The organism is Sphingobium sp. WTD-1, assembly GCF_030128825.1.
GTDB lineage: Bacteria > Pseudomonadota > Alphaproteobacteria > Sphingomonadales > Sphingomonadaceae > Sphingobium.
In genome coordinates, this window is sequence record NZ_CP119127.1 from 3,405,675 (window position 1) to 3,463,047 (window position 57,373).

The 57,373-nt window shown below is 65.9% G+C and carries 53 protein-coding genes (2 of these 53 only partly in view); 34 read left to right on the forward strand and 19 right to left on the reverse strand.

The window, feature by feature from the left end; translation table 11 throughout:
• The 7 genes in view from N6H05_RS16865 to N6H05_RS16895 are tightly spaced (at most 46 nt apart) and all read left to right on the forward strand, a layout consistent with a single transcriptional unit that may run on beyond the window.
• Positions 1-428, forward strand: the end of a protein-coding gene (locus tag N6H05_RS16865; protein ID WP_284110706.1) for an acyl-CoA dehydrogenase family protein. 754 nt of this gene lie to the left of the window's left edge; only the last 428 of its 1,182 coding nucleotides appear in the window; its start codon lies beyond the left edge, outside the window; the stop codon is at positions 426-428.
• Positions 429-474: 46 nt separating this feature from the next.
• Complete coding sequence (locus N6H05_RS16870; RefSeq protein WP_284110707.1) at positions 475-1,626, forward strand: acyl-CoA dehydrogenase family protein; 1,152 nt, start codon at positions 475-477, stop codon at positions 1,624-1,626.
• Positions 1,627-1,633: 7 nt separating this feature from the next.
• A complete protein-coding gene (locus N6H05_RS16875) occupies positions 1,634-2,653 on the forward strand; it encodes an NADP-dependent oxidoreductase (protein ID WP_284110708.1) in 1,020 nt (339 codons plus the stop codon).
• 11 nt (positions 2,654-2,664) lie between these two features.
• Positions 2,665-3,873 (forward strand): CoA transferase, encoded by a 1,209-nt coding sequence (locus N6H05_RS16880; protein WP_284110710.1) that lies wholly within the window; start codon positions 2,665-2,667, stop codon positions 3,871-3,873.
• Positions 3,870-4,694, forward strand: coding sequence for an HTD2 family dehydratase (locus N6H05_RS16885; RefSeq protein ID WP_284110711.1), 825 nt, complete (start codon positions 3,870-3,872; stop codon positions 4,692-4,694). The genes N6H05_RS16880 and N6H05_RS16885 overlap by 4 nt, the downstream gene beginning before the upstream one ends.
• 13 nt (positions 4,695-4,707) lie before the next feature.
• A complete protein-coding gene (locus N6H05_RS16890; protein ID WP_284110712.1) occupies positions 4,708-5,862 on the forward strand; it encodes an acyl-CoA dehydrogenase family protein in 1,155 nt (384 codons plus the stop codon).
• Between the two features lie 28 nt (positions 5,863-5,890).
• The gene (locus N6H05_RS16895) at positions 5,891-7,090 is read left to right on the forward strand and encodes an acetyl-CoA C-acetyltransferase (protein WP_284110714.1); all 1,200 of its coding nucleotides are present in this window, start codon (positions 5,891-5,893) and stop codon (positions 7,088-7,090) included.
• Between the two features lie 68 nt (positions 7,091-7,158).
• On the opposite strand, the gene N6H05_RS16900 is transcribed toward N6H05_RS16895, so the two are convergent.
• Positions 7,159-8,055, reverse strand: a complete 897-nt coding sequence (locus N6H05_RS16900; RefSeq protein ID WP_284110715.1) for a DMT family transporter — start codon at positions 8,053-8,055, stop codon at positions 7,159-7,161.
• Positions 8,056-8,162: 107 nt separating this feature from the next.
• Between N6H05_RS16900 and N6H05_RS16905 the strand changes: the two genes are divergently transcribed.
• The 5 genes from N6H05_RS16905 (at position 8,163) to N6H05_RS16925 (ending at position 13,281) form a co-directional block, all read left to right on the forward strand.
• Positions 8,163-8,549: a c-type cytochrome gene (locus N6H05_RS16905; protein WP_284110717.1), complete on the forward strand. Its 387-nt coding sequence runs from the start codon at positions 8,163-8,165 to the stop codon at positions 8,547-8,549.
• A gap of 141 nt (positions 8,550-8,690) precedes the next feature.
• Positions 8,691-9,944, forward strand: coding sequence for a CaiB/BaiF CoA transferase family protein (locus tag N6H05_RS16910; RefSeq protein WP_284110718.1), 1,254 nt, complete (start codon positions 8,691-8,693; stop codon positions 9,942-9,944).
• Positions 9,941-10,723 carry an SDR family NAD(P)-dependent oxidoreductase gene (locus tag N6H05_RS16915; RefSeq protein WP_004212325.1) on the forward strand — a complete coding sequence of 261 codons (783 nt, stop codon included), beginning with the start codon at positions 9,941-9,943 and terminating at the stop codon, positions 10,721-10,723. Before N6H05_RS16910 ends, N6H05_RS16915 begins: the two co-directional genes overlap by 4 nt.
• A 12-nt stretch (positions 10,724-10,735) precedes the next feature.
• The gene (locus tag N6H05_RS16920) at positions 10,736-11,602 is read left to right on the forward strand and encodes an enoyl-CoA hydratase (RefSeq protein WP_284110721.1); all 867 of its coding nucleotides are present in this window, start codon (positions 10,736-10,738) and stop codon (positions 11,600-11,602) included.
• Positions 11,599-13,281, forward strand: a complete 1,683-nt coding sequence (locus N6H05_RS16925; protein WP_284110722.1) for an acyl-CoA dehydrogenase family protein — start codon at positions 11,599-11,601, stop codon at positions 13,279-13,281. Before N6H05_RS16920 ends, N6H05_RS16925 begins: the two co-directional genes overlap by 4 nt.
• A gap of 46 nt (positions 13,282-13,327) precedes the next feature.
• Here the strand turns inward: N6H05_RS16925 and N6H05_RS16930 are convergent, their stop codons facing one another.
• From N6H05_RS16930 to N6H05_RS16960, 7 genes are all read right to left on the reverse strand, one after another.
• Positions 13,328-14,500, reverse strand: a complete 1,173-nt coding sequence (locus N6H05_RS16930) for an acetyl-CoA C-acetyltransferase (protein WP_284110724.1) — start codon at positions 14,498-14,500, stop codon at positions 13,328-13,330.
• Positions 14,501-14,572: 72 nt separating this feature from the next.
• Positions 14,573-15,151: a 2-phospho-L-lactate guanylyltransferase gene (gene cofC / locus N6H05_RS16935; protein ID WP_284110725.1), complete on the reverse strand. Its 579-nt coding sequence runs from the start codon at positions 15,149-15,151 to the stop codon at positions 14,573-14,575.
• On the reverse strand, positions 15,148-16,089 hold the full coding sequence (gene cofD, locus N6H05_RS16940; protein ID WP_284110733.1) for a 2-phospho-L-lactate transferase: 942 nt from the start codon (positions 16,087-16,089) through the stop codon (positions 15,148-15,150). Before cofD ends, cofC begins: the two co-directional genes overlap by 4 nt.
• Positions 16,086-16,808, reverse strand: coding sequence for a coenzyme F420-0:L-glutamate ligase (gene cofE, locus N6H05_RS16945; RefSeq protein WP_284110734.1), 723 nt, complete (start codon positions 16,806-16,808; stop codon positions 16,086-16,088). The genes cofD and cofE overlap by 4 nt, the downstream gene beginning before the upstream one ends.
• A gap of 60 nt (positions 16,809-16,868) precedes the next feature.
• Positions 16,869-17,534: an NADPH-dependent F420 reductase gene (gene npdG / locus N6H05_RS16950; protein WP_284110735.1), complete on the reverse strand. Its 666-nt coding sequence runs from the start codon at positions 17,532-17,534 to the stop codon at positions 16,869-16,871.
• On the reverse strand, positions 17,524-19,944 hold the full coding sequence (gene cofH / locus N6H05_RS16955; RefSeq protein ID WP_284110737.1) for a 5-amino-6-(D-ribitylamino)uracil--L-tyrosine 4-hydroxyphenyl transferase CofH: 2,421 nt from the start codon (positions 19,942-19,944) through the stop codon (positions 17,524-17,526). The genes npdG and cofH overlap by 11 nt, the downstream gene beginning before the upstream one ends.
• A gap of 51 nt (positions 19,945-19,995) precedes the next feature.
• A complete protein-coding gene (locus tag N6H05_RS16960; protein WP_284110738.1) occupies positions 19,996-20,715 on the reverse strand; it encodes a TetR/AcrR family transcriptional regulator in 720 nt (239 codons plus the stop codon).
• A 95-nt stretch (positions 20,716-20,810) separates the two neighbouring features.
• Here N6H05_RS16960 and N6H05_RS16965 point away from each other — a divergent pair, with 95 nt between their 5' ends.
• The 10 genes from N6H05_RS16965 to N6H05_RS17010 are packed head-to-tail and all read left to right on the forward strand — an operon-like array spanning position 20,811 to position 33,562.
• The gene (locus N6H05_RS16965; RefSeq protein ID WP_284110740.1) at positions 20,811-21,833 is read left to right on the forward strand and encodes a phosphotransferase family protein; all 1,023 of its coding nucleotides are present in this window, start codon (positions 20,811-20,813) and stop codon (positions 21,831-21,833) included.
• 22 nt (positions 21,834-21,855) lie between these two features.
• Positions 21,856-22,596, forward strand: a complete 741-nt coding sequence (locus N6H05_RS16970) for an SDR family NAD(P)-dependent oxidoreductase (protein ID WP_284110742.1) — start codon at positions 21,856-21,858, stop codon at positions 22,594-22,596.
• Positions 22,597-22,640: 44 nt separating this feature from the next.
• Positions 22,641-23,870 (forward strand): acyl-CoA dehydrogenase family protein, encoded by a 1,230-nt coding sequence (locus tag N6H05_RS16975; protein ID WP_004212312.1) that lies wholly within the window; start codon positions 22,641-22,643, stop codon positions 23,868-23,870.
• A gap of 34 nt (positions 23,871-23,904) precedes the next feature.
• On the forward strand, positions 23,905-25,251 hold the full coding sequence (locus N6H05_RS16980) for an MFS transporter (protein ID WP_284110743.1): 1,347 nt from the start codon (positions 23,905-23,907) through the stop codon (positions 25,249-25,251).
• Positions 25,252-25,262: 11 nt separating this feature from the next.
• A complete protein-coding gene (locus N6H05_RS16985; RefSeq protein WP_284110745.1) occupies positions 25,263-26,798 on the forward strand; it encodes an AMP-binding protein in 1,536 nt (511 codons plus the stop codon).
• A gap of 5 nt (positions 26,799-26,803) precedes the next feature.
• Entirely contained in the window at positions 26,804-28,891 is a 2,088-nt protein-coding gene (locus N6H05_RS16990; RefSeq protein WP_284110746.1) for a PQQ-dependent dehydrogenase, methanol/ethanol family, read from the forward strand.
• Complete coding sequence (locus N6H05_RS16995; RefSeq protein WP_284110747.1) at positions 28,878-30,953, forward strand: 3-hydroxyacyl-CoA dehydrogenase NAD-binding domain-containing protein; 2,076 nt, start codon at positions 28,878-28,880, stop codon at positions 30,951-30,953. Before N6H05_RS16990 ends, N6H05_RS16995 begins: the two co-directional genes overlap by 14 nt.
• Entirely contained in the window at positions 30,950-32,101 is a 1,152-nt protein-coding gene (locus tag N6H05_RS17000) for a thiolase family protein (protein WP_284110749.1), read from the forward strand. The genes N6H05_RS16995 and N6H05_RS17000 overlap by 4 nt, the downstream gene beginning before the upstream one ends.
• Before the next feature lie 2 nt (positions 32,102-32,103).
• On the forward strand, positions 32,104-32,520 hold the full coding sequence (locus tag N6H05_RS17005) for a Zn-ribbon domain-containing OB-fold protein (RefSeq protein WP_037519819.1): 417 nt from the start codon (positions 32,104-32,106) through the stop codon (positions 32,518-32,520).
• Between the two features lies 1 nt (position 32,521).
• Positions 32,522-33,562, forward strand: coding sequence for an SMP-30/gluconolactonase/LRE family protein (locus N6H05_RS17010; protein ID WP_284110751.1), 1,041 nt, complete (start codon positions 32,522-32,524; stop codon positions 33,560-33,562).
• Between the two features lie 255 nt (positions 33,563-33,817).
• On the opposite strand, the gene N6H05_RS17015 is transcribed toward N6H05_RS17010, so the two are convergent.
• The 8 genes from N6H05_RS17015 to N6H05_RS17050 form a co-directional block, all read right to left on the reverse strand.
• Entirely contained in the window at positions 33,818-34,795 is a 978-nt protein-coding gene (locus N6H05_RS17015) for an NADPH:quinone oxidoreductase family protein (RefSeq protein ID WP_284110753.1), read from the reverse strand.
• A 3-nt stretch (positions 34,796-34,798) separates the two neighbouring features.
• Positions 34,799-35,440 (reverse strand): nuclear transport factor 2 family protein, encoded by a 642-nt coding sequence (locus N6H05_RS17020; RefSeq protein ID WP_284110754.1) that lies wholly within the window; start codon positions 35,438-35,440, stop codon positions 34,799-34,801.
• 2 nt (positions 35,441-35,442) lie between these two features.
• Positions 35,443-36,450, reverse strand: a complete 1,008-nt coding sequence (locus N6H05_RS17025; protein WP_284110756.1) for an LLM class flavin-dependent oxidoreductase — start codon at positions 36,448-36,450, stop codon at positions 35,443-35,445.
• Between the two features lie 36 nt (positions 36,451-36,486).
• Positions 36,487-38,886, reverse strand: coding sequence for a CaiB/BaiF CoA-transferase family protein (locus N6H05_RS17030; protein ID WP_284110757.1), 2,400 nt, complete (start codon positions 38,884-38,886; stop codon positions 36,487-36,489).
• Between the two features lie 141 nt (positions 38,887-39,027).
• Positions 39,028-39,669: a flavin reductase family protein gene (locus tag N6H05_RS17035; RefSeq protein ID WP_099233436.1), complete on the reverse strand. Its 642-nt coding sequence runs from the start codon at positions 39,667-39,669 to the stop codon at positions 39,028-39,030.
• 3 nt (positions 39,670-39,672) lie between these two features.
• Positions 39,673-40,494, reverse strand: coding sequence for an enoyl-CoA hydratase/isomerase family protein (locus N6H05_RS17040; protein WP_284110760.1), 822 nt, complete (start codon positions 40,492-40,494; stop codon positions 39,673-39,675).
• Positions 40,495-40,588: 94 nt separating this feature from the next.
• Complete coding sequence (locus tag N6H05_RS17045; RefSeq protein ID WP_017500670.1) at positions 40,589-41,308, reverse strand: TetR/AcrR family transcriptional regulator; 720 nt, start codon at positions 41,306-41,308, stop codon at positions 40,589-40,591.
• A gap of 220 nt (positions 41,309-41,528) precedes the next feature.
• Entirely contained in the window at positions 41,529-43,574 is a 2,046-nt protein-coding gene (locus tag N6H05_RS17050) for a PQQ-dependent dehydrogenase, methanol/ethanol family (protein ID WP_284110762.1), read from the reverse strand.
• Between the two features lie 277 nt (positions 43,575-43,851).
• On the opposite strand from N6H05_RS17050, the gene N6H05_RS17055 reads away from it, so the two are divergent.
• From N6H05_RS17055 to pncB, 3 genes are all read left to right on the forward strand, one after another.
• A complete protein-coding gene (locus tag N6H05_RS17055) occupies positions 43,852-45,267 on the forward strand; it encodes a carboxylesterase/lipase family protein (RefSeq protein ID WP_284110763.1) in 1,416 nt (471 codons plus the stop codon).
• On the forward strand, positions 45,264-46,031 hold the full coding sequence (locus tag N6H05_RS17060; RefSeq protein ID WP_284110764.1) for an enoyl-CoA hydratase/isomerase family protein: 768 nt from the start codon (positions 45,264-45,266) through the stop codon (positions 46,029-46,031). The genes N6H05_RS17055 and N6H05_RS17060 overlap by 4 nt, the downstream gene beginning before the upstream one ends.
• Before the next feature lie 97 nt (positions 46,032-46,128).
• Complete coding sequence (gene pncB / locus N6H05_RS17065) at positions 46,129-47,433, forward strand: nicotinate phosphoribosyltransferase (RefSeq protein ID WP_284110765.1); 1,305 nt, start codon at positions 46,129-46,131, stop codon at positions 47,431-47,433.
• Positions 47,434-47,440: 7 nt separating this feature from the next.
• Here the strand turns inward: pncB and N6H05_RS17070 are convergent, their stop codons facing one another.
• Together N6H05_RS17070 and N6H05_RS17075 are read right to left on the reverse strand one after the other, a co-directional pair.
• Complete coding sequence (locus N6H05_RS17070; RefSeq protein WP_284110767.1) at positions 47,441-48,415, reverse strand: transporter; 975 nt, start codon at positions 48,413-48,415, stop codon at positions 47,441-47,443.
• A 52-nt stretch (positions 48,416-48,467) separates the two neighbouring features.
• A complete protein-coding gene (locus tag N6H05_RS17075; RefSeq protein ID WP_502958979.1) occupies positions 48,468-50,027 on the reverse strand; it encodes an inorganic phosphate transporter in 1,560 nt (519 codons plus the stop codon).
• Positions 50,028-50,226: 199 nt separating this feature from the next.
• Here N6H05_RS17075 and N6H05_RS17080 point away from each other — a divergent pair, with 199 nt between their 5' ends.
• From N6H05_RS17080 to N6H05_RS17115, 8 genes are all read left to right on the forward strand, one after another.
• Complete coding sequence (locus tag N6H05_RS17080) at positions 50,227-51,861, forward strand: Na+/H+ antiporter (RefSeq protein ID WP_284110770.1); 1,635 nt, start codon at positions 50,227-50,229, stop codon at positions 51,859-51,861.
• Positions 51,858-52,031, forward strand: a complete 174-nt coding sequence (locus tag N6H05_RS17085; RefSeq protein ID WP_284110771.1) for a hypothetical protein — start codon at positions 51,858-51,860, stop codon at positions 52,029-52,031. Before N6H05_RS17080 ends, N6H05_RS17085 begins: the two co-directional genes overlap by 4 nt.
• Before the next feature lie 98 nt (positions 52,032-52,129).
• On the forward strand, positions 52,130-52,912 hold the full coding sequence (locus N6H05_RS17090) for a sterol desaturase family protein (protein WP_284110772.1): 783 nt from the start codon (positions 52,130-52,132) through the stop codon (positions 52,910-52,912).
• A gap of 3 nt (positions 52,913-52,915) precedes the next feature.
• Positions 52,916-53,380 carry a VOC family protein gene (locus N6H05_RS17095; protein ID WP_284110773.1) on the forward strand — a complete coding sequence of 155 codons (465 nt, stop codon included), beginning with the start codon at positions 52,916-52,918 and terminating at the stop codon, positions 53,378-53,380.
• Between the two features lie 79 nt (positions 53,381-53,459).
• On the forward strand, positions 53,460-54,323 hold the full coding sequence (locus tag N6H05_RS17100) for an SDR family NAD(P)-dependent oxidoreductase (protein ID WP_284110774.1): 864 nt from the start codon (positions 53,460-53,462) through the stop codon (positions 54,321-54,323).
• Positions 54,324-54,416: 93 nt separating this feature from the next.
• Positions 54,417-54,932 (forward strand): nitroreductase/quinone reductase family protein, encoded by a 516-nt coding sequence (locus N6H05_RS17105; RefSeq protein WP_284110775.1) that lies wholly within the window; start codon positions 54,417-54,419, stop codon positions 54,930-54,932.
• 16 nt (positions 54,933-54,948) lie between these two features.
• Complete coding sequence (locus N6H05_RS17110) at positions 54,949-55,362, forward strand: EthD domain-containing protein (protein WP_284110777.1); 414 nt, start codon at positions 54,949-54,951, stop codon at positions 55,360-55,362.
• A gap of 15 nt (positions 55,363-55,377) precedes the next feature.
• Entirely contained in the window at positions 55,378-55,932 is a 555-nt protein-coding gene (locus tag N6H05_RS17115) for a nuclear transport factor 2 family protein (RefSeq protein ID WP_037507124.1), read from the forward strand.
• Between the two features lie 173 nt (positions 55,933-56,105).
• On the opposite strand, the gene N6H05_RS17120 is transcribed toward N6H05_RS17115, so the two are convergent.
• On the reverse strand, positions 56,106-56,981 hold the full coding sequence (locus tag N6H05_RS17120; protein ID WP_284110780.1) for a LysR family transcriptional regulator: 876 nt from the start codon (positions 56,979-56,981) through the stop codon (positions 56,106-56,108).
• 115 nt (positions 56,982-57,096) lie between these two features.
• Here N6H05_RS17120 and ilvD point away from each other — a divergent pair, with 115 nt between their 5' ends.
• Positions 57,097-57,373: the start of a dihydroxy-acid dehydratase gene (gene ilvD, locus N6H05_RS17125; protein WP_284110782.1), read on the forward strand. 1,577 nt of this gene lie beyond the right edge of the window; 277 of the gene's 1,854 nt are visible here — the first part of the coding sequence; the start codon lies at positions 57,097-57,099; the stop codon falls past the right edge of the window.

Sequence of the window (57,373 nt, forward strand, 5' to 3'; positions counted from 1 at the left end):
ACAGCCTGTCGGAGGTGAAGGCCGATATCACCCCCCTCGCCCCGCTGGCCCATGACTATCTGGGCACGGACGCACTCGGGCGGATCGACAGCCCGGACCTGCGCGCCCGGCTGGTGCGCAATGCGATGCGGCATGAAGCCTATATGGCGACGGTCCGCCGGCTCGCCGCCGAAGGGAAGAATGGCGGCCCCAGCCATGGCGTGTCGGCGCTCAAGAATTTGTGGTCCGGCATCATCCAGGAACGGGCCGAGCTGCTGGTCGAGATCATGGGCGCCGATGGCCTGGGCTGGGCCGGCGATCCCTATGGCGCGGCCGAGAAGGAGGCGACGCGCGCCTGGCTGCACAGCAAGGCCTTCTCCATCTACGGCGGCAGCTACGAGGTGCAGAATAATATCACCGCCAAGCGCACGCTGGGCCTGCCGGGCTGAGCATGGGCGAGGACGAGAGAAAAGACAGGATGCGGGAGGACGCGCCGTGGCGGTGCTGAACGAAGAACAGACGATGCTGAAGGACATGGCGTCGCAATGGGTGCGCGACCGCCTGCCCGTGACCGCGCTGCGTGGCCTCTATGACCATGGCGGCGGCGGCCGCAGCGGATCGGATGGCTATGATGCCGACGCCTGGGCCGAAATGGCGCAGATGGGCTGGTGCGGCATCATCGTGCCGGAAGCCTATGGCGGCGCCGATTTCGGCTATCTGAGCCTTGGCCTGGTGATCGAGGAACTGGGACGCACCCTGGCCGCCTCGCCGCTCATCAGCTCCGCGCTGGTCGCTGCGTCTGCGCTGCGCCTCGCGGGCACGCAGGATCAGCAGGCCCGCTGGCTGCCCGGCATCGCCGACGGCTCGCTGATCGGCACGCTCGCGCTCGACGAAGGGCCGCATCATGCGCCCGAGCGCACCGCGCTGGCAGCCACAGCGTCGGGCGATGGCTGGACATTGTCGGGCACGAAACGCCCGGTGCAGGACGGCATGATCGCCAATCTCGCCATCGTCGCCGCGCGCACCAGCGGCGCGCCGGGCGATCGCGATGGCCTGACCCTGTTCCTGGTGCCGACCGACAGCGCCGGGCTGGAGCGGCAGGCGCTCGACCAGGTCGATGCCCGTCGCCCGGCCCTCTACCGCTTCGATAGTGTCAACATCGCCGTCAACGACATGCTCGGCGAAGTCGGCAAGGCCGCCGACCTGATCGACGCGATCCGCGACCGGGCGGCGATCGGCATGGCCGCCGAAATGCTGGGCAGCGCGACCCAGGCGTTCGACATCACGCTCGATTATCTCAAGACCCGCGTCCAGTTCGGCGCGATCATCGGCTCCTTCCAGGCGCTCCAGCACCGGGCGGCCGAACTGTTCGGCGAATTGCAACTGACGCGATCGGCGGTCGAAACCGCGCTGGCGGCGATCGACGCCGATGATCCGGCGCTCCCCGCCCTCGCCTCGCTTGCCAAGGCGACCGCCGGCGAGACGCTGCACCGCATTTCCTCGCAGATGGTGCAGCTCCATGGCGGCATCGGCATGACCCATGAACATGATGCCGGCCTTTATCTCAAGCGGGCCCGCGTCGCCGAGCAATGCCATGGCAGCACCGCCTGGCACCGCGAGCGCTGGGCGCGGCTCAATGGCTATTGAAGGGCCGATGACCATGCCATCGCGCGAAATACAGCTGAAGCGCCGCCCGGTCGGCGCCCCGGTGGCGGAGGATTTCGCCACCGTCGAACAGGCTTTGCCCCCACCCGGCCCCGGCGAGGTCCAGGTCCGCAATCTCTGGATGGCGGTCGATCCGGCGATGCGCGGGCGGATGAGCGACGCCAAAAGCTATGTTCCGCCCTTCGCCCTCGACGCGGCGATGGAAGGACCGGCGATCGGCGAAGTGATCGCCTCCAACGATCCGGCCTTCGCGCCCGGCGACCTGGTCTTTTCCCGGCTTGGCTGGCGTGAGGCGTTCAACGCCCCCGGCAGCGCGCTCCAGCATCGCGATCGCCAGGCACTGCCGCCCCAGGCCTATCTCTGCTTCGCCGGCATGACCGGCCTCACCGCCTATGCCGGCCTCATCCGCATTGCGGAGTTACAGCCGGGCGATACCGTCTTTGTGTCGGCCGCGTCCGGCGCGGTCGGATCGATCGCCTGCCAGATCGCCCGCAACATGGGGTGCAAGGTGATCGGATCGGCCGGCGGCCCGGACAAGACCGCCTTCCTGCGCGATGTGCTCAAGGTCGACGCCGCAATCGATTACAAGGCGGAGCCGAACCTGACCAAGGCCCTCGCCCGCGAAGTCAAGGCGATCGGCGCCAGCGGCATCGATGTCTATTTCGACAATGTCGGCGGCGATCATCTGCAGGCGGCGCTGTCGCTCGCCAATGATTTCGCGCGCTTCGCCATCTGCGGCATGATCTCGCAATATAATGTCACCGACGCGCCGACCGTGCCGCGCAACCTCACCATGCTGATGACCAAGCGCATCCGCATGCAAGGCTATATCGCGCTCGACCATATGGATCTGGAGGCGGAGATGCTGGCGCGCATGACCGCCTGGAACCGGGCCGGCCAGATGGCCTCGGCCGAAACCGTCTATGACGGCATCGACAAGGCGCTCGACGCCTTCTGGGGCCTGTTCTCGGGCGCCAATATCGGTCGCACCATGGTCAGGCTGGGCTAGGGGGAATATCCATGTACGACATGCTCAAGGGCCTGCGCGTGGTCGAAGGCGCCGCCTTCATCGCCGGCCCGTCCTGCGGCCTGCACCTGGCGCAGATGGGGGCGGAGGTGATCCGTTTCGACGCGATCGGTGGCGGCCCCGACTATCGTCGCTGGCCGGTAGCACCGTCCGGCGCCAGCCTCTATTGGGAGGGGCTCAACAAGGGCAAGAAATCGATCGCAATCGATCTGGGCCGACCCGAAGGGCGCGAACTGGCGGTCGCCATCGCCACCGCACCGGGCGATAATGCCGGCCTGTTCCTCACCAATTATCCGGTCAAGGGTTTCCTCAGCCATGAGGCGCTGGCCGCGCGTCGTGCCGACATCATCAGCGTCCGGGTGATGGGCTGGGCCGACGGGTCACCGGCGGTCGATTACACCATCAACGCCGCCGCCGGCGTGCCGATGATGACCGGCCCGGCCGACGATGACCGTCCGGTCAACCATGTCCTGCCGGCCTGGGATCTGCTGGGCGGTGCCTATGCCGCCTTCGCCATGACGTCCGCCCTGCTGCGTCGGCGCGCGACCGGCCAGGGCGCGGAAATCCGCGTCCCCCTGTCGGACCTCGCCGCCTCCACCCTGTCGCATCTCGGCTCCGTGGCCGAAGTCCTGTCGGCCGGCGACCGGCCGCGCATGGGCAATGACCTGTTCGGCGCCTTTGGCCGGGATTTCCTGACCGCCGACGGTAAAAGGCTGATCGTCGTCGCCATCACCCCGCGCCAATGGACCGGCCTCCTCAAGACGCTGGACCTTGGCGACGCGATCGCCGCGATCGAGGGCGAAACGGGTGCCAATTTCGCCAGGGATGAAGGTGCCCGTTTCACCCATCGCGCCCGGCTCTTCCCACTTTTCGAAGCTGCCCTCGCCGCCCGCAGCAGCGATGCCCTGAAACCCGCCTTCGACGCAGGCGGCGTCACCTGGGGCGAATATCAGTCGCTGCACCAGGCCGTGACGCAAGACGAACGGCTGTTCACCGCCAATCCCCTGTTCGAGACGATCGCCCATCCCAGCGGCCTCACCTACCCGACGTCCGGCCCGGCCGGCACGCTGGCCGGCGAGGCGCGCAGCGCCGTCGGCACGGCCCCGCGCCTTGGCGAGCATAGCGACCAGATATTGAGCGAGCTGCTGGGGCTCGATAGCGGCGCGATCGGCCGCCTCCACGACGAAGGACTGGTCGCATGACCCTTTCCCCATCCGATATTGACCATTGGCAGACATGGGTCGGCAGGACCGAGAGCCGGACCGAAATGCTCGACCGGGAAGCACTGCGCCGCTTCGCCGCCGCCATCGGTGAGCCGCTCGATGTCGAGGCGGTCCAGCCCTCGCTGGCCCATTGGGCCTTCTTCCTGCCGGTGGCCGCCGCCGACCAGATCGGCCCGGACGGCCATCCCAAACGCGGCGGCTTCATGCCGCCGATCAGCCTGCCCCGCCGCATGTTCGCCGCCGCCGAGATGCAGTTCCACGCACCCCTGATGCTCGACTGGGAAGCGACCCGCACCTCGACCGTGCTGGACATCGCCCACAAGAGCGGCCGCAGTGGCGAGCTTGTCCTCGTGAAGGTCGGCCACAGCATCGTCCAGGCCGATCGCGAACGGGTGAGCGAAGTGCAGACCATCGTCTATCGCGACACCGGCGCACCCACGCCCGCGATTGTCCCCGCCGCCTTTGATAGCGCCCCCCATGATGTGAACTGGGCGCCAGACAGCGTCGACCTGTTCCGCTTCTCGGCCGTCACCTTCAACAGCCATCGCATCCATTATGACCTGCCCTATGCGACCGGCGAGGAGGGCTATCCCGGCCTGGTGATCCACGGCCCCTTCACTGCCACCCGACTGTTCGGTCACGCCCGGCGCGGCGGCCGCAGCCCGACCCGTTTCGCCTTCCGCGCGGTCGCGCCGGTCTTCGCCGGCCAGCCCATATTGCTGCGCGAGGATGAAGCCGGCCGCTGCCGTGCGATCCGCTGCGACGGCAGCGACGCGATGGTCGCCGACATCGGATATTGAGAGGAGATTTTTCATGGACGCCGAGACGTTCGACCTGTTCCGCACCACCGTCCGCCGCTTCGTCAGCGAAAAGCTGATCCCGGCCGAGGACGCCGTCGAGGAAGCGGATGCCGTTCCCGAGAGCATCATCCAGCAGATGCGCGACATGGGCCTGTTCGGCCTGTCCGTGCCGGAAGAATTTGGCGGCATCGGCTGCACCATGGCGGAGGAAGCGGCGATCATCCGCGAGATCACCCGCGCGTCGGTCGTCTTCCGCTCGGTCATCGGCACCACCGTCGGCATCGGCAGCCAGGGTATCGTCATGGACGGGACCGAGGAACAGAAGCGCGAATGGCTGCCCAAATTCGCCACCGGTGAAGCGATCGCCAGCTTCGGCCTGACCGAGCCGGAGGCCGGGTCCGACGCCGGTTCGCTGCGCACCGTCGCCATCCGCGACGGCGACACTTACCGCATCACCGGCACCAAGCGCTATATCACCAATGCCCCGCGCGCCAGCGTCTTCACCCTGATGGCCCGGACCGAACCGGACGTGAAGGGCGCGGCCGGCATCTCCGCCTTCATTCTGCCGGCAAACACGCCCGGCATCAGCTTCGGCAAGCCGGACGAGAAAATGGGGCAGAAGGGATCGATCACCACCGACGTGATCCTGGACGATGTCGTCGTGCCGGCCGCCAACATCATCGGCGGCGTACCCGGTCGCGGCTTCAAGACTGCGATGAAGGTGCTGGATCGCGGCCGCATCCATATCGCCGCCGTCGCGCTCGGCATGTGCCAGCGGCTGATCGATATGGCGCTGCAATATGCGATGGAGCGCAAGCAGTTCGGCCAGCGCATCGCCGATTTCCAGCTGGTCCAGGCGATGCTTGCCGACATGAAGGTCGACATGCTGACGACCGAAGCGCTGATGCAGTCGGTCGCCGCCAAGTTCGACGCCGGCGAGCCGGTCAGCCTGGAATGCGCCGCGCTCAAATATTACGCTTCCGAAGCCGTCGGCCGGATCGCCGACCGCGCCGTCCAGATCTATGGCGGCGCCGGCTATATGGCCGAGTATAAGGTCGAGCGCTTCTATCGCGATGTCCGGCTGCTGCGCATCTATGAAGGCACCAGCCAGATCCAGCAGACCATCATCGCCAAGCAGATGATCCGCCAGGCCGAAGCGGCCGCCTGATCCTCCCCATTCCCGCAAAGGACATCGCATGCGCAGAGCCGCCATCGTCGCCCCCATCCGCACCGCCGTCGGCAAATATGGCGGTTCTCTGAAATCCTTCAGCGCCGGCGATCTGGGCGCGGTCATCATCAAGGCGCTGATGGAGCGCACCAAAATCGATCCCGAACGGGTCGACGATGTCGTCTTCTCCCAGGGCTATGGCAATGGCGAGGCGCCCTGCATCGGCCGCTGGTCGGCGCTGGCGGCGGGTCTGCCTGAAAGCATTCCCGGCGTGCAGCTCGACCGGCGCTGTGGTTCGGGGCTTCAGGCGGTGATCGACGCGGCCATGCGGATCCAGACCGGCGCCGCCGACATCGTCGTCGCCGGCGGGGTCGAGAGCATGTCCAATGTCGAATATTATTCGATGGACCATCGCTGGGGTGCCCGATCGGGATCCACCCAGTTCCACGACCGCCTGACCCGTGGCCGCGTCATGTCGCAACCGATCGCCCGCTATGGCATCATCAGCGGCATGATCGAGACGGCGAACAATCTCGCCAAGGATTATGACATCAGCCGCGAGGCCTGCGACGAATATGCCGCGATGAGCCATCAGCGCGCCGCCGCGGCCTGGGCCGCCGGCAAGTTCGACGACGAACTGGTCCCGGTTGCCGTGCCGCAGCGCAAGGGCGATCCGCTGATCTTCGCCATGGATGAGGGCATTCGTGCCGACGCCACGCCGGAATCGCTCGCCCTGTTAAAGCCGATCGAGAAAGACGGCGTGGTCACCGCCGGCAATGCCAGCCAGCAGAATGATGCCGCCGCCGCCTGTTTGGTGGTCGCGGAGGACAAGCTGGAAGAACTGGGCCTTGAACCCATGGCCTGGTTGCACAGCTGGGCGGCGGCGGGCTGCGATCCCTCGCGCATGGGCATTGGTCCGGTGCCGGCGGTCGAAAAGCTGTTCGTCCGCAATGGCCTTGGCTGGAACGACATCGACCTGGTCGAACTCAACGAAGCCTTTGCGCCGCAGGTTCTGGCCTGCCTCAAGGGCTGGAACTGGGACGATCGCGACAAGCTCAACGTCAATGGATCGGGCATTTCGCTCGGCCATCCGATCGGCGCGACCGGCGGACGCATCCTCGCCAATCTGCTGCGCGAACTGCAGCGGCGCGACGGCCGCTATGGCTTGGAAACCATGTGCATTGGCGGCGGTCAGGGCCTGGCCGCCATCTTCGAACGGGCGGTCTGACCGCCGCCCTTCGGAAGCCCCCTGGGCCGGCGTCGAGGCATGCGACGCCGGCCCATTTTTTTTGATGGTCAGTCGACCGGCCTACGATCGGGCGAGAAGGCGATGATCGTCACGCCCAGCAGCGCCACACTCCCGCCCGCAATCATGCCGACCGTGATCGGCGTGCCGAAATAGAGCGAGGCAAAGACCGTCGACATCACCGGCGATGCCAGCATCAGCGGCATGATGGTCGAGATCGGATAGCGCTGCAGCAGCCAGGCGAGCGTCCCCTGTCCCAGCACCGTCGCGCCCAGGCAGGAAAAGGCGAACCAGCCGGTCGGCACCCAGCCGACATGGGCCAGCCCCGCGATCGCCGGCCGCTCGAAAATCAGGGCAAAGGGCGCCAGCACCGCCGCGCCCATCAGGCCGTTCCACGCCTGGCCGTTCATCACGCTCACCCCGACCAGCTTGCGCTGCACCAGGGTCGCGCCGCCCCACACCATCGCCGCGCTGGCCATCACCAGCACGGCGGGCACCTCCGCCAATATATGCGGGTCGAACACCAGCGCCACGACCCCGGCAAAGGCCAGCAGCACGCCGACGATCTTGCGCCGGTTGAGCCGCTCGCCCAGCAGCAGCGCGCCGAGCAACAGCGAGAAGGGCACGCTCAATTGCCCCGCGATCGCCAGCGCCCCGACATTGGTCGCCATGAACAGGGCCAGGTTCAGCAGCAGCAGGAACAGCCCGCCATTGAGGAAACCATAAAGCATCAGCCAGCTCGTCCGCCCCGGCAGCGGACGCAGCGCCGGCGCACAGATCAGGAAGACCGTCCCCATCCGCAGCGCCACCGACAATAGCGGCGCGGTCGCATCCACCACCACTTTCATCGCGATCACGTTGAGCGCGAACATGATGTTCACCAGCAACGCCAGCGCCATTCCGCCCGGGCCGAACCGATGGTTCGCCATGGGTTCGCCATCGGCCATTTCCGCATCCTTCCTGCTTCAACCGCCGTTCAGACTCAGACGGCTATTGGTTTATTTATGCACACTGGTATAACTTTTAGCCAGAGAAGAAGGGAAGAGGATTGAGGATGTCGATGAAGCATGTTTCGCGCGTGATGATGCTCGCTATGGCGGTCGCCGCCACCGGCCCGGCGCTGGCCCAGGCTGGCGATGCGACCAAGGGCAAGGCGGTTTTCGCCCGCTGCGCCGTCTGCCACTCGGTCGATCCGGGCGTGAAGAAGCTTGGCCCCTCGCTCTCGGGCGTGTTCGGGCGCACGTCGGGCACCGTCCCCGGCTTCACCTATTCCCCGGCGATGCAGAAGGCCAAGATCCGCTGGGATGCCAAGTCGCTCGACGGCTTCCTTGCTAAGCCCAGCGCAGCCGTGCCCGGCAGCCGCATGGTCTTTGCCGGCCTGCCCAACCCGGCCGATCGCGCCAACCTGCTCGCCTATCTCGCCGGCGCTACCAAGAAATAGCACCAAAAGTATCCCATAGTGCAATAATTCTTGCCCTCCATTCCTGCACCCGCTATCAGAATCATCAACCGATGCAGCAGATAGACGGGGACAGGAGCGGATGGCGATGACAGCGGTCATGACGGACAAGGCGGGCAGCCGATGAGCGGCCACGCGCTTGAAGGGATCAAGGTTCTCGATCTGTCGCGCGTGCTCGCGGGTCCATGGTCGACCCAGATACTCGCCGACTTCGGTGCCGACGTCATTAAGATCGAACTGCCCGGCCATGGCGACGATACCCGCGCCTGGGGTCCGCCCTTCCTGACCGGCGCCGATGGCCAGCCGGAAATCGGCACCAGCGCCTATTATCTCTCCTGCAACCGCAACAAACGCTCCGCCGCGATCAATCTGGCGACGCCGCAGGGCGCCGATCTGATCCGTCGGCTGGCTGCGGAAGCCGACATATTGGTCGAGAATTTCAAGGTCGGGGGCCTCAGCAAATACGGTCTCGACTATGCCAGCCTGAAGGCGATCAACCCGCGCCTCGTCTATTGCTCGATCACCGGCTTCGGCCAGACCGGCCCCTATGCCGACCGGGGCGGCTATGATTTCGTCGCCCAGGGCATGGGCGGCTTCATGAGCATCACCGGCGAAGAGGATGGTGGCCCGCTGCGCGCTGGCGTCGCCATGGCCGACCTGTCGACCGGCATGTTCGCCACCGTCTCCATCCTTGCTGCCCTGCGCCATGCCGAACGCACTGGCGAAGGGCAACAGATCGACGTGTCGCTGCTCGATACCCAGATCGCGATGCTCGCCAATCAGGGGATGAACTGGCTGGTCGGCGGCATCGTGCCGGGACGCCTGGGCAATCGCCATCCCACCGTCGTCCCCTACAAGACGTTCGAGGTCGCCGACGGCATGATGATCATCGCGATCGGCAATGACCGCCAGTTCCGCGCCTTCTGCACGGAAATGGGCCATGCGGAACTAGGCACCGATCCGCTCTACGCGACCAGCGCCCAGCGCCTCATCAACCGCGACGCGATCGAGGCGAAGGTGCAGGAAATCGTCCGCACCTTCGCCCGCGACGACCTGATGGCGCGCTTCGTCGCCGCGGGCGTCCCCGCCGGCCCGGTCAACAGCATTCAGGACGTATTCGAGGATCCGTTCATCGACGCCCGCCAGACCGTCCATCGCTATCGCCGGGAAGAGGATGGGGTCGAGATCCCGACCGTCGCCTATCCCGGCAAGCTGTCGGCGACGCCGGCCGATTATCGTCACTGCCCGCCGCGCGTGGGCGAACATAGCCGCGAAATATTGGGGGAATGGCTCGGCCTCGACGACGGCGCGCTCGACGCGCTGACGAGCGACGGCGCGATCGCCCAGCGCCCCGTGAAGGAGAGGACACAGGCATGAAGATCGACCAGGGGGTAGCCGCCATCGTCACCGGCGGGGCATCGGGTCTGGGTGAGGCGACGGCCCGCGCCATCGCGGCGCAGGGCGCCAAGGTCGCGCTGTTCGATTTCAACGAGGAAACCGGGACAAAGGTCGCGGCGGACATCGGCGGCACCTTCTGCAAGGTTGATGTCACCGACGAGGCCTCGGTCGATGCCGGCTTTGCCAAGGCGCGCGCCGCCCATGGCCAGGAGCGTATCCTGGTCAATTGCGCCGGCACCGGCAATGTCATCAAGACCGCCAGCCGCGACCGCGAGACCGGCGAGATCAAGGCCTTCCCGACCGACCAGTTCGAACGGATCATCCAGATCAACCTGATCGGCACCTTCCGCTGCTGCGCCAAGTCGGCCGCCGGCATGCTGAGCCTCGATCCGCTGGAGGACAAGGCGCGCGGCGTCATCATCAACACCTCCAGCGCGGCGGCGGTCGACGGCCAGATCGGCCAGGCGGCCTATTCCGCGTCGAAGGGCGGCATCGTCAGCCTGACCCTGCCGATGGCGCGTGACCTGATGGGCGAAGGCATCCGCGTCAACGCGATCCTGCCCGGTATCTTCGACACGCCGCTGATGGCGCGGGCCAGCGACAAGGTGCGCGATGCGCTGTCGGCCACCGTTCCCTTCCCCAAGCGTTTCGGCAAGCCCGAGGAGTTTGCCGCGATGGCGCTGGCGATGATCGAGAATGACTATTGGAACGGCGAATATGTGCGGCTCGACGGTGGCCTGCGCATGCCGCCGCGCTGAGGGAGAAGGACGATGTCCGAAGAAGCGCAGCCCGAATTCGTGACCTATAATGTGGTGGACGGCGTCGCCTGGGTGATGCTGAACCGCCCCCAATATGGCAATGCCCAGAATTACCGGCTGCTCGGCCAGCTCGACGACGCCTTCAAGCGCGCGGTCGAGGATGACGAGGTCAAGGTGATCGTGCTCGGTGGCGAGGGCAAGCATTTCTCGGCCGGCCATGACATCGGCACGCCGGACAAGGACAGTCACATGCCGCGCACGCGCACCAGCATGTGGTGGGACCATCTGAACAAGGGCGGCGCCGAACGCCAATATGTGTTGGAACAGGACGGCTATCTGGGCCTGTGCCGGCGCTGGGCCGACATCCCCAAGCCGATGATCGCCATGGTGCAGGGCGCCTGCATCGCCGGCGGGCTGATGCTGGCCTGGGTCTGCGACCTCATCATCGCATCGGAAGACGCCTTCTTCCAGGATCCGGTGCAGCGCATGGCCCAGCCGGGGGTCGAATATTTCGCCCATGCCTTCGAACTGCCGACCCGCGTCGCACGCGAACTGCTGCTGCTCGGCCGCCGCATGCCGGCCCAGCGCGCCTATAATTTCGGCATGGTGAACGAGATTTTCCCGCGCGAGACGCTGCGCGAGGAAGTGGCCAAGATCGCCGCCGAAATCGCCCAGCATGAACGGTTCGGCCTGGCGCTGACCAAGCAGGCGTTCAATTTCGTCGAGGATGCACGCGGCAAGCGGCAGGTGATGGATAGCGTGTTCCACATGCATCATCTCGCCCATGCCCATAATCAGCTGATGACCGGCAATCTGGTCGGCGGACTGGATGCCAAGGCAATGGCATCGGCCAACAAGAAGCAGGCGGGGGAAGGATGAGCGCGGCCATGGAGATGGACAAGAATATCCTGGTCCTGCCCGATCTGCCGGCCTTGCTGTCGAGCGCAGCCGATGCCGCGCACGCCTTCGTCGCCGCCGCCCGCCCGCATGTGAAGGGGCGGATCAGCAATGACGGCGGAAAGGTCGATCGCGTCCTCGCCGATGTCGAGCAACATGTCGTCCACGGCTTTGGCTGGTTCGCCGCCTATGCCGAAATGCTGCGCGAAGTCGCCAGTTGGGCCGCCAGTCTCGACACGCAGGGCAGCTTTGGCGAGATCGAGGCACTGCTCGCCCAGTTGCTCTTCGCCGAATATGGCGCGCAGATGCTGGGCGGCATCCCGATGAACCAGGGCGAGGTGATCCGCCCCACCGACCTTAGCGACGATCTGTCCGCGCTCGACGCACCGGCCCTGCGCACCCTCATCCGCAGCGGCGGCGGCCAGGCGGTGAAGAGCGCGATTGCCGGCCATCTGGTCGATGCGCGCGGCCGGGCGACGCTGGAAAATTGCGGCCTCGACGAGATGTTCGACATGGTGCGCGACCAGTTCTTCGCTCTGTCGAACGAGAAGGTCGCGCCCTTTGCCCATGAATGGCATCTCAAGGATGAACTCATCCCGTTGCCGCTGGTCCAGGAACTGGGCGAGATGGGCGTGTTCGGCATGACCATTCCGGAAGAATTTGGCGGGCTTGGCATGGGCAAGACCGCGATGTGCGTGGTGTCGGAAGAATTATCGCGCGGCTGGATCGGCGTCGGCAGTCTCGCCACCCGGTCGGAAATCGCAGCAGAACTGATCCTGACCGGCGGCACCGCCGAGCAGAAGGCCCATTGGCTGCCGCAAATCGCCAATGCCGCGATCCTGCCCACCGCCGTCTTTACCGAGCCAGACACCGGTTCCGACCTTGGCGCGCTGCGCACCCGCGCGACGCTCGCCGACGGCGAATATCGGGTCAGCGGCAACAAGACCTGGATCACCCATGCGGCCCGCGCCGATGTGATGACCCTGCTGGTCCGCACCGATCCCGACACCCGCAATTACAGCGGCCTGTCGATGCTGATCGCGCCCAAGCAGCGCGGCACCGTCTACGCTCCCTTCCCCACGCCCGGCATGAGCGGCGGCGAGATCGAGGTGATCGGCTATCGCGGCATGAAGGAATATGAGATCGGCTTCGACGATTTCCGCGTGCCCGCCGCCAATCTGCTCGGCGGGGTCGAGGGCCAGGGCTTCAAGCAGTTGATGGCGACCTTCGAAAGCGCCCGTATCCAGACCGCCGCCCGCGCCATCGGCGTCGCCCAAGCGGCGCTCGACATCGGCCTGTCCTATGCGCTCGACCGCAAGCAGTTCGGCCGGCCGATCTTCGACTTCCCCCGCGTCGCCAACAAGCTGGCGATGATGGCGGCGGAGATCATGGGCGCGCGTCAGCTCACCTATTTCGCCGCCCGGCGCAAGGATGAGGACAAGCGCTGCGATCTGGAAGCGGGCATGGCCAAGCTGATCGGCGCGCGGGTCGCCTGGGCGGCGGCCGACAATGCGCTGCAGATCCATGGCGGCAACGGCTTCGCCACCGAATATCAGGTCAGCCGCCTGCTGGCCGACGCGCGCATCCTCAACATTTTCGAGGGCGCCGGCGAAATCCAGGCCCAGGTCATCGCCCGCCGCCTGCTCGACGAAGGTAATTGAAGGATCGGCCCTTCCCCGCCATCGGGGAAGGGCCGATCCATTCCCCTCAGAGCCGTTCCACGATCGTCACATTGGCCATGCCGCCGGCCTCGCACATGGTCTGGAGGCCATAGCGCGCGCCACGGTCATGCAGCGCGCTGACCAGCGTCGCCATCAGCTTGGCGCCCGATCCGCCCAGCGGATGGCCCAGCGAAATCGCCCCGCCATGCACGTTGAGCCGCGCCGGATCGGCGCCCAGCGCCTTGGCCCAGGCCAGCGGCACCGGCGCGAACGCCTCGTTCACTTCATACAGATCGATCTCGCCCAGCGTCAGGCCTGCCCGCGCCAGCGCCCGCTCGGTCGCCGGGATCGGCGCCTCCAGCATGATCACCGGATCATGACCCAGCACGGTCATTTCATGCACCCGCGCCAGCGGCGTCAGGCCATGGGTCTTGAGGCCCCGCTCATTGACGATCAGCAGCGCCGCGGCGCCATCGCAGATCTGGCTGGCATTGGCGGCCGAAATCACCCCGCCCTCGGTCAACAGCTTGACGCTGGCAATCTTCTCCAGGCTGGCGTCGAAGCGAATGCCCTCATCCACCTTGTGGACCAGCTTTTCGCCCTCGGCGGTCTCGACCTCCAGCGGCACGATCTCCGCATCGAACTTGCCGGCCTGCGTCGCCGCCGCCGCGCGATGATGGCTCTCCAGCGCATAGGCGTCGAGCGCGGCACGGTCGAAGCCATATTTGCGGGCCATCATCTCGGCCCCGCCAAACTGGCTGAACGGCGTGTCGGGATAGCGCGCCTCGATCCCCGGACTGCGATAGGTGCCGAACCCATGCTTGGCCGCCAGCGTCCAGGGCAGCCCCATCGGCACGCGCGTCATGCTCTCGACACCGGCGGCGATCACCACATCCTGCACGCCCGCCATCACCGTCGCGGCGGCGAAATGCAGCGCCTGTTGCGACGATCCGCACTGGCGGTCGACATGGGTGCCGGGCACGGATTCGGGCAGGCCGCTGGCCAGCACGGCGTTGCGGGCGATGTTCGCGCCCTGCTCGCCGCCGGGACAGGCGCAGCCCATGATGACATCCTCGATCGCGGCCGGGTCGATCCCGCTGCGGCCCACCAGTCCCGCCAGCACGCGCCCGGCCAGATCCGCAGGATGCACCCCCGCCAGCCTGCCGCCCCGCTTGCCACCGGCGCTGCGCGCCACGGCCGCAATATATGCCTCCGCCATCCGACTCCTCCAATTATATACCTAGATGCAATTTTATTGCCTTACCCCGCCCGTTCGGCAGGGCCAAGGCAATTATGCACCAACGGAAAATATTTGGAGATGCTCGGGCAGGTCGACATCGTCGGCGAGACCGGGCCGCCGGAGGATCGACACGCGATATCCAGCCCGTTCCGCTTCGCCCACATGCGCGGCACAGCTACCCGGCCCGAAACGCAGCGGGATGACGCCGGGCCGCTTCAGCAGCAGCGCGTTCGTTCCCTGCCCCTCACGATCGGTGGCGATCACCACATCGGCGGGTTCCTGCACCATCGCGCGCAGGTCCGCAGCCGCCAGCATCGGCAGGTCCGCGCTCAGGATCAGCACCGGGCGATCGACCGGCAACGCCTGCATCGCCACCATCAGCGCCGGCACATGGCCCGGCTCCCGCTCGGCCAGGACAGTCGCGCCCCGCTCGGTCGCGAAACCGCGCACCTCCGGGCAGGCGCTGACGACATAGGTGATTGCATCCAGCCCAGCATCGCGCGCGACCGCCAGCACATGCCCCAATAATTGCCGGCACAGCGCCGCCCGATCCCGTGGCCCCAGCACCTGCGACAACCGGCTCTTGCCCTGCGCGAAGCTCTTGGCAGGGATCAGGATCGACAGGGTCACGGGGCCTCGCGCCGCAAGGCGACCGCAAAATCGATCATCTGAGCGGCCAGTGCCCGCTGCTGATCGACATTGCGCATCAATATGTCGGCACTGCGCACCGCCAGCCCGCCGTCGGACCAGCCCTGCGCGTCGGCCACGTCCACCATCAGCCCGTCGATCAGCCCGTCATAATGGCGGGCGACCGTCGCGGGGGTCGTCGGCAGGCCCAGTTCGGTCATGATCTTGGCCGCCGGTCCCTTGACCGCCTGTCCCGCGATGAAGGGCGACAGCGCCACGCACGGCACGCGCCGCGCCACCAGCCTATCGCGCACACCCGGCACCGCCAAAATCGGGTCGATCGACAGGATCGGGTTGGACGGGCAGAGGATGATCGCCTCCAGCGCGGGATCATCCAGCGCCGCCACCAGCCCAGCACTCGGCCGCGCCGCTGCTGCGCCGTCGAACCGGATCGATTTGAAGCGCGGCCCGCATTGATGGCGCACGAAATAATCCTGGAAGGCCATTTCGCCCTGGTCGGTGTCGATCATCGACCGGACCGGATCGTCGCTCATCGGCACGATCGCCGGCCCGATGCCCAGCCGCGCGACGATGTCCGCCGTGGCCGAAGACAGCGTGCCCTCGCGCAGCAAGGCGGTGCGCAGCACATGGGTCGCCAGATCCCGATCGCCCAGGTTGAACCAGCTTTCGCCGCCCAGCCGCCGTGTCGCGTCCATGAAGGCCCAGCTTTCATCGGCCACGCCCCAGCCGCGCACGCTATCGTTCATGCCGGCGAGCGCGTAGGTGACGCTGTCGATGTCGGGCGAGATATGCAGGCCCATATGGACGAAATCATCGCCGGTGTTGACGGCAATGGTCAGTGCGCCGGGCGGCACGACGCCGGCCAGGCCATTGGCCAGCTTGGCGCCGCCGACGCCCCCGGCCAGGGCCAACACGCTCATGGAAACAGGTCCATCGCCGGTTCGCGGATCAGTTCGGCCGCGCTACCCTCATTGCAGCCCCGCGCAACGCCCCGCGCCACCACGATCGGCCGGCCTTCCCCGGCCTGCCCCATGATCAGCGAGGCGGCGGCCGCCACCTCGTCGGCCAGGCCCAGTTCGCTGGTCTGCAACGGCCGACCATGCAGATCCGGCTCACCGCGGAGATCGAGCAGGCCGCTCATGCCGGCGACGCCGATCGCCACGCCGCAAGTGCCCTTGCGCCAGGCCCGGCCCAGGCTGTCGATGATGACCACCGCAATATCTACGCCCAGTGCATCACGCACCGCCTGCCGCAGCGCCGCAGCGCTGCCATCGGGATCGAGCGGCAGCAGCAGCGCGACACCATCCCCATCCTGCGCGATATTGGACTGGTCGATCCCGGCATTGGCCAGCACCAGACCCAGCCGATGGCGCACGATCAGCACGCCCGGCCGGACCCGCATCAGCTTCTCGCTCTCCGACAGGATCAGTTCGACCAGCCGGGGATCCTTGTGGCATTGCGCTGCCAGATCGATCGCCTCGTCCGAGGGCGACACGCTGGCCAGCGGCACCGCGCGTCCCTCCGCCTTGGATATGATCTTCTGCGCCAGCACGACGATGTCGCCATCCTGCAGCGACAGACCATTGGCATGGCAGGCCGACAGCAGCATGGCCGACAGATCGTCGCCCGGCGCAACCATGGGAACCCCGTTCAGGGCCGATAATGTGACGGCGGCCGGTGCGACTATCATAGATGCAGCTTACACTCCGGTGATGCGAATACCCGATCCGGGCACCTTGTACCGCCGATTGAGCGCAATCAAGACCGACGTAAGTCCTTCTGCGACAACCGAATTGCACAGCGGTCCGGCATTCCAGGCGCGCAGGCCGATTTCCTGCGCCAGCTCGACCACCTGGTCCGCCGCCTCGCTGTCGTCGGCACAGACCAGCACGTCGCACTCGATCTCTTCGTCCAGCTTGGTCAAATGATGCGCGCTGATATTCTGGAAGGCAGAGACGACGCGGACCCCCTCGCCCAGCATCTTCTGCACCGCCTCGACCGCCGATCCGCCATCGGGCAACTGCACCCGGCTGACCTTGGGCGGCACCAGCGGCACGGTCACGTCGATCAATATCTTGCCGGCCAGCGCGTCGGCGACATCCTTCACCGTCGATTGCTGCGCAGCATAGGGCACGGCCAGCACGATGATGTCGGCCTGCGCTGCGGCATCGGGATTGGCGGCGCCGACGACCGAACTGCCGCCCAGCGTCGCGTTCATCGTATCAGCCGCTTCCTGCGCTCGCTCGGCGGTGCGGCTGCCGATGATGACCTTGTGTCCCTTGTGCGCCCAGCGCAGCGCCAGGCCGCCACCTTCCTTGCCGGTCCCGCCAAGCACGGCGATCGTCGCCAAAGCCTCATTCTGCATATTCAAACCTCTCCTGGTTCGTATCGGCCTCGCGCCGCCGCTTGCGCGGGGGCGTCAGGACCATGGGTGTCAGTTCCGCCGCGGTCATTCCGCGTGCATGAATATCTTCGCTCACGCCGCCATAGGCGGTGCTGCGCTGCCGGGGCGTGCGGTCGATCGACCGGATCAGCGCCTCCATCGCCGCGGGTGGCATTTCCTGGCCATGCTGGGTGCCTGCCGCGCGCGAGATGCTCTCGTTCATCAGCGTGCCGCCCAAGTCATTGGCGCCGCCCTCCAGGCAGGCCTTCACCCCTTCCGGCCCCAGCTTGACCCAGCTGGTCTGGATCGACCGGATATGCGGGTGCAGCGCCAGCCGCGCGACCGCATGCATCAGCCGCACCTCGCGGAAGGTCGGGCCATGGCGCGACTGGCCGCGCACGCCCATCGGCGCCTCCATATGGACGAAGGGCAAGGGCACAAATTCGGTGAAGCCACCGGTCCGCCGCTGCAGGTCGCGGATGCGGATCAGGTGCCTTGCCCAGTGGCGCGGCGTATCGACATGGCCGAACATGATCGTCGCAGTGGTGGTGAAGCCGACGCGATGCGCGGTCTCGATCACCTCCAGCCATTGCGCCGTGTCCAGCTTGTCCGGGCAGATGATCGCCCGCACCTCGTCATCCAATATCTCGGCCGCCGTGCCGGGCAGCGTGTCGAGGCCCACCGCCTTCAGCCGGCGCAGGAAATCCTCGACCGGCAGGCCCAGCGTCGCCGCCCCCTGCCACACTTCCAGCGGGGAAAAGGCGTGGATGTGCATCTCGGGCACCGCCGCCTTCACCGCGCGGGCCAGGTTCAGATAGGTGTCGCCGGTATAATGGGGGTGGATGCCACCCTGCAGGCAGACTTCGGTGCCGCCCCGTTCCCACGCCTCGCGGGTGCGGCGCACCACTTCCTCCAGGTCCAGGTCATAGGGCTTGCCGCGCAGCGCCTCTGCCTTGTCGCCCTTGGAAAAGGCGCAGAAGCTGCATTTATAGGCGCAGATATTGGTGTAGTTGATGTTGCGGTTGACGACATAGCTGATCGTGTCGCCCATTTCCCGCATCCGCAGCGCGTCCGCGCTGGCGCAGACATGCTCCAGGTCGCTCTCGCGCGCGGTGAACAGCGCCTCGATCTCATCCTCTTCCAGCAGCGCCCCGGCCATCGCCCTGTCAACGATTGCCGCGATCGCGGGATCGACCGGCAGTGCCGACGGCCGCATGATGCGCGGCTCCAGCGCGATACCCGGCGACCAGCTATCCTCGCGCGCAAAGCCCATCGCATCGGCATGGGCCAGCACATGGCTGACCATCGCATGGTCCTGCCAGCGGTCATTGTCCTGCGCATAGGCGGGATAGACGGGCAGCCGCGCCACCAGCATCCGCCCTTCGCCCTCGGTCGCCGCGCGCAGCCGCTCGACCGCCGGCCAGGGCGCTTCCGGATTCACATGGTCGGGCGTCACCGGCGACACCCCGCCCCAATCATTGATCCCCGCCGCCATCAGCCGCGGGAAGTCCGCCGCCGACAGGTTGGGTGGCGCCTGGATATTCATTTCCGGACCCAGGATCAGCCGCGCCACCGCGATCGTCCACAGCAGATCGTCCATGTCCGGCTCGGGCGCATCGGCCATCACCGTGCGTTCCTTGGCGCGGAAATTCTGGACGATCACTTCCTGGATATGGCCATAGCCATCCTGCAGGTCGCGGATCGCCTCCAGCGCCTCGATCCGTTCCTCGCGCGTCTCGCCGATGCCGATCAGGATGCCGGTGGTGAAAGGGATGGCCAGTTCGCCCGCCAGCCGGATCGTCTCCAGCCGTGCCGCCGGCTCCTTGTCGGGCGAGCGATAATGGGCGCCGCCCTTGCGGCACAGCCGGTCGGACACCGACTCCAGCATCAGCCCCTGCGACACTGACACCCGGCGCAGACCGGCCATTTCCTCGCGGGTCATGACCCCGGCATTGATGTGCGGCAGCAGCCCGGTCTCGTCGCGCACCAGCGCCGCCAGTTCCGCCAGATAGGACAGGGTGCTGTCATGGCCCAGCCGCGCCAGTTCCTCGCGCGCAGCGGCGAAGCGCAGTTCCGGCTTGTCGCCCAGCGTGAACAGCGCTTCAGTGCAGCCCGCCGCCTTGCCGGCGCGTGCCACCGCCAGTACGTCCTCGCGCGTCATATAGGCGTTCTCGCCCGGCCGCGGCGGCTGCGAGAAGGTGCAATAATGGCAGAGATTGCGGCATAGCTGGGTCAGCGGGATGAAGATCTTGCGCGACCAGCTCTGCACCCGGCCATGGCCTTCGTCGCGCAGCGCCGCCGCCTGCGCCATCAGTTCGGCCAGCGGCATCGCCAGCAGCTCTGCCGTGCGCGCGTGCTCCGCTTCGCCGATCCTTTCCGTAACTGCCATCATCCCGCTCCGCTTGTTTCGTCTTCTATGTTCTGATTGTGATTGCGCCCCGGTTCAACCGACAGGGCCGGGTCGATCCGCAATAGCGCCGTCGCGTTGCCCCAATTGCCTGAGCATCGCTGCCGGCAGGTCCGCCGGCGCCTCCAGCAACGCCACCAGTGTCTGCAGGAAATGCTCGACGCTCGCCTCGCTGCCCCACATCGGATGCGCGCGGCTTTCGTCGGCCAGCGCGCGCTGCCGCGCCGACAGCACGGCGCTTAGGTAAGCCCCCATGAACACGAATCGCTGGTTCTGCAACGCCACCGGCAGGTCCGCCATCATGCCCCGCAGATGATCGAGGCATCGGCCATAGGCGTTGTTCCAGGCCGGATCGATCGCATCCAGCATCATGTCGCGATGGGTCATGGCAAAGATGACGATGAACTGGACATAATGGCTGTCGGGCAGCGCCAGCACCGGCCGCACCAATATCTCCACCACCTCACGGATCGTGCGCGGCCCACCCTGCGCCTCCAGCCCGTCGAGCGCCGCATTACGCTCCCGGTCCAGCGCCATCGCCCCGTCCATCACCAGCGCCCGGACCAGCGCCTCCTTCGATCCGAAATAATAGCTGACGGCACCGTGATTCTTCTGCCCCGCCGCCGCCGCAATCTCGCGCACGGTCACGCCATCGACGCCCTTTTCGGCGAACAGGCGCAACGCCACCTGCTTGATCTGCTCGGCAGCGGATCCGCGGGTGGCATCTTCGGCCTTGGCAAGTTGAAGTCTGACCATGAGTGCAATTTCTCATTGCAATGATGGTTCGTCAAGTGCATTATCCAATTGACCTAATCGACGGCTAACAGTCGAAAAAAGCGAGGGATGCCTAAGTGGAATCAGCGGTCGACATCGAGTCGCTGGCGACGTGGATGACGGATCAGGGCCTTGGCTCCGGTCCGATCGACAACGTGACGCCGCTTGCCGGGGGGACGCAGAATATCCTGCTGCGCCTGACCCGCGACGGCCGCGACTATATCTTCCGCCGCCCGCCGGCGCACCCCCGCCCCAACAGCAATGAAACCATGCGGCGTGAGGCGCGGCTGCTGCGGGCGATCGCCGGCACCAATGTTCCCCATCCCGCGCTGATCGCCGATTGCGGCGACGAAAGCGTGCTGGGCGTCGCCTTCTACCTGATGGAGCCGGTCGATGGCTTCAATCCGGTCGGCCAGCTGCCCATGCCCCATGCCGGGTCGCCCGCGATGCGCCACGCCATGGGCCTCGCCCTGGTTGACGGCATCGCCGCATTGGGCGCGCTCGATCATCAGGCGCTGGGCCTCGCCGATTTCGGCCGGCCCGACAATTTCCTCGGCCGCCAGGTCGATCGCTGGCGCAGCCAGCTTGCCGGCTATGGCGAATTTGCCGACTGGACCGGGCCGCAGGCGCTCCCCAGCGTCGACGCCATCGCCGCCTGGCTGGAACGGCACCGCCCGGCCGATTTTACCCCCGGCATCATGCATGGCGACTATCATCTCGCCAATGTCATGTACTGCCCCGACAGCGGCGATCTTGCCGCGATCATCGACTGGGAACTGGCAACGATCGGCGATCCGCTGCTGGACCTGGGCTGGGTGCTGGCCACCTGGCCCGACGGCAGCGGCGCCAGCACCGTGTCGGTCACGCCATGGGAGGGTTTCCCGACGCCCGCTGAGCTGGTCGCACGCTATGGCGCCGGCTCCGCGCGCGATCTGTCAGCGGTCGACTGGTATCATGTCCTCGCCTGCTACAAGCTCGGCATCCTGCTGGAGGGCACCCATGCCCGCGCCTGTGCCGGCAAGGCGCCACGCGACACCGGCGACCGGCTCCACAGCCGCGCCATCCACCTTTTCGACCGCGCCCAGGCGCTGATCCGCTGACATGCAGGAAGGATGTTCCCCATTGGGCAATGAACTGGACTTCACCGGAAAGACGGTGCTGGTGGTCGGCGGATCGAGCGGCATCGGCAATGGCATGGCCCAGGCCTTTCTGAAGCGCGGCGCCCGCGTCCATGTCTGGGGCACCCGCGCCAGCGCCGCCGACTATGCTGGCGAGGAAGGCTCGGACCTCGACAATATCGGCTATACCCAGGTCGACGTCAGCGATCCCGCCGCGATCGCCGCCGCGCCCGCGCCGTTCGATGCGCTGGACATCCTCATCCATTCGCAGGGCGCCGTCCTTTATCGCCGCCAGGAGTTCGAGGTCGACGGCTGGAACAAGGTGATGGCGGTCAATCTCGACTCCATCCTCCACATCTCCAATCGCTTCAAGGATGCGCTGGCGGCCACGAAAGGCGCCGTCATCGTCGTCAGCTCGATCGGCGGGTTCAAGGCGACCTTCGGCAACCCCGCCTATGCCGCATCGAAGGCCGGCGCCGTCAATCTGGTCCGCGCGCTCGCCATCGCCTGGGCTGGCGAGGGCATCCGCGTCAACGGCATCGCCCCCAGCCTGGTCGATACCAAGATGACCAAGGTGACGATGGATAATGACGAGCGGCGCGACCGCGCGCTGTCGCGCATCCCGCTCGGCCGCTTCGGCTCGGTGGAGGAGATGGCCGGCGTCGCCCTGTTCCTCGCCTCCCCCCTCTCCACCTACATCTGCGGGCAGACGCTGATCGTGGACGGCGGCCTGACGCTGACCTGATCCCCCTGCCCGCCTTCGCCCCATTTCCCAAAAGGACCGATCGCATGGATTTCGAATATTCCGACAAGGTGCAGGCGCTGCGGGCGCAGCTCACCGATTTCATGGACGCCCATGTCTATCCGATCGAGAAGGAACGGGATCATTTCCACCATGATCCCGCCCATCTGTGGCAGCGCTGGCCGGGCACCGAGACGATCAAGGCCAAGGCGAAGGAAGCGGGCCTGTGGAACCTGTTCCTGCCGCATGAATATGGGGCATGGAGTCCGGGCCTCACCAACCTCGAATATGCGCCGCTGGCCGAACTGATGGGCCGGGTGATCGGATCGTCGGAATATTATAACTGCTCCGCGCCCGACACCGGCAATATGGAAGTGCTCGCCCGCTACGGTACGCCCGAGCAGCAGGAGAAGTGGCTGAAGCCCCTGCTCGCCGGCGATATCCGCTCCTGCTATGTCATGACTGAGCCGGGCGTCGCCTCGTCCGACGCCACCAATGTCGAAACGACGATCGTCGCGGATGGTGACGACTATGTCATCAATGGCCGCAAATGGTGGATTTCGGGTGCGCTCGATCCGCTGACCAAAGTCTATATCCTGCTCGGCCGCACCCCCAATGCGGATCGGCCGCGCCACCAGCAGCATTCGCAGATCCTGATCCCGGCCGATACGCCGGGGATAGAGATCGTCCGCCCGCTCGACGTGATGAACGCCGTCCATTCGCCCGGCGGCCATGCCGAGATGGTCTTCAAGGATGTGCGCGTGCCCAGGGAAAATCTGATCCTGGGCGAAGGACGCGGGTTCGAGATCGCCCAGGGGCGCCTGGGGCCGGGCCGCATCCACCATTGCATGCGCCTCATCGGCCAGGCCCAGCGCGCACTCGAATATATGGCCCGCCGCGTCGACAGCCGTGTCGCCTTCGGCCGCAAGCTCGCCGATCAGGGCAGCATCCGCCAGGATATCGCCTTGTCCTTCTGCGAGATCGAGCAGGCCCGCCTGCTGACGCTCAAGGCCGCCGACGCGATGGACCGTCATGGCAACAAGGTCGCCAAGGATCTGATCGCCGCGATCAAGATCGTCGCCCCGCGCATGACCCAGACGGTCGCCGACCGCGCGATGCAGGTGTTCGGCGGCATCGGCATGGCCAGCGACTTCCCGCCCGCCGCCGCCTTCATGAATGCGCGCTACCTGCGCCTCGCCGACGGGCCGGACGAAGTCCACATGGCCCAGCTCGGCAAGCTCAAGATCGCCGAACTCAACGCATTGCCGCAACGCTGAGAGACGCAAGAGGGCGAAGGGAAGGATCATGCTGATGACCAGCCAGGAAACAGCCCCGGACGGCCGCGCCCCCCAGCAACTGGGCACCGCCTGGTGGATGGTGGCGGTGCTGTTCGGCCTCTATGTCCTGTCCTGGGTCGATCGACTGATCGTGTCGATGCTGGTCACGCCGATCAAGGCGCATCTGCTGCTCAGCGATGTCCAGGTCAGCATGATCACCTCGACCTCCTTCGCCATCTTCTACGCCATTTTCGGCCTGCCGCTCGGCTGGGCGGCGGACCGTTATTCGCGCCGCTGGATCATCTTCGGCGGCGTCGCGCTCTGGGCCGTCGCCACTACGGCCTGCGGCTTCGCGCAAAGCTATGAGGCGCTGCTGGTCGGGCGCATCTTCGTCGGCGTGGGGGAAGCGGCGCTGCTGCCCGCCGCCTATTCGCTGATCGCCGACGCCTTTCCGCCGCGCCTGCTGACCCGCGCCACCTCCACCTTCCAGATGGCCGGCAAGGTCGGCTCTGCAACAGCATTTGCCCTTGGCGGCGTCGCCATCGCCTTCGCCGCCGCGCATAGCGGCATCCATATTCCCTTCCATGGCCCGGCCCAGCCCTGGCAGTTGGTGATGATGATGGTCGGCGTGCCCGGCCTGCTCATCGCCCTGCTGGTCTTCACCTTCCCCGAACCCGGCCGCCGCGGCGCGACCAGGGTCGCGCGCCCGGTCGCGGAAAAGGGCGCGATCGCCGGCTTCGTGCGCCAGAACTGGCGGCTGCTGGCGCTGATGCTGGTCGGCACATCCTGCCTCGCCATGTGCGGCTATTCGATGACCAACTGGGTGCCCGCCTATATCGAACGGCATTTTGGCTGGAAGCCGGTGCAATATGGCGTGGCGTTGAGCCTGATGAACATCGTTTCGGCCGTGTCGCTGGTGATCAACGGCTGGATCGTCGACCGCCTGTTCACGCGCGGCATGACGGACGCCCATCTGCGCTTCTACAGCTGGCTGATCCTCGGCTTCCTGCCGGTGATCGCCTATATGTTCTTCGCCACCAACGTCTATGTCTTCCTGGTCTGCTACTGCGTGGCGCAGTTCATCACCGTGCCCTTCATGGTCTATGTCTCCTCGATCATGGGGCTGATCGCGCCGGCGACGATCCGCGCGCGGATGCTGGCCTTCTTCCTGTTCGTCTTCACCATATTGGGCCTGGGCGCCGGCCCGGCGATCGTCGCCGCGCTCACCCAATATGTCTTCCGGTCGGAAGCCGCGCTGGGCCAGTCGCTGGCGGTGGTCGTCACCGCCTGTTCGGTCGTCGCCCTCCTCTCCTTCCGCATGGCCCTGCGCTACCTCGCCCCCACCATCGCCGCGCGTGCCGTCCACGCGCCGGCCGCCTGAAAGGACGCTGCATGTCTCTCACCCTCCAGGCTGTCGCGCCCCACCGTCGCACCGACATGGCGCTGACGGACGAGCGTGTCTCGCTCGACTGGCTGCAACTGGATGATCTGCTCAACCGCGCTGCCAATGCCCTGAACGGCCTCGACCTGCACGAACGGCGCGTCGCCGTCTTCGCCCCCAACAGCGCGGAAACCGTGATCGCCTATGTCGCCTGTCTGGAGGCCGGCATTTCCAGCGTCCCGGTCAGCTTCCATCTCACCCCGTCAGAGGCCGCCTATATCCTCAAGGACAGCGGCGCCGTCGCCCTGCTGGTCGGCCCGGAAACGATGGAGGCGGGCCTCGCCGCCGCGGCCGAGGCCGGCGTCGCCACCGTCGTCGGCTGGCGCTGCCCCGATCGCGAAGGCCTGATCCATTGGGAAGCGTGGCTCGCCGCCGCCTCGACCGCCGAGCCTGACCCCAGCGTCGCGCCGCTGCCCCATCTCCATTATACCTCTGGCACCACCGGCCGGCCCAAGGCGACCGAGACCCCGCCGCAATATTTCCCGCGCGTCGCCACGGTTCAGGCGCTGGCGGAAACCGTGCGCGCCCGCATCACCCCCTCGCCCGGCATCGCCGTCGGCCCGCTCTACCATACCGGCCCGCTCGGCATGGCGCGCAACGTCTTCGGCGGCATGAGCCTCATCACGGTCGAGCATTTCGACGCGGAAAAGGCGCTGGCGCTGATCGAGAAATATCGGGTCGCCGGCTCGGTCATGGTTCCCACCCATTTCCAGCGCATGCTCGCCCTGCCGGAAGAGGTGCGCGCAAAATATGACGTCTCCAGCATCCAGCGTCTCGCCCATACCGGCGCGGCCTGCCCGCGCGCCGTCAAGCAGGCGATGATCGACTGGTTCGGCCCGGTGCTGGTGGAGGCCTATGGCGGCACCGAGGCCGGCTCCACCACCTTCATCACCTCGTCCGAATGGCTGGAGCGTCCCGGATCGGTCGGCCGCGCCTTGGCCCCGTTCGAAACCGTCATCTATGGCGACGACGGCGCGGTGCTGGGCGCCAACGAGGTTGGCCAGGTCTATTTCCGCGACACCAGCGGCCATGGCATCGTCTATCGCGGCGACCCTGAAAAGACCGCCGCCGCCCATATCGCGCCCGGCATCTTCACCCTGGGCGAGATGGGCTATGTCGATGACGCAGGCTATCTCTTCATCACCGATCGCGTGTCCGACATGATCGTGTCGGGCGGCGTCAACATCTATCCGGCGGAATCCGAACATGTGCTGCTGCGCCATCCCAAGGTGGCCGACATCGCCGTGGTCGCCGCCCCCAATGCGGAGATGGGCGAGGAAGCCCGCGCGCTGGTGATCCCGCGCGATCCGGCCGATCCGCCGAGCGCCGAAGAGCTCAACGCCTTCTGCCGCGCCAGCCTCGCCGGCTATAAATGCCCGCGCGGCTACGAGATGGTCGATGATATCGGCCGCACCATCATGGGCAAGGTCAACAAGAAGGCGCTGCGCCAGCGTTTCTGGACCTCCGACCGGACGATCGGGGGCTGATCTTCATGCGTCTTGCGTCCCTCACTCTGCCGCTTCTGGCCCTGCTCGCCGCCTGCGCGCCCTCCGGCCAGGCCCGGCGCGACGGCACCGACTGGCCCGGCTATGGCGGCATCGATGAAAATCACTACAGCCCGCTGAAGGACATCAACGACCATAATGTCGGCCGGCTCGGCCTCGCCTGGTATCAGGATATCGACGGCGGCGGCTCCAGCCTGACCGCGCCGATCGCGGTCGACGGCATCCTCTATTATGCCTCGGGCTACAGCGTCGTCCACGCGGTCGACGCCACGACCGGCCATGAACTATGGACCTATGACCCGCAAAGCTGGAAGGTCGCCGACCAGAAGATGCGCGGCGCCTGGGGCAGTCGCGGCATCGCCTATGACAATGGCGCCGTCTATGTCGGCACGATCGACGGCCGGCTGATCGCCATCAATGCCCGCACCGGGCACAGGCTCTGGTCGACCCAGACCATCGGCAAGGATGACGAACGCTATATCAGCGGCGCCCCCTGGGTGTTCAACGGCAAGGTCTTGATCGGCCATGGCGGCGCCGATTTCGCGCCGATCCGCGGCTATGTCACCGCCTATGACCAGAAGACCGGCAAGCAGCTCTGGCGCTTCTACACCGTGCCCGGCGACCCGAAGCTCGGCTTCGAGAACAAGGCGATGGCGATGGCCGCCAAGACCTGGACCGGCGAATGGTGGAAATATGGCGGCGGCGGCACCGCCTGGAACGCCATGGCCTATGACCCCAAATATAACCGCATCTATATCGGCGTCGGCAATGGCTCCCCCTGGAACCAGAAGATCCGCAGTCCGGGCGGCGGCGACAATCTCTTCCTCTGCTCGATCGTCGCGCTCGATGCCGACACCGGCGAATATGTCTGGCACTATCAGACCAATCCGGGCGAGACCTGGGACTTCAACTCGGCGATGGACATGGAACTCGCCCGGCTGAAGATCGACGGAGAGGACCGCGACGTGCTGATGCACGCGCCCAAGAACGGCTTCTTCTACGTCATCGACCGCGCCACCGGAAAGCTGATCTCCGCCCGCAACATCGTCCCGGTCAACTGGGCCCGCGGCATCGACGTGAAGAGCGGCCGGCCGATCGAGAACCCCGCCGCCCGCTATCCCGGCGGCAAGGCGGCGATCGTCTATCCCTCGCCCTTCGGCGCCCATAATATCGAGGCGATGTCCTTCAATCCGGGCAGCGGCCTCGTCTATATCCCGACGATGGACCAGGGCCGCGTCTATATCGACCCGGCCGAGCCGCTCGCGGGCTGGAAGCATCTCGATGGCCAGCGCATCAGCGTCGGCACCGGCGCGCCGCCGCCCGGCGTCACGCCCGATCGCCCCGCCACCAGCTTCCTGCTCGCCTGGAACCCGGTGACGCAAAGCGAGGCCTGGCGCATCCCGATGCCCGGCCTGCGCGGCGGCGGCGGCACCGCTACCACGGCCGGCAACCTGCTGTTCCAGGGCAATGCCGGCGGCAAGTTCGTCGCCTATGCCGCCACCAGCGGCAAGCCGCTCTGGTCGTTCGATGCCCAGACCGCCGTGATGGCCCAGCCGATCAGCTATCGCGCGCGCGGCAAGCAATATGTGACGGTGATCGCCGGCTCCCGCTTCCCCAGCGCCATCGGCCTGCCGCGCGAATGGAATTACCGCACCCAGCAATGGCGCGTCCTGACCTTCGCCCTCGATGGCAAGGCCGTGCTGCCGAAAGTCGATCCCGTCGACATGCCGGTGATCGACGATCCCGCCTTCGCCGTCGATCCGGCCAGGGCCGCGATCGGCGCCACCGTCTTTGGCCAGCGCTGCTCCATCTGTCATGGCGCCAACGCCGTGTCGGGCGGCGCCGCGCCGGACCTGCTCCAGTCGGGCGTCCCGCTCGACACCGCCAGCATGAAGGATGTGCTGCACAATGGCATCCTGCGCGAACGGGGCATGCCGCGCTTCCAGGAACTGACCGACGAAGAGATCGTCGGGCTCCAGCATTATTTCCGCCAACGCGCCCGTCAGGTGCTGGCCGCGCAATCCGCCGGCCAGCCGGGCGCCCAAACGCACAGAGGCTTGAATGAAGGTCAATGACGTCGTCACCTATGCGGTGGAAGGCTCCATCGCGGTCATCACGGTCAATTCGCCGCCGGTGAACGCCCTCTCCAACGCCGTGCGCCAGGGCGTCGCCGGTGCGGTCGAGACCGCCATTGGCGATCCCGCCGTCGGCGCCATAGTGCTGATCTGCGAAGGCCGCACCTTCTTTGCCGGCGCGGACATCACCGAATTTGGCAAGCCGCCGGTCGAACCCACGCTGCGCAACCTGCAACTGGTGGTGGAAAACGCCACCAAGCCGGTGATTGCCGCCATCCACGGCACGGCGCTGGGCGGGGGCCTGGAACTCGCGCTCGTCGCCCATTATCGCATCGCCGTCCCCTCGGCCAAATGCGGCCTGCCCGAAGTCAATCTGGGCCTGCTGCCCGGCGCCGGCGGAACCCAGCGCCTGCCCCGCATCGTCGGCGTCGCAAAGGCGCTGGACCTCATGACCGCCGGCAGCCCGGTCTCGGCAAAAGCCGCCAAGGAAATGGGCCTGATCGACGAACTCGCCGCCGAAGGCCAGTTGCGCGCCGACGCCATCGCCCTCGCCCAGCGCGTACTCGACGAAGGCCGCCCGCTGCTCAAGGTCCGCGACCGCACCGAGAAACTGGACGAAGCGCGCGGCAAGCCCGAAATCTTCGCCGATTTCCGCAAGGCCAATGCCCGCAAATTCCGCGGCTTCAACGCCCCCGAAGCGATCATCCGCTGCGTCGAGGCGACCCTGGACCTGCCCTTTGATGAGGGCATGACCTTCGAGCGGCAATTGTTCAACGAGTTGCAGGCCGACAGCCAGTCCGCCGCCCAGCGCCATGTCTTCTTCGCCGAGCGTCAGGCCGCCAAGGTCGACAGCCTGCCCGCCGACACCCCGATCCTGCCGATCGCCAAGGTTGGCGTCATCGGCGCCGGCACCATGGGCGGCGGCATCGCGATGAACTTCGCCAATGCCGGCATCCCCGTCACCCTGGTCGAAACCAACGAGGACGCGCTGTTCCGCGGCCTGCGCATCATCCGCGGCAATTATGAGACGACCGCCAAGAAGGGCAAGATGAAGCCCGAGGATGTCGATACCCGCATGGGCCTGCTCACCGGATCGATCGCGATGGAGGATCTGGCCGATTGCGACCTGATCATCGAAGCGGTGTTCGAGCAGATCGATGTGAAACGCGAGGTCTTCGCCAAGCTCGACAGGATCGCCAAGCCGGGCGCCATCCTCGCCACCAACACCTCCTATCTCGACATTGACGACATCGCCGCCGCCACCAGCCGGCCCGACAGCGTCGTCGGCCTCCATTTCTTCTCGCCGGCCAATGTCATGAAACTGCTGGAGGTGGTCCGCACCAGGGACACCAAGCCGGAGATCATCGCCACCGCCATGAAGCTCGCCAAGACGATCGGCAAGATCGGCGTGCTGGTCGGCAATGGCTATGGTTTCGTCGGCAACCGCATCCTCGCCGCCCGCAATATGCAAGCCGACCAACTGATCCTCGAAGGGGCCACGCCCTGGGCGGTGGACAAGGTGCTGTACGACTTCGGCTTTGCCATGGGCCATTTCCAGATGCGCGATCTGGTCGGGCTCGATGTCGGCTGGAACCCCAAGACGACCAGCTCCGCCAATGTCCGCGAAATCCTCAACGAAATGGGCCGCCACGGACAGAAGACGAAGGGCGGCTTCTACGACTATGACGACAACCGCAAGCAGACCCCCTCGCCGGTCGCGATGCAGGTGATCGAGGATTTCGCCGCGAAACAGGGCATCGCCCGCCGCGACGTCAGCGATGCGGAAATCCAGGATCGCATCCTCTTCGCCATGGTGAATGAGGGCGCCCGCATCCTCGACGAAGGCATCGCCTCGCGCGCGTCCGACATCGATATCGTCTGGATCACCGGCTATGGCTGGCCGAAATATCGCGGCGGCCCGATGTTCTGGGCCGATCTCCAGGGGCTTCCCACCGTCCTCGACCGACTCCGGGCGCTGGAGGCCGCGCATGGCGCCGCCTTCACCCCCTCCCCGCTGATCGAACGACTGGTGGCACAGGGCAAGGGGTTCAGGGACGCATGATGAAGGGCAATAAAATCGCCATCACCGGCATTGGCGAAACCGCGTTCCTGCGCAAGGGCGAGGAAACGGTGATGCAGATGATGACCCGCGCCAGCCTGGCCGCGATCGCCGATGCGGGCCTCACCCCCGCCGATATCGACGGCCATGTCAGCAACAAATATGTTGGTCACCCGTCGGAGGAGGTCGCCCATGCAATCGGCGCCGCGACCCGGCGCTTCACCGCCGTCGCCGACACGGCGGGCGGCACCGCCACCACCGGCGACGCGCTGCGGCTGGCGCAGTTGGCGATCGAGGCCGGGCTCGCCCGCCATGTCCTCGTCCCCTATGCCATCCGCTCGACCAAGCCGGGCGGCGTCTACGGCTTCCACGCGCGCGAGCCGCAAAAGGCCGGGCTGGAAATGCCCGCCGGCTTCTTCGGCCAGCCCACCTATTTCGCCACCATGGCCAATCGCTACGCCCATGAATTCGGCATGAGCGAGGCGGAACTGGCCTCCGTCTCGATGACATACCGTGCCTGGGCGGCGCTGACGCCCAGCGCGCAGAAGCGCGATCCGATGGACCTCGACGCCTATCGCCAGACGCCGATGATCTCGACCCCGCTGCGCGTCGCCGACTGCTGCCTCACCACCGATGGCGGCGGCGCCTATGTGGTGAGCGCGGTGGAGGCCGCCCGCGACCTCCCCCATCCGGTGATATCGGTGCAGGGCGTCGGCATCGGCTACAATAATTACCCCCATGGCGTGCTGTTCACGCAGAAACCCTGCACCTTCGACTATCCCGGCTGGGACTCGGCGGCGCAGGCCTATGCCATGGCCGGCGTCGACCCCAAAGATCTGAACCTCGCGCAGGTCTATGACGGCTTCTCCATCTCGGCGATCGTCCAGACCGAGATGCTGGGCCTGTGCGATCGCGGCGAAGGCGCGCGCTTCTACGCCGCCGGCCATGCGAAACCGGGTGGCCGGATGCCGGTCAACACCAGCGGCGGCCATATGTCGGGCGGCTATGTCCCCGGCATCAACCTGCTGATCGAGGCCGTGCGCCAGCTGCGCGGGCAGGAGGGCGACCGCCAGGTGCCCAACGCCCGCCTCTGCGCGGTCGCGGGCCTGGGCGGCAATAATCATTCCACCACCATCCTTGCGAGGGACTGACCATGGGCATTCCCATCTATCCCGTCCATCTGGAAGACCCGCTGTTCCAGGGCTTCTACGACGGCCTCGATGCCGGCGAACTGCGCATCACCGTCGACGCCGAAACTGGCGAATGGGTCTGGTATCCGCCAGAGGTCGTCCCCGGAAAGCCCGATGCTGTGCTGGAATGGCGCCCGGTCTCGGCCGAGGGCAAGGCCTATAGCTTCACCACCGTGATCCGCAGCCTGCTGCCCGGCGACCACAAGGCTGAAGTCCCCTACACCGTCATCCTGTTCGAGCCCGACGATGCGCCGGGCGTGCGGATCGCGGGCATATTGGTCGATGATGAAGGCGTCGAGCCGGCCTGCGACATGCGCCTGCGCTTCCGCCCGGTCGAGGCGGGCGATCATCGCATCGCCGGCTTCGCGCCGGTTCGCTGACATGCAGTTGGACCGGCGCACAGTGATGCTCGGCGGCACGGCGCTCGCGCTCGCCGGCTGCACCCGCGCCGGCACGCCGCGCGCATCCACTGTTCCGGCGCCCCTGACCCCGGCCGATTTCAGCTTGGTCATCGACGGGCTCGACCATGCCGAGGGCGTCGCCAGCGCCCCCGACGGCCGCCTGTTCCTGTCCAACAGCGGCGGCGCGATCGGCGTTCTGACACCGGGACAGCCGCTGCGGCAGGTCGGCGCGCCGCTCGCCGCCAATCGCGTCGCCGTCGATGCGCAGGGCCGCTTGATCGTCGCGAATATGGGCCTGCTCAAGCAGCAGCCTGGCCCGCTCCAGCGCATCACCCTTGAAACCGGCACGGTCGAAACGCTCGTCTCGGAACTGGAGGGACGCCAGCTCGTCGCCTCCAACGGCCCGGCCACCGCGCGCGATGGCAGCATCTATTGCACCCACAGCAGTTGGGGGCCGGTCGCCAATATCGGCACCACCACGCCGGCCGGCTTCATCTACATGGTCCGGCCCGACGGCAGCGCCGCGATCGTCGCGCGCGCCCTGCGCGGGGTCAACGGCCTCTGCCTCGACCGGGACGAACGCCATGTCTATGCCTCGCTGACCGCCGAAGGGCGCATCCGCCGCTGGCGCCGCAACGCCGACGGCACCCTTGCCGACCCGCAGGATTTCGGCCCGCAACTGGGCGCCGTCGTCCCCGACCAGACGGTCAAGGCCATCCTCGCCCTGCCGCCGCAGGAAAAGGCAGCGCTGGGCTATTGCGACGGCATCGCCTTCGACAGGGCCGGCAATCTCTGGATCACCCTGCCCTTTTCCAACCGGCTGGTCGCGCTGACCCCGCAGGGCCGGCAGATCGACATCCTGCATGATCCCGCCGGCGAAAAGATCGCGATGCCGACCAATCTCTGCTGGGGCGGGCCGGACCGCCGCACGCTCTATGTGGTCTCGCGCGGCAAGGGCATGATCGTCCAGGCCCACACCACCATCGCCGGCGCCCCGCTCGCCAATTGGCCAGCCAGCTGACGCACCACTTTCCTACTGCACGCTTTTCTGCTCCATACTCCGCCATGGACCAGCCGATCTGCTTCAATGCCATGCGTAACCCAAGAGGCGCGTTCGTGTCGCGTCACAGACGCGCGGGAGTGACCCCAATGTCGCGTGACTGTCGCGTCGGCGTGACTTTGGCGGCGCGTTTGCGCGTCAAACCGCCCCAATTTTCGATGATCAACGGTGTGAACTTCGCGACGATGACCTGAGCCTGACCCTGTAGTGACCCGCTCAGGCCATCTCGATCACCACCTTGCCCTGCGCCTTGCGGTCCATGATCCAGCGCATCGCCGCCCGGCTCTCGTCAAAGCCGAAGCGCGCGCCGATCGCCGGCCGCAGTCCGCCCTGCTCATACCAGTCATAAAGCTGTGCCATATTGGCGGCATGGATGTCCGGCTCGCGCCGACTGTGCATCCCCCATGTCACGCCGACGATCGACGCCGTCTTCACCAGCGGCAGGTTCAGCGGGATCGCAGGGATGGTCCCGGCGGCAAAGCCGACCACCAGATAGCGCCCGTCCCAACCCATGGTGCGGAAGGCCGGCTCGGCCAGATCGCCACCGACCGGATCGAAGATCACATCGACGCCGCGTTCCCCGGCCAGCGCCTTCACCGCCTGCTTGATGTCGACCTCAGCATAATTCACCGTCTCGCCCGCGCCATGCGCCCGCGCCAGCTCCCGCTTTTCCGCGCTGGAGGCCGCCGCGATCACCCGCGCACCCATGCGCTTGCCGATCTCCACCGCCGCCAGCCCCACGCCGCCCGCAGCGCCCAGCACCAGCAGCGTCTCGCCCGCCTGCAACCGCCCGCGCTGGCGCAGCCCGTGCAGCGCCGTCGCATAGACCATGGTGAAACCGGCCGCGACATCGAAGCCCATCGCGTCGGGAATGATGCTGGTACGGAAAGCCGGCGCCACCGCCTGCTCGGCAAAGGCGCCCTGGAACGGGATTGCCGCTACCCGGTCCCCGACCTGAAAGCCGCTGACACCCTCGCCGATCGCATCGACCACCCCGGCCGCCTCGCCGCCGGGGATGAAGGGCAAGGGCGGCTTGGTCTGGTAGAGATTCTGGATCATCAGCGCGTCAGGGAAATTGACGCTTGCCGCCCGCACCGCCAGCCTGATCTCGCCCGGCCCTGGCTGGGGCACGGGCACGTCCCGGAACGCCAGTTGCTCGGGCGCGCCATGCGCCTCGCACATCAGCGCCCGCACGGATCAGCTGCCCAGAAACTGCTGGCGCATCTTGTAATAGTCGTCGCTCGGATATTTCTCGCTATGCTGCCCCGCCGGCCAGTCGGCATAGGGCGTCTGCGCCGGTTCGGGCGGCGAGGTATAGTCGGACAGGCCCCGGCGACGGATGATCTTCCACACCCCGTTCCGCCGCTCCAGATCGTCGAGATAGCGGCCCTGGAAGAAGACATCCTCCTCGCCCCCGCCTTCCTTGCGGTCGCGCCGATGCTGCGCGAAATAATAGCATTCGGAAAAAGCCTTGTCCCCCTTCACCTCGACCGAGACATTGGTGATGTGGTGGCAGGCATATTTCAGCGTCGACACGATCTTGAAGGCGAAGCCGACGAAATCGGACGACTTGCCCTCGAACTTGCCATGCTTGTGCGTCGATTCCGGCCAGAAGAGCGATCGCAGCAGCGCCTCGTCCGCCCGGTCATTGGCCCGCGCATAGGCATAGAGGAGTTCGGTGATCGCCTGCTTGGACTCGACGATGTCCAGCCGCTGGGCCATGTCCATGCCGCTTGCCTTTCCCCTGGGGGCTGCGGCCGATGCCTCGGCAGCCGCGGCCATGCCGATCGGCAGCGCCAGCATGGCGGCCAGCGTGCCGCGACGATTGCGTTCTTCCATGCTCATTCTCCCGGATTTTCCAGCAGGCCCGGCTCGGCGCGCAGGCGCGGCAGCACCTCCTTCTCGAACAGGCGCAGGCTGCGCCACGACACTTCGGGGTCCAGCCCGCCCAGCAGCGCGTGGAAGGTGACGGCGGTGCCCCGGCCCAGCCCCTTGAGATATTCAAAACATTCGTCGGGCGTCAGCACCTTGATGTTCGGCATCGCCTTCAGCCCCTCGATCGTCTCGGCAGGCTTGTAGCGTGTCTGGCCGGTGCCGCGCTCCTTGGCCCATTCGGCATAGGCGTTGGTCGCATAGGCGACATGCGGCGCCACCAGCGGCCAGTCGCGATCCGGATCGTCGGAGACATAGAGGAAGCTCGCTGCCGGCTGGCGCAGTTCCTCGGGCGGCGGGAAGCCGGCCTTTTCCCGCTCCTCTTTGTAGAGGGTGAACAGGTCGGGATGGCCGGGGAAATATTGATAGCCGCCCTTGGCCGCGCGGATCGCCGACTTGTCGGTCGACCCGCCCATGTAGATTTTGGGACCACCCGGCGTCGCCGGGGCCGGCGTCACCCGCACGGTGCGCTCGCGAAACTCGAACGGCTCACCGGTCCAGGCCTGCTTCAGCGTGGCCATCGCCTCGTTCATGATCGCCAGCCGCTTGCTGATGTCCTTGCCGAACATCTCGAACTCATGCGGGCGATAGCCCATGCCGGCGGTCAGCCACACGCGCCCGGGCGCGATATTGTCCAGCACCGCCAGATCCTCCGCCAGCCGCAGCGGATCATGCATGGTGACGACCAGCGCCGACAGATGCGCGACGATATTCTCCGTCGCTCCCAGGATCGACGCCGCCTGCACCATGGAGGACGGGCAATAGCCGCCCTCCGCGCCATGATGCTCGGCCAGGAACACCTGGGTGAAGCCCAACCTGTCGGCCCATTGCGCCTGCTCGATCGCGGTGCGGTACAGCACGGGATGCGGCGCGCCGAAATCCGGCCGGTTCATGTCGTAACGAAGGTTCAACTGCACCCTTTGGGTTCCTCTTCCCGATTATTGGCTGTTGGTTCAGGCGGCCGAGACGCGCGACTGGATGCGGCCGGTCACGTCCGCCGCCTGCATCGCCTTGCCGCTGTCGATTAGCGCGTTGATCGCGTCCGGCGCATAGCCGATCTCGGCCAATATCTGCCGCGTATGCTCGCCCAGGCGCGGCGCGGACTTGCGCGCATGGCCCGGCGTGTCGCTCAGATGGATGAAGCTGCCGAATTGGCGGACATGGCCATACATGGAATCGAAATTCTCGATCACCCGGTTGCTGGCCACCGCCCAGTCCTGCCACAGCGCCTCACGCACCCAGCTCTTGGACGCCGGTATCTCGCACGGCACGCCCACCGCATCGAGCAGGGCAAAGGCCTCCGCGCTGGTCTTGTCGGCAAACCAGGGCTCCAGCGCCGCCCGCAGCGCCGCGTCATGCAGCGACCGTTCCTGTGGCGAGACAAAGCGCGGATCGTCGATCAGCCCGGCCTGCCCCACCGCCCGCGCCAGCGCCGCGAAGCGATCATCCTGCCGACACGCAATGCAGAGCCAGCCGTCGCTCGTGCGATAGAGCCGGTCGAGCGCATTATAGCCGGCCTGATCCTTGTCGAGGCGGAAGCCGTAGACGACCTGCTTGTCGGCATCCAGGAAATGCTCGGACGTGGTCCACAGGCTCGAATGGAGCTGGGGTATCTCCATATAGTCGCCGACGCCGCTGATCGCGCGCGCTTCCAGCCCCATCAATATGCCCGCAGCGCCCAGGAAGCCGTTATTATAATCCTCATTGCCGAACACAGACCGGGTCGGCGGATTGCCCGCGCCGCCCCCTTCATAGAGCAGACCGGTCCAGCCCGACACCAGAGGCGCAAAGCTCTTGAGCAACGACTTGGGGCCCTTGGAGCCATAGCCGGGCAGATAGACATAGAGCAGGCGCGGATTGATCTTCGACAGCGCCTCATAGCCGATGCCCAGCTTGTCAGCCTTGCCGGGGCGCAGATTATGGGTGACGACATCGGCCTCAGACACCAGCTTCAGCGCCGCCTCCAGCGCCTCGGGCTGCTTCAGGTTCAGCACGATGTCGCGCTTGCCGCGCTGCGCCGCGTCGAAACAGTCGGGCAGCGGCCGCATCTGGTCGCCGTCGGGCGTCTCCACCTTGATGACGTCGGCGCCCAGGTCCGACAGCAGCCGCCCGCCAAAGCCGACCGCGAAGAAGGACGAGAAGTCCACCACCTTGATGCCTTCGAGCGGCCGGTCGATCGGCTTGCCCGCCGCCACCAGTTCGCCCCGCTTGCGCGCAATCAGGTCGGCCAGAACGCCATTGTCGGCGCCGATCGCCGGCGCCGGGCGCGGCGCGGCGCAGGGCGTGCGATCGAACCGCACGGCCGGTGCGGCCTGATAGATGGTGCCGAATTCCGCGTCTGGCAGCGCAATCCGTTGCCCGACAAACTCCACCTGCTCGTCCAGCAAGACTTCGGCCGGCTCCAGCACCGGCAGCGCCGCCACATCGGCCGCCTGGAACAGCGCGATCCATTCGGCGCGCGGGCGCGCCTTGAACGCATCGAAAATCTCGACGCGGGCGATATGATATTCGTCGTCGCTCAATGGCACCGACATTTCCGCCGCGCTCTTCACCACCGACACCCGGTCGCCAAAGCCCAGCTGGTCCATCGCCGCCTTGAAGCCGCCCTGCCCGCCGGTATGGATCTGCAGGAACAGGCCGTCGCCGCATTCGAACATGCCGGTCACCAGCCGGGTCCGGCCAAACCGGTCGACCGCGCCGGAATCCCCCGCCTTGATGTAGGAAATACCGTCTTCCTGCCACCAATTGTTCATCGGCGATTGGGCCAGCATCGCGTCGAGCAGCGAGGATTCGACCTTCTGTCCCTTGCCGCTCGACCGCCGCGCCCGGATAGCCGTCAGCGCGCCGATCACGCCCAGAAACGCCTGACCATAATGGAGCGCGGGATGACCGAGATAGACCGGCCCCTCGCGGAACGGGCTGGACTTGTCGATCATCGTGCCGAGCAGCGCCGCCGCCAGCCCCTCGCCGCGCGGCCGGTCGGCAAAGGGCGTGTCAGCGCCATAGGCGGTCAGCGCCGACACGATCAGCTCCGGATAGTCGCGCGCCAGGCTCTCGCCGTCCAGGCCAAGCGCCTTCGCTTCTCCCTCCTCCAGTGCATGGATGAAGATGTCCGCTCCGCCGAGCAATCCGCGCAGCGCCGCCCGATCATCCGCATCGGCCACGTCCAGCTCAACGCTGCGCTTGGACCGGTCCCAGCTCTTGCGGGTCAGTTCATGGGCGAAATAGGCGCCGCCCCTGGGCTCGACCTTCAGCACGTCGGCGCCATGGTCGGCGAGCAGCATGCCCGCAATCGCGACCGGCATTTCGGTCGACAGCTCGATAACGACAAGATGGTCCAGAGGGCCGGGCATCACGCACTCCTGTTTGGCGGTCTGCGCCGCCTCTTGTTCGGATCTGGCCGATAGTGCGCGGAATCGCGCCTCCGACCTTTCCCTTGAAACAGACACGCTTTTTCCCGGCAGCGCAAGTAATATTGCACTATAGGTTCAAATTCATTCCTTGCCCGTCAGCCGTGCCGGATCATAACGCGGCCGGTCCATCTGGAAACTGTCGCCGTTGCGCACATACCAGCCGCTGCCATGGGTGCGGCCGATCAATTTCATCGCCGGCGTATCGAAATAGACCCGCTCGCGATCGGTGATGAACTCGTCGCGGATATGCGCCATCACGATCTCGCCGATGATCACCGTCTGCATCGTGCCGATGTCCATCGCCGCGACCTTGCGGCATTCGAAGCTGACCGGGCTGCTGGCGATCAGCGGCGGCGCGACCAGCACCGACGGCGCGGTCTCGATCCCGGCATAGTCGATCTCGCTGACATCGGCCGGCGCATCGACGCTGCAATGGTTCATCTTCTCGGCATCATCCTCGCACACCAGGTTCACGACGAATTCGCCGGTGGCGATGATGTTAGCGGCCGTGTTCTTCAGGCCGCGCGATACCGGCTCCTTCAGCAGGCCCAGCGCCACTAACGGCGGCTCCGTGCCGACGCAGTTGAAGAAGCTGTAGGGCGCGGCATTGACCACGCCCGCTTCGGACCGGGTGGTGATCCAGGCGATCGGACGCGGGGTGATGGTCGAATTGACGATCTTGTAGCGGGTCGCCATCGGCAGGCTGCGCATGTCGAACTGCATGACTTATTCCTTCGCCCCAGTTGCGACCTTCGCGGCAGCCTTCGCCGCTGCGCGTGCCCTGAACGCCTCGCGGGCGCGGGGCACTTCCTCCCCCGCCTGGCAGGTGTGGCAATAGACCAGTTCCAGCGCATGATTGGCCGACAGGTCGCCGCTTTCCGCCTGGTCGAGCAGCCGCTTGGTCAGTTCGACCGCATGGGCATTGCCGCCACCGATCGTCGCGCCCAGCGCCAGGGCCTGCGCGACCGCCTCGCCCGGCGGCACCAGTCGGCTGACCAGCCCCAGGCTCAATGCCTCGGCCGCCTCCAATGTCCGCCCCGAAAAGATGATCTCGGCCGCGCGTGCCCGCCCCAGTTGCCGGGTCAGGAACCAGGCCGCCCCGCCATCGGGGACGAGCCCAAAATCCAGAAACGGCGCACCGAACCGCGCATTGTCGGCAGCAAAGATCATGTCGCAGGCCATCGCCAGGCTCCAGGACACGCCATAGGCGCCACCCTCCACTGCTGCCACGGTCGGGATCGGCAGCGCGCGCAGCCGGCGAATGATCCGCTGCCCCATCTCCAGCCGAGCGGCGAGCCGCAACGCCCCCTCGCCCCGCGCCGGCGGCAGCTTCACGTCGCCGCCATTGCTGAAATAGCCATCCGCCCCGCACAGCAGCAGCATCCGCGCTGGCGTCGCATTTTCCAGCCGGTCGAGCGCGGCGGAAAACTGCTCCCACATGGTGAAGGAGACGGTGTTCTTCGCGCGTGGCCGGTTGAGGGTGATGACGGCGACACCATCCTCGCGCAGCTCGAACAACAGTTCGGGGTCTTCGCTCGGCGCGCTCATCTCACTCTCCCATGCTGATGCCCATGTCGGGCCTGGGGCATGCCTAGACGAGGCGCACACCATGATGCAAGAAAATTTGCATCATGGTGCAGATTCAAGCCGCTTTCGTCTTGGTCTTGGGCGACATCGGGAGCGCGTCCATCCCGCGCTCGGCAATATCCTTGATCAGCGCTTCGACTTCCTTGCGCGCCGCGCCCTTCAGCGAACCGAGCAGGCAGGACAGATAGCTGCTGACCAGCCGGACGATCACCTCGTCATCGGGTATGCGGCCCTGCGCCCAGTCGTTGATGGTCGCATATTCGAAGCGCACCAGATCATCGACCAGCTTGTCGACCTGCACCCAGGGCTGCAGCTGCTTCGTGGCGTCGAGCGCCTCGATCCACTGCTTGTTATGATGGATGGCCGGCGAGTGCATCGCTGTCCAGATGTCGCGGTCGACATCGGAACTGAAATAGAGCGCCATGATCGCCTTGATATAATTGCGGATCTTGCGGTTGCGCTGGACGACCGAGATCATCCGCTCGAGATTATGCTGCATCGTGCCGGGCGGGCTCGAATAGACGATGCGGCTGACATATTCGTCGAAATATTCCTGGATCGCGGTGGCGATCATCCGCTCGCGGGTCTGGAAGGCGTTGTAGAGCGTCCGCTTGGCGACACCCGCGCGCTGGCCGATCTCGTTCATGCTCAGCGCCGCGATCCCCTGCTCGGCGATCACCTTGCGCGTTTCCTCCAATATCCGGCGACGGCGTTCGATGATCGCCGGACTGGAATAGGTCTGCGGCCGATCGCCATTTTCCTTGAGGTCAGCCATGTCCTTGTCCGTCGTCAAATTCGCTCATCCTCCCCGAGGCGCGCCCGGCGGGGGCACGTAACCGATGATCATAACGCAATTGCATGAACGTGCAAATTTGATGCCGCACAGCTGGACTTTGTGCAAGCCCCCGCTCGGCGCAGACAAGGAGCCCCGCCTCCCGATGAAAGGAAGCGGGGCGAAGCAGCATCCGCCACAAGGGGAAGGATGCCATGGGAGGTCAGTTGGCCTTGGGCGCGGTTTCCCGCGCGCGCTGGCGGATATAGTGGCGCAGCCCTTCCAGATCGGCGTCGCTCAACTGCTCGAAGGCGCCCATGCCGCGCGCCATCAGCGCCCCGTCATGCACCACCGACTTGAACGTCTCCGCGTCCAGCGGCACCGCCGACTTGCGCAGGTCCGGCGCGGCGCCGCCCGCCATCATGCCCGCGCCATGACAGATGACGCAGCTGCTATTGTAGATGCCGCCGCCGACCTTGGCCTTGGCGGCGTCGACGGTGAAGGCCGGATCATCCTGGATCGGCTCATCCACCGGCTCGAACTTGGGCAGCGCCTTGGTGCCGCCGATCGCAAAGGTCAGCACCCGGCGCTGCTGCTGGCGATAATCCCAGTTGGGCACGTTGGGGAAGCTGCTGCGGAAACCAGTGATCACCGACACATATTGCTTGCCACCGACCGTATAGCTGATCGGCGCGGACAGGATGCCGTTCTGCGCCGGGAAGGACCAGAGCTTGCGCCCGTCGGTCGCCGAATAGGCGTTGAAATTGCCGTCATTGGTGCCCTGGAACAGCAGGCCACCGCCGGTCGCCATGATGCCGCCATTGAACACGCCGGGTTGCGGCACCGACCAGGCGACCTTGTTGTTGGCGACGTCGAAGGCGACCAGCTTGCTCACCGCGGCGGGCGGCACCAGATTGGCTGGCGGCGCCCCGAGCCCGGTATTGACCATCATCCCCGGCTTGTAGGTCCAGTCCTTCACATTGGCCGGATCGACGAACACGCGGCCGCCCTCCATCACCGGAATATAGCTGAGGTTCGTCTTGGGACTGAACGCCATCGCCTGGACGCCATGCGCGCCATTGGGGAAGGGATACATCATGAACGGCTTGCCGTTCGGATATTGCGCCTCGGGATTGATCTCGGGCCGGCCGGTGACCGGATCGATCCGCTTGGCCCAATTTTGCTTGGCGAACTCGCCGGCCGAAATGAACTTCCCGGTCTCGCGGTCCAGCGCATAGAAGAAGCCGTTCTTGGGCGCGTGCATCAACACCGACCGCATCTTGCCGCCAATCTCGATATCGGCCAGCTCGATATCCATCGCATCGTTGAAATCGTGGCTGTTTTCCGGGTTCACCTGATAGTGCCAGGCATATTCGCCGGTCTTCACGTCGATCGCCACGATCGAGGCGAGATAAAGATTGTCGCCACCACCGGGCGAACGGATCTTCTGGTTCCACGGCCAGCCATTGCCGGTGCCAAGGTAGATGCGGTCATATTTGGCGTCATAGGCCATGGCGTGCCACACCGTGCCGCCCCCGCCGAACTTCCACCATTCACCGGTCCAGGTCTTGGCTGCCGCCTCCATCGCCTTGTTCTCGAAGCCCTTGGCCGGATCGCCCGGCACCACGAACCAGCGCCAGGCCTTCTTGCCGGTCTTGGCATCATAGGCGGTCACATAGCCGCGGGTGGGGCTGTAGTCCGCGCCGCCGAAGCCGACCACGATCTTGTCGCCGGCCACCCATGGCGGGCCAGTGATATAGCCATTTTCCGCCTCGTCGAGTGTCTGGACCGACCAGCGCGGCTTGCCGGTCTTGGCATCGACCGCGATCAGCCGGCCTTCGCGGGTGGCGGTATAGATCAGCCCGTCCTTATAGGCGATGCCGCGCGTACCCCAGCCGGCGCGCATCCGCCATTTCGCCTCCGGCTGGCTCGCCACATCGGGGTCATATTGCCAAAGCAGCTTGCCAGTCTTGGCGTCGAGCGCATGGACGACCGACAGGCCGACCGCAAAATAGAGGACGCCATCTATCGCCAGCGGCTGGGTATAGCTGTCATAGGTGTCGATATCATAGGACCAGGCGAGACCGAGCTTGCCGACATTGTCAGCACTGATCTGGTCGAGCGCGCTGTAATGCTGCTCCTTGTCGTCGCCACCAAAGCTGGACCAGTTGGCGGTCGGCCCACCCGGCGCTGCGCTGTCCGCGCCGCAGGCGATCAGCCCGCTCGCCAGAGCCAGGATCGCCACGGCCGTCGACACTCTTCCCTTCATGCTCTCATCCTTCTCCGTGCGCCCCTGTTCGCGCCTCTTTATATTGCACCTTGGTGCAGATTCATGACCCTGTCAACGCGCCTGCGCGCTTGACAGCGATAATCCTCTCCAACATTATTATGCACCGTAGAGCAAAATTGATGAGGGGATGATGGAGATGGTGCAGCGCCCTGTCGCCTGCGCGGCTACGGCCGTCGCTTTATGGGCAAGCCTTGGAAATGCTGCCCCTTCTTCGGCACCATCCCGATTGTCCACCGCGTCCGGTCCGATCCGCGGCATGATGCGCGACGATGTCCGCTTCTTTGGCGGCATCCCCTATGCCGCGCCCCCGGTCGGCGCCAATCGCTGGCGCGCACCGCAACCGCCTCGCTCCTGGGCGACCGAGCGTGACGCTACAGGCTTTGCGGCTGATTGCCCCCAGCCACGGCGCAAAGAGGACTCAGCCTTCCCCCAGGATGAAAATTGCCTGACCCTCAACGTCGCCTCACCTGACCTTGGCGCCCGCAAATTGCCGGTGCTGTTCGTCGTCCATGGCGGCGCCTATTTCGTCGGCTCGGGCCGGGAGCCGTTCCGCAACGGCATGCCGCCGCTGGTCAAGCAGGGTGTCGTCCTTGTCGCCCCCAATTACCGCATCGGGCGGCTCGGCTTCTTCGCACACCCGGCGCTGACAAACGAAGCGCCCAAGGCGACGGCCAATTTCTGGCTGATGGATCAGGTCGCGGCGCTGCACTGGGTCCGGCAGAATATCGCCCGTTTCGGCGGCGATCCGGACAATGTGACCATCATCGGCTGTTCGGCGGGCGGCTCCAGCATCAATGCGCTCATGGCGACGCCGATGGCCAGGGGCCTGTTCGCCCGCGCCAGCGCCCATTCGGCCGGCGGCCTGTTCAACGCCAACCGCCCCCTGTCCCAGGCGCAGGAACAGGGACTGGCCTTTGCCCAGCGCACCGGCGTGACCGGCAATGGCGCGCCATCGCTCGCGGCCCTCCGCAGGCTCAGCGTCGCGCAGGTGCTGGCCGGCGACAGCGGTGCACCGGACTTTGGCGCAACCGTCGATGGCAGTTGGCTGCCCGCTCCCCTTTCCACCCTGTTCGCAAAGGGCCAGATCTCGCATGTCCCGCTGATCAGCGGATCGACCAGCAACGAAGCCAGCGTCTTTGGCCTGATGGGCTTTGGCCGGGCCGAAATGGCGCGCCGCTTCGGCATCGATCTGTCGGCCGTGTCCGCCAGCTACGGCCTGACCGACGAGGCGGAATTGCTGCGCCAGGTGCAGACCGACTTCCTGTTCACCTCGGCAGCGCTCGGCATGACCCAGTTGGCGGCCCGCGCCGGCCTGCCGACACGCGCCTATCAGTTCGATTTCGTGCCGCCCGACCAGCGCAGTTCGAAGCCCGGCGCGGACCATTGCGCCGACCGCCTGTTCTGGCTCGGCCAGTCCCCCTCGGCCGATGCGGAAAGCCAGGCGCTCGCCAGGACCATGTCGGGCTGGATGCTGAACTATGTGCGCAGCGGCGATCCCAACGGCCCCGGCCTGCCGCCATGGCCCGCCACCCAGGGCGGTCGCACCAACCCGCTGGTCATCGGCCAGCATATTGCCGCCGCCCCGGACTTCCGCGCCCGGCAGCTCGCCCCCTGGTTCGACAAATGGCAGCGGGAAAGTGGCCAGTCCTTCGGCTGGAATCCCGTGCCATGACCCTGCGGCTGGAGCAGGCCGGCGCAGTGGCGATCGTGACGCTCGATCGCCCCGACCGGCGCAATGCCTTCACCATGGCGATGCGCGGCGAAATCGCCGCCCTGTTCGACGATCTGGCGCAGGATGATGGGGTTCGCGCGGTCGTCCTGACCGGCGCAGGCGGGCATTTCTGCTCGGGCGCCGATACCGGCGAGATGGGTGCCGCCGACAGTGCCGCTTTCCTCAAGCGGATGCGCGCGCTCCACCGCATGATCCGCGCCATCGCCGCCACGCCCAAGCCGGTCATCGCAGCAGTCGACGGCGTCTGCGTCGGTGCCGGCTGGAGCCTGGCGCTCGCCTGCGATCTGATCCTCGCCAGCCCGAATGCCAGCTTTGCCCAACTCTTCGGCCGGATCGGCTATGCGCCCGACGCTGGCGCCATCTGGCAGTTGACCCGGCTGGTCGGCCCGATGCGCGCGAAGGAAATCGTCTATAGCGGCCGGACGCTGACCGCCGATGAAGCCTTGCAGCTCGGCCTCATCCTCTCGATCGAGGCGGGACGACCGGTCTGCGACGCGGCGATCGACCTGGCCACCCGCCTTGCGAAAGGGCCGCCTGTCGCACAGGCGATGAGCAAGCAGTTGTTCGAGGCAACCACGCTATCCTTCGACCAGTTCCTCGACCGCGAGTTCATGGTCCAGCCCTTGCTCGCCACCACCGCCGATCATCGCGAGGGGCTGGCCGCAACGCGGGACAAGCGCGCCCCGAACTTCATCGGCCGATAATCACCTCATCAGCCTTGCCATATCAGCCTTGCCATCATGATCTCCATGGGGAACGGTGCAGCACGCCCCTGTCAATTTTGCTGTCCATCAGGTTCTCATGGTCTTCACCGATATCGCCACCCGCACCTACAACCATAATTGGCGGCTCGACCCGATCGTCCGCAGCCTGCTCGACACCGATTTCTACAAGCTGCTGATGCTGCAGATGATCCGGCAGCAGCATCCCGAAGTCCACACCACCTTCAAGCTGATCAACCGCACCCACCATGTGCGCCTGGCCGACATCATCGATGAAGGCGAACTGCGCGCCCAGCTCGATCATGCCCGTTCATTGCGCTTCGGCAAGAAGGAACTGATCTGGCTGGCGGGCAACAGCTTCTATGGCCGGACCCAGATGTTCAGCCCGGATTTCATCGCCTGGCTCGCCGCCTTTCGTCTGCCCGACTATGAATTGCGCCAGGTCGATGGCCAATATGAGCTGCGCTTCCACGGGCTCTGGATCGAGACGATGATGTGGGAAATCCCGGCCCTTGCCATCATCAACGAACTGCGCTCGCGCGCGGCGATGAAGGGGCGTGGCCGCTTCGCGCTCGACGTGCTTTACGCCCGCGCCAAGGCGAAATTGTGGGAGAAGCTCGAGCGCCTGAGCGCCCTTCCCGATCTCGTCATCTCCGACTTCGGGACGCGCCGTCGCCATGGCTTCCTGTGGCAGCGCTGGTGTGTCGAGGCGCTGAAGGAAGGACTGGGCGACCGCTTCATCGGCTCGTCCAACGTGCTGCTGGCGATGGATGCCGACCTGGAGGCAATCGGCACCAATGCGCATGAATTGCCGATGGTCCAGGCGGCACTGGCGCCGGACGATGCAGCACTGGCCCGCGCGCCCTACGCGGTTCTGGAACAATGGCAGGCCCATTATGGCGGCAATCTGCGCATTGCCCTGCCCGACGCGTTCGGCACCGCCGCCTTCCTGAAGGACGCGCCGGACTGGGTGGCCGACTGGACCGGTTTCCGCCCCGACAGCGCGCCACCGATCGAGGCGGGTGAGCAGATCATCCACTGGTGGCAGGAAAAGGGGCGCGATCCGCGCAGCAAGCTGCTGATCTTTTCCGATGGCATGGACGTCGACAGTATCGAGGCGACCTATCGCCATTTCCATGGCCGCGTGCGCATGAGCTTTGGCTGGGGCACAAATCTCACCAATGATTTTCGCGGCTGCGCCCCGTTCGAAACCGACGGGCTCGACCCGATCTCACTGGTGTGCAAGGTGGTGGACGCCAATGGCCGCCCGGCGGTCAAGCTGTCGGACAATCCCGCCAAGGCAACCGGTGATCCGGCCGAGATCGACCGCTATCTGCGCGTCTTCGGCGGCGACGGGCGAAAGGCGGTCGCGGTTCAGGTGTGATCGCCCTTCAACGCCGCATGAACCCCATCCAGCGCAACAGGAAATAGCTGACACCCGCCGCCCCGGCAGCAACCAGCGTCGCCGTCAGCGTGCCGTGCGACGCACTGGCAAAGGGCATGCCCCCGGTGTTCATGCCGAACAGTCCGGTGACCAGGGTCGCCGGCAGCATCAGCGCAGTGATGATCGACAGGATGTAGAGATTCTGGTTGGTCCGCTGCGCCGCCTGTATGTCCAGTTCATCGCGCAGCAGCCGCAATTGCGCTTGCCCTTCCAATATGTCGGCGTCCAGCGCCTGCAGCCGCTGGGTCAGTTTCTCGACCGTGGGCAGCAGAGCGTCCGGCAGTTCCTCGTCCCGCTCCAGCCGCTGGAACACGCCGCGCGCCCCGGAAAGCAACCGATGCAGTTGCGCGAGCCGGCGGCGAATGCCGACCAGGTCGCGCGGCTGGGGCGGATGATGCCCCTCCAGAAAGGCATCCTCGGCGCGCTGGATGTCGGCCGACAGGGTGCGGCTGATATCGGCGACATTCTCGGCAATGGCGCCGACCAGCAGGTCCAGCGCCTGCGCCCCGCCGATCACCCCCTTCGTCCGCTCCAGCCGATGGCGCGCGATGTCGGCGCAGCGCAGCGGATGCAGGCGGGTGGTCAGCATCAATGTCGGCGTCAACGCCATGCGCAGCGCCCCAAGCCGCGCGGTATCGGCCACATCGAAATCCCGCTCGAAATCATGCAGGACGCAGCCGACCGTGTCGCCATCGACCAGCGCCCGCTGATGCGTATCGGGCGACAGGATCAGTTCGCGCACCGCCTCGGGCAGCATCGCCGCACCCTCGATCCATTGCCGCGTGCCATGATCGGCCAGGTTCAGGTGCAGCCAGCGAAAGCCGCCCGTCGCCCCGCCATCGCAATGATCGACCGGCCTGATCGCGTCAGGCGCGAAGTCCAGCCCCCAGATTAGTCCCGGCCCGATGCCCGGAACCGGCAAGATGATGGGGATCAGCGGGTCGTTCCGGTCGCCGATATGCCGCTCCTGTCGATCAGAAGATCTGCGCGAAGACCATATATAGCAGCCCTGCGAGCAGGATCGAACAGGGCAATGTCAGCACCCAGGCCATTAGCAGGTTGCGCACCGTTGCCATCTGCAGGCCCGATCCATTGGCCGCCATCGTGCCGGCCACGCCCGACGACAGAACATGGGTGGTCGAAACCGGCAAACCCATATGGTCCGCGCCGAAGATCGTCGCCATCGCCACCAGTTCGGCTGATGCCCCCTGCGCATAGGTGAGGTGCGTCTTGCCGATTTTCTCGCCCACCGTGACCACGATCCGCCGCCAGCCAACCATGGTGCCCAGCCCCAGCGCAAAGGCGACGGCGATCTTCACCCAGGTCGGGATGAAGCGGGTGCCGGCATCGAGCGATCCCTTGTAGGTCGTCAGCGCCTTCATTTTCGCTTCGGAAAGCCCTGCCGCCTGCTCCTTGCCCAGCCGCTTGATCGCTTCAGACGCCAGATACATGTCGTTGCGGATGTTGGAGACAGCAGCGGCCGGCACCTGCGCCAGCGATCCATAATTCATCACCTGACGGTCGACATCGGCGATCAGCAGCGACAGCGCCGGCATGGTCGTGTCGGCAAAACGCTTGTCGGCGATATAGCGCGTCACCTGCGCCCGCGCCTCGGCCGGCCGCATCATGGCGGGCGCATGTTGGCCAAGCGCCGCCGTGGCGGCAATCGAATTGGCGTGGAATTCGGTCGTGTAGCGCGCCGGCACCGCGCGGTTGAGCGCATAGGCGGTCGGCACCGTGCCGATCAGGATCAGCATGATGAGGCCCATGCCCTTCTGCCCGTCATTGGAGCCATGGGCGAAGCTGACGCCGGTGCAGGTGAAGATCAGCAGCGCACGGATCCACAATGGCGGCGGCATGCCATTTTGCGGCTCGCGATAGAGCGCCTTGTTGCGGACCAGGACTTTCATCGCCACGAACAGAAGCGCCGCCAGGCCAAAGCCGATCAGCGGCGAAAAGAGCAGCGCCTGGCCGATCTCGGTCGCCTTGCTCCAATCGACGCCCGACGTGCCGCTCTTGCCGTGCAGCAGCGCATTGGCGACGCCGACGCCGATGATCGATCCGATCAGCGTGTGCGAGCTGGACGACGGGATGCCCAACCACCAGGTGGCGAGGTTCCATAGGATCGCCGCGATCAGCAGCGCGAACACCATGGCGAAACCCGCGCTGGACCCGACCTGCAGGATCAGTTCGACCGGCAGGAGCGACACGATGCCGAACGCGACTGCGCCGGTCGACAGCAGCACGCCAAGGAAATTGAAGAAGCCCGACCAGACCACCGCAATATTGGCCGGCATCGCATTGGTGTAGATCACCGTCGCGACTGCATTGGCGGTGTCATGGAAGCCATTCACGAATTCGAAGCCGAGCGCGATCAGCAGCGCCAGGAACAGCAGCAGGAAGGGCAGATAGGCGGTCGGCGCCACGCCCACCGCCGTCGCATCGCTATAGACGCTGTAGACGACGTAGATCAGCGCGGCGACGATGGCGGCGCCAAAGCCGATCGAGCCGGCCATGCCCAGCCCCTTGTCCATCTCGGGCCGACCTGCCCCGCCAATCGCCACGCTTGCATTCATCGAATCGTCCCCGAACGGCAAATAATGGCAACGCTCTAGGTCCGCTGCATGAAAGCCGCGTTGCGGCGCTGAAATCGAAAGAAAATTCGCCTCTGGCGCTTGCCCGTAGGCAATCCGTCCGCCTAGGGTCACCCGACACATAAGTTGGAGCGAAGATTTGGACGTCATTTCGATCGTATTATTCCTGTTGCTGGCTGTCGTCGTCAGTGGCGCCTTGTCGCGCATGATGCCGATTTCCATCCCGACACCTCTGGTCCAGATCGCCCTTGGCGCGATCATCGGCCTGTCGACATCGCACAGGGTCGCGCTCGATCCCGAAATATTCCTGCTCTTGTTCCTGCCGCCTCTGCTGTTCCTCGACGGCTGGCGCATTCCCAAGGATGAACTGCTCAAGGACGCCTCGACCGTGGTCGAACTGGCGCTGGGGCTGGTGCTGACCACCGTCATCGGCATGGGCTTCTTCATCAACTGGATGATCCCGGCGATGCCGCTCGCCGTCGCCTTCGCGCTCGCCGCCGTGGTCTCGCCGACCGATCCGATCGCCGTGTCCGCCATCGCCGCGCGCGTGCCCATTCCCAAGCGCATGATGCACATCCTCGAAGGGGAATCGCTGCTCAACGACGCATCCGGCCTGGTCTGCCTGCGCTTTGCCATTGCGGCGGCACTGACCGGCAGCTTCTCCGCCGGCGATGCTGCGCTCAACTTCCTCTGGCTTGCCTTTGCCGGCATCGCGATCGGCGTGGGCGTCACGCTGGTCGTGTCGCGCGCCAAGGCCTGGGTCACGCGCCGCTGGGGCGAGGAAACCGGGTCGCAGATCCTGGTCAGCCTGCTGATCCCCTTCGGTTCCTATATCCTGGCCGAACATGTCCATGCCTCCGGCATCCTGGCCGCCGTCGCCGCGGGCGTGACCATGACCTTCGCCGAAATCTCGCGCGAGGCGATGGCCGAAACCCGGATGCGCCGCAATTCGGTGTGGGACACGATCCAGTTCACCCTGAACGGCATCATCTTCGTGCTGCTGGGCGAACAATTGCCCGGCATCCTCGCCGAAGCGAAGCGTACGGTCGCACTGACCGGCCATAGCGAACCCGGCTGGCTGGCGCTCTACACGGTCGCGATCGTCGCTGGCCTCGCTGCGCTGCGCTTCCTGTGGGTGTGGGTGTCGCTGCGCTTCACCATCCTGCGCAACCAGTATCGCGGCGTCGATGGCCCGCGCCGGCCCAACTGGCGGCTGGTGGCCGCGACCTCCTTCGCCGGAGTGCGTGGCGCCATCACCCTTGCCGGTGTCCTTACCCTGCCGCTCGCGCTCAACGACGGCACCCCCTTCCCCGCGCGCGATCTTGCCATCTTCCTGGCCGCCGGGGTCATCATCCTGTCGCTGATCCTGGCCAGCGTCGCACTGCCGCTGCTGCTCAAGAATCTCGACATGCCGGCCGAAGCCAACAAGGCCGCGGAGGAAGATGCCGCCCGCATCGTCACCGCCGAGGCAGCGATCCAGGCGATCGAGCGGCATCAGCATGAACTGGCCGAAACCCATGGCCATGCCGAACGCTATGCCGAGGCTGGCGCACGCGTGATGGACCTGTATCGCGAGCGGATAGAGGCCCTGGGCGCAGCCGAAGCCGACAGCCTGCGCGCGCAGGGCGCCCTGTTCCGCGATTTCCGCATGGTCGGCGTCGCTGCGGAACGCGCCGCCCTCCTCACCCTGCTGCGCAGCCGCAAGATCGGCAGCGAGGTCGGGCGCAAGCTCACCCGTGAACTTGACCTGTCCGAAGCGCGACTGCGCGCATGAGCGGGGACAGAACGGACAAGCCGGCCCGGCGACCGCTCCGATTCTCGGTAGAGGTCATCAGCCGGCTGTTTCGCGACTGGCTCTATCCGGCGGGCCTGGCGGACGATGCCAGCATCGACGCCGCGATCGCCGATTTCGTGCTGGACGGGATCAACGCCAATCGCAGCTGAGCGCCCGCCCGCATTTCCAGCCTATGTGTCAGCGCCGACAAAATCCCCGGGCTTTCCCGTGATAGCAGGCCCCACTGTCTGCAACGGGAAGGACCGGCGTGCTGGAATATCTGGGAAAGGGCGAGCATCTTCTCTCGCTATGGCTTGGCCTGTTTGTCGCGACCGGGATCGGCGCCGGCATCGTCAGCGGCTATTTCAAGGCGCGCAAGATCCAGCCGCGCGGCTTCAAATGGAAAATTTTCCGGAACGAGGCCGGCTTTGCGGTCATCAACCTCGCCATCACCGGCCTGCTCCTCGGCACGATCAAGACCAAGCTGGTCGAAATCGGTGCGATCAGCTTCAACCCGGCGCCCGCCGCCTGGTGGATGATCGCGCTCGAATATGCGCTCTATTTCTTCCTGTTCGACACCTATTTCTACTGGCTGCACCGCTGGATGCACAAGGAACCGGTCTATAGCTGGGTCCACAAGCTGCATCACAAGTCGACCTCCCCCAACCTGCTCACCACCCTGTCGGTCAGCCCGCTGGAATCGCTGATCAATGGCGGCTTCGTGCCGCTGTTCCTGACCGTCTTCACCGTCCATGACGCGACCGTCGCGCTGATTGTCCCCACCAACATCATCATGGGCCTCTATGTCCATTCCGGCTATGAGATGCTGCCGCGCTGGTGGAACCGCAGCTGGGCGACCAAATGGTTCATCTCCGCCACCTTCCACGATCAGCATCATCGTTATTTCACCGGCAATTTCGGCGGCTACACAACGATCTGGGACCGACTGTGCGGCACCATGCGCCCGAAGTTCGAGGCGGATTTCGACAAGATCAAGCAGCGCCGGAAGACGGATGACGCCCCGGTTGCCACCGCCAGCGAAAGTGCCTGAACGATGCGCGATATCGCCCTTCTGCTCGCCCTGCTGCCCGTTGGCGCGGCCCCGCTCCATGCCCAGACGCCGCCGCCGATCGGCGCGACCCTGATGGCGCCCGGTTTGCCCGTGGCCGATCTCGACAAGGCGTTGCGTTTCTATCAGGTCGCGCTCGGTCTCGTCCCTGCCACCACGCTGCAACATGGGCCAGTGACGGAAGTCATGCTCTGCGCCGACGGCAAGGGCGGCCGGCTGACCCTGATCCTGCTGCACGACAAGGCGCAGAAGGCGCGGCCGGCCGACGGTGGCATCGCCAAGATCGTCCTGCGCGTGCCCGACCTGTCGGGTGTCGCATCGCGCATGCAGGCGGCGGGCTATCCGGTCGGTGCGATCCGCGCATCGGGCAAGGGGCCGGCCATATTGATGATCCATGATCCCGACGGCCATGAACTGGAGCTGGTCGGCAATCCGCCCGGCCCGGCCTAACGCCGAAGCGATATCTCCCGCATCTGCATGGCCAGACACAGACTGCTTGGGTTAGCCCGGCGCCCCAAGGAGAGAATGGATGAGCCAGACACCCAAGGTCGCGGTCGTCACCGGCGCCAGTCGCGGCGCGGGCCAGGGCATAGCGACCGCGCTCGGCCAGCATGGCTGCATCGTCTATGTCACCGGCCGGTCGGAAAAGGCCGGCGATGCGCCGCTGCCCGGCACCATCTACGAAACCGCCGCCGCCGTGACGGCCGCCGGCGGACAGGGCATTGCCGTGCGTGTCGACCATGGCGATGACGAGCAGACCCGCGCGCTGTTCGACCGGGTTCGCACCGAAAAGGGGCATATCGACATATTGGTCAATAATGTCGCCGCCATCCATGACGAACTCACTTTGCCCGGCCGCTTCTGGGAAAAGCCGCTGAAGCTGGCCGACATCATCACCGTCGGCATCCGCAGTTCCTATGTCGCCAGCTATCATGCCGCGCCGATGATGGTCGATCGCGGCCAGGGGCTGATCGTCTTCACATCCGGGTCGGGCGCCGCCCATTATGTCTATGGTCCCGGCTATGGCGCGCACAAGGTCAGCCAGGACAAGATGGCGGCCGACATGGCCGTCGACCTGCGCGATACCGGCGTTACCGCCCTGTCGATCTGGATGGGCGCGCTGCGCACCGGACGCCTGCTGCAACTGATCGCGTCGGACCCGGCCAAATATGCCTATCTGGAAAAGATGGTCGAAACGCCCGAGTTCACCGGCCATGTCATCTGGGCGCTGTCGCAGGATCCGGCATTGGCGGACCATGCCGGCCAGACCCTGATCGGCGCGGAACTGGCCGAACATTATGGGCTGCGCGACGCGGGCGATCGCCAGCCCCCCTCCTATCGGCAAAGCTACGGCGTCGCGCCGCTGCCCCAATATGACCGGATCATCCGCTGAACCGATCGGCCAAGCATCGCCATGGCGACGCCCTTTTCAGATCCGTCCGACGCCGGGCTGGTTTACAACGAAGTTGACAGAGAGGAGGCCGTCATGAGCGACGACAGTTCCGCCGCCATCCGCGACACGCGCAAGGACTGGATCAGCGAGCATCGCGACATGTATCTGCGATCGGGCGGGGCGCAGGGCCATATCATGGACATCACCGCCGTCGGCGGCCATGGCTTCACCACCCATTGCATGATCCGCTATACCGGCCGCAAGAGCGGCAAGACCTTCATCACCACCCTCATCTATGGCGATATCGGCGGCGAAGTGGTGATCGTCGCATCCAAGGGCGGCGCCGACCATCATCCCGCCTGGTATCTCAATATCCGCGACAGCGAGACGGTCGACTTCCAGGTCGCGACCCAGGCGTTCCGCGCGACCTGGCGCGAGCCGCAGGGCGAGGAACGCGATCGGGTCTGGGCCTTCATGTGCCAGGTCTTCCCGGCCTATGCCGGCTATCAGCAATCGACCGACCGCCTGATCCCGCTGGTGATGATGAAGGCGATCGAGCCGATCGACGGCTTCAAGCCATCGGACGCCACCGGCGAACGGCAATATTGAGCGCGGGAGGAGAGCCATGATCAAGCAGATCGTCTTCCTCAGGAAGCGCGACGACCTCTCCATGGACCAGTTCATGGACTATTATGAGAACCAGCATTCGCGCCTGTCGCAGAAGATGGGCGCCAAGCCCGCCCTGCCCAATGCCCAGCGCTATGTCCGCCGCTATGTCACGCCCCAGTCCAACCCGCTGACCGGTGAGGTCATTCATCCCGGCTATGACTGCATCATGGAAATCTGGTGGAACAGCCTGGCCGATTATCAGGCCGCGATGAAGGGGCTGTCCGACCCGGCGATGCTCGACATCCGTAAGGCGGACGAACTGCAGCTCTTCGCCAGCAACAGCAACCCCGTCTGCCTGGTCGAGGAACATGACAGCCCGATGGGGCCGAATGGTGAGATGATGCAGGTGCAACTGGTGCCGCAGGACTGAAAGGAAGAGTTGGAGATGGACCTCGAACAGGAAGTCGCCGCGCTGCGTGCCACCGTGCGCGACCTGCAGGACCGGCAGGCGATCCGCGATTGCATCCTGCGCGAATGCCGCGGACGCGACCGGCAGGATGTCGACATCATCAACAGTTGCTGGTGGGAGGATGGCGTGGACGAGCATGGCCCCATCATCACCCGCGCGCCCGACTATGCGGCGCGGGCCAATATGGGCCATGGCAAATTCTTCCTGTCGACCAGCCACAATATCACCAACCATCTGTGCGAGATCGACGGCGACACCGCCTATTGCGAAAGCTACACGGTCGGCGGCCTGTTCTGGCAGGATGGCAAGACCACGACGATCGCCTTTGGCCGCTACATCGACCAGTTGGAGCGGCGCGGCGGCGAATGGCGGCTGCTCACCCGTCGCTGCACGATCGAGATGACCGCCGACACCGATGCGAGTTGGGTCTATTCCGCCAATGTGAAGGGCTTCCTCAAGCCCCATTGGAGCAGGGAAGACGCCTCCTACCAGCGCCCCGTCATCGCCTCGACCCAGGGCGAACGCTGGTAGCCCGGCGTGCCGGTTATCGGCGCAAAATGCCTCTGCAGAAAAATTCTGCTTGCTTCACATAAGGTTCATGGACCGGACCTATAGATGTGGCTGTCACTTCTTCCCCCCTTGGAGTGACACCTCCCTGAACCTCGGCCCCGTCGCATCCCTTGTGCGGCGGGGTCTCTTTCTGTTCATGCCATGGCACGGGCGACGCACAGCAGCCCCGCCAGCGTCGCGCCATCATCGTCCCGTCGCCAGGCAAGGCCGGTCTCCAGGATCGGCGCATCCTGCAGGTCGAGATAGCGCACCCCGGTTCGCGCGAGGTTGCGCAGCGACGCGGGCACCAGCGCGATGCCCATGCCCGCCGACACCAGGCTGATGATCGTCTGCATCTGGATCGCCTCCTGCCGGATCAGCAGCGGCTGCCCCCGCCCGGCCAGATAGCCGCTCACCAGATCATGGAAGGCCGGCGCCACCCGGCGCGGGAACAGGATCAGCGGCCGGTCGAGCCAGGGATCGCCCTGCGCCTGATCGTCCGCCACCCAGCCGTCGGGCACCGCCACCACCAGCGGCTCGCGCAGCAACGGCATATAGGCGAGCGTGTCGGGAAGCGCACCATCGGGGGCGATCAATATGCCCGCATCATTCACCCCGTCGATCAGATCGGCAATCTGCACGTCGCTGGTCGCCTCGGTCAGCGCGATCTCCACCTCCGGAAAGCGGGCGGCATAATCGCGCACCAGCGCGGGCAACAGGCTGTAGTCGGCGGTGCTCACGAAGCTGAGGCCGATCTGCCCCGCGCTGCCGTCGCGCAGGCGGCGGGCGATGTCCGGCAACGCGCTCACCGCGTCCACCGCCGGACGAACATGCTCCAGCCATTGGCGGCCAAAGGCGGTCAGCGCGACATTGCGCTTCGACCGGGTGAAGAGCGGCGCGCCCAGCTCCCGCTCCAGCGCTAGGATCGACTGGCTGAGCGGCGGCTGGGTCATGCCCAGGCGCTGCGCCGCATGGCCGAAATGCAGTGTATCGGCAACAGCCAGAAAATGACGCAGCGGGCGAAGGTCCATGGCAATAAAGTCTCCTTGCGACCTTATACTGCTTCAATAATATATTTCACAACCTTTGCGCAAAGGCGTAGGGCGCAGCCATTGCAGGGAAACAAGATTACAGGAACGGCGCAAAATGCCTCATTATCGTTCACGCACCAGCACCCACGGCCGTAACATGGCGGGCGCGCGCGGCCTCTGGCGCGCCACCGGCATGAAGGACGAGGATTTCGGCAAGCCGATCATCGCCATTGCCAATTCATTCACCCAGTTCGTGCCGGGCCATGTCCATTTGAAGGATCTGGGCCAGCTGGTCGCGCGCGAGATCGAAGCGGCCGGCGGCGTCGCCAAGGAATTCAACACCATCGCGGTCGATGACGGCATCGCCATGGGCCATGACGGCATGCTCTATT

What these genes read in the sequence shown, in the direction of transcription:
- N6H05_RS16875 (WP_284110708.1), top strand. Translation starts at nt 1,634, where the DNA reads ATGACCATGCCATCGCGCGAAATACAGCTGAAGCGCCGCCCGGTCGGC.
- N6H05_RS16880 (WP_284110710.1), top strand. Translation starts at nt 2,665, where the DNA reads ATGTACGACATGCTCAAGGGCCTGCGCGTGGTCGAAGGCGCCGCCTTC.
- N6H05_RS16885 (WP_284110711.1), top strand. Translation starts at nt 3,870, where the DNA reads ATGACCCTTTCCCCATCCGATATTGACCATTGGCAGACATGGGTCGGC.
- N6H05_RS16890 (WP_284110712.1), top strand. Translation starts at nt 4,708, where the DNA reads ATGGACGCCGAGACGTTCGACCTGTTCCGCACCACCGTCCGCCGCTTC.
- N6H05_RS16895 (WP_284110714.1), top strand. Translation starts at nt 5,891, where the DNA reads ATGCGCAGAGCCGCCATCGTCGCCCCCATCCGCACCGCCGTCGGCAAA.
- N6H05_RS16900 (WP_284110715.1), bottom strand. Translation starts at nt 8,055, where the DNA reads ATGGCCGATGGCGAACCCATGGCGAACCATCGGTTCGGCCCGGGCGGA.
- N6H05_RS16905 (WP_284110717.1), top strand. Translation starts at nt 8,163, where the DNA reads ATGTCGATGAAGCATGTTTCGCGCGTGATGATGCTCGCTATGGCGGTC.
- N6H05_RS16910 (WP_284110718.1), top strand. Translation starts at nt 8,691, where the DNA reads ATGAGCGGCCACGCGCTTGAAGGGATCAAGGTTCTCGATCTGTCGCGC.
- N6H05_RS16915 (WP_004212325.1), top strand. Translation starts at nt 9,941, where the DNA reads ATGAAGATCGACCAGGGGGTAGCCGCCATCGTCACCGGCGGGGCATCG.
- N6H05_RS16920 (WP_284110721.1), top strand. Translation starts at nt 10,736, where the DNA reads ATGTCCGAAGAAGCGCAGCCCGAATTCGTGACCTATAATGTGGTGGAC.
- N6H05_RS16925 (WP_284110722.1), top strand. Translation starts at nt 11,599, where the DNA reads ATGAGCGCGGCCATGGAGATGGACAAGAATATCCTGGTCCTGCCCGAT.
- N6H05_RS16930 (WP_284110724.1), bottom strand. Translation starts at nt 14,500, where the DNA reads ATGGCGGAGGCATATATTGCGGCCGTGGCGCGCAGCGCCGGTGGCAAG.
- cofD (WP_284110733.1), bottom strand. Translation starts at nt 16,089, where the DNA reads ATGAGCGTGTTGGCCCTGGCCGGGGGCGTCGGCGGCGCCAAGCTGGCC.
- cofE (WP_284110734.1), bottom strand. Translation starts at nt 16,808, where the DNA reads ATGGTTGCGCCGGGCGACGATCTGTCGGCCATGCTGCTGTCGGCCTGC.
- npdG (WP_284110735.1), bottom strand. Translation starts at nt 17,534, where the DNA reads ATGCAGAATGAGGCTTTGGCGACGATCGCCGTGCTTGGCGGGACCGGC.
- cofH (WP_284110737.1), bottom strand. Translation starts at nt 19,944, where the DNA reads ATGATGGCAGTTACGGAAAGGATCGGCGAAGCGGAGCACGCGCGCACG.
- N6H05_RS16960 (WP_284110738.1), bottom strand. Translation starts at nt 20,715, where the DNA reads ATGGTCAGACTTCAACTTGCCAAGGCCGAAGATGCCACCCGCGGATCC.
- N6H05_RS16975 (WP_004212312.1), top strand. Translation starts at nt 22,641, where the DNA reads ATGGATTTCGAATATTCCGACAAGGTGCAGGCGCTGCGGGCGCAGCTC.
- N6H05_RS16980 (WP_284110743.1), top strand. Translation starts at nt 23,905, where the DNA reads ATGACCAGCCAGGAAACAGCCCCGGACGGCCGCGCCCCCCAGCAACTG.
- N6H05_RS16985 (WP_284110745.1), top strand. Translation starts at nt 25,263, where the DNA reads ATGTCTCTCACCCTCCAGGCTGTCGCGCCCCACCGTCGCACCGACATG.
- N6H05_RS16990 (WP_284110746.1), top strand. Translation starts at nt 26,804, where the DNA reads ATGCGTCTTGCGTCCCTCACTCTGCCGCTTCTGGCCCTGCTCGCCGCC.
- N6H05_RS16995 (WP_284110747.1), top strand. Translation starts at nt 28,878, where the DNA reads ATGAAGGTCAATGACGTCGTCACCTATGCGGTGGAAGGCTCCATCGCG.
- N6H05_RS17000 (WP_284110749.1), top strand. Translation starts at nt 30,950, where the DNA reads ATGATGAAGGGCAATAAAATCGCCATCACCGGCATTGGCGAAACCGCG.
- N6H05_RS17005 (WP_037519819.1), top strand. Translation starts at nt 32,104, where the DNA reads ATGGGCATTCCCATCTATCCCGTCCATCTGGAAGACCCGCTGTTCCAG.
- N6H05_RS17010 (WP_284110751.1), top strand. Translation starts at nt 32,522, where the DNA reads ATGCAGTTGGACCGGCGCACAGTGATGCTCGGCGGCACGGCGCTCGCG.
- N6H05_RS17020 (WP_284110754.1), bottom strand. Translation starts at nt 35,440, where the DNA reads ATGGAAGAACGCAATCGTCGCGGCACGCTGGCCGCCATGCTGGCGCTG.
- N6H05_RS17030 (WP_284110757.1), bottom strand. Translation starts at nt 38,886, where the DNA reads ATGCCCGGCCCTCTGGACCATCTTGTCGTTATCGAGCTGTCGACCGAA.
- N6H05_RS17035 (WP_099233436.1), bottom strand. Translation starts at nt 39,669, where the DNA reads ATGCAGTTCGACATGCGCAGCCTGCCGATGGCGACCCGCTACAAGATC.
- N6H05_RS17040 (WP_284110760.1), bottom strand. Translation starts at nt 40,494, where the DNA reads ATGAGCGCGCCGAGCGAAGACCCCGAACTGTTGTTCGAGCTGCGCGAG.
- N6H05_RS17045 (WP_017500670.1), bottom strand. Translation starts at nt 41,308, where the DNA reads ATGGCTGACCTCAAGGAAAATGGCGATCGGCCGCAGACCTATTCCAGT.
- N6H05_RS17050 (WP_284110762.1), bottom strand. Translation starts at nt 43,574, where the DNA reads ATGAAGGGAAGAGTGTCGACGGCCGTGGCGATCCTGGCTCTGGCGAGC.
- N6H05_RS17055 (WP_284110763.1), top strand. Translation starts at nt 43,852, where the DNA reads ATGATGCGCGACGATGTCCGCTTCTTTGGCGGCATCCCCTATGCCGCG.
- N6H05_RS17060 (WP_284110764.1), top strand. Translation starts at nt 45,264, where the DNA reads ATGACCCTGCGGCTGGAGCAGGCCGGCGCAGTGGCGATCGTGACGCTC.
- pncB (WP_284110765.1), top strand. Translation starts at nt 46,129, where the DNA reads ATGGTCTTCACCGATATCGCCACCCGCACCTACAACCATAATTGGCGG.
- N6H05_RS17075 (WP_502958979.1), bottom strand. Translation starts at nt 50,027, where the DNA reads ATGGACAAGGGGCTGGGCATGGCCGGCTCGATCGGCTTTGGCGCCGCC.
- N6H05_RS17085 (WP_284110771.1), top strand. Translation starts at nt 51,858, where the DNA reads ATGAGCGGGGACAGAACGGACAAGCCGGCCCGGCGACCGCTCCGATTC.
- N6H05_RS17095 (WP_284110773.1), top strand. Translation starts at nt 52,916, where the DNA reads ATGCGCGATATCGCCCTTCTGCTCGCCCTGCTGCCCGTTGGCGCGGCC.
- N6H05_RS17100 (WP_284110774.1), top strand. Translation starts at nt 53,460, where the DNA reads ATGAGCCAGACACCCAAGGTCGCGGTCGTCACCGGCGCCAGTCGCGGC.
- N6H05_RS17105 (WP_284110775.1), top strand. Translation starts at nt 54,417, where the DNA reads ATGAGCGACGACAGTTCCGCCGCCATCCGCGACACGCGCAAGGACTGG.
- N6H05_RS17110 (WP_284110777.1), top strand. Translation starts at nt 54,949, where the DNA reads ATGATCAAGCAGATCGTCTTCCTCAGGAAGCGCGACGACCTCTCCATG.
- N6H05_RS17115 (WP_037507124.1), top strand. Translation starts at nt 55,378, where the DNA reads ATGGACCTCGAACAGGAAGTCGCCGCGCTGCGTGCCACCGTGCGCGAC.
- N6H05_RS17120 (WP_284110780.1), bottom strand. Translation starts at nt 56,981, where the DNA reads ATGGACCTTCGCCCGCTGCGTCATTTTCTGGCTGTTGCCGATACACTG.